The sequence below is a fragment of the Streptomyces sp. NPDC104096 genome (assembly GCF_055584385.1).
In genome coordinates, this window is sequence record NZ_JBVJMD010000003.1 from 283,251 (window position 1) to 340,921 (window position 57,671).

At 68.7% G+C, this 57,671-nt stretch carries 51 protein-coding genes, 1 tRNA gene and 3 pseudogenes (2 of these 55 cut by a window edge); 42 read left to right on the forward strand and 13 right to left on the reverse strand.

Annotated features, from left to right (window positions below; translation table 11 throughout):
* The 4 genes from ACZ60B_RS05745 to ACZ60B_RS05760 form a co-directional block, all read right to left on the reverse strand.
* On the reverse strand, positions 1-623 hold the beginning of the coding sequence (locus ACZ60B_RS05745; RefSeq protein ID WP_469384468.1) for an FtsW/RodA/SpoVE family cell cycle protein. 751 nt of this gene lie to the left of the window's left edge; the window shows 623 of its 1,374 coding nt (coding positions 1-623); the start codon lies at positions 621-623; its stop codon lies off the left edge, out of view.
* Between the two features lie 359 nt (positions 624-982).
* Complete coding sequence (locus ACZ60B_RS05750; protein WP_469384470.1) at positions 983-2,263, reverse strand: ATP-binding protein; 1,281 nt, start codon at positions 2,261-2,263, stop codon at positions 983-985.
* Entirely contained in the window at positions 2,260-3,066 is an 807-nt protein-coding gene (locus ACZ60B_RS05755) for a hypothetical protein (protein ID WP_469384472.1), read from the reverse strand. The genes ACZ60B_RS05750 and ACZ60B_RS05755 overlap by 4 nt, the downstream gene beginning before the upstream one ends.
* A 142-nt stretch (positions 3,067-3,208) precedes the next feature.
* The gene (locus ACZ60B_RS05760) at positions 3,209-3,715 is read right to left on the reverse strand and encodes a protein-tyrosine phosphatase family protein (RefSeq protein ID WP_450667974.1); all 507 of its coding nucleotides are present in this window, start codon (positions 3,713-3,715) and stop codon (positions 3,209-3,211) included.
* A gap of 98 nt (positions 3,716-3,813) precedes the next feature.
* Between ACZ60B_RS05760 and ACZ60B_RS05765 the strand changes: the two genes are divergently transcribed.
* Positions 3,814-4,617 (forward strand): NERD domain-containing protein, encoded by an 804-nt coding sequence (locus ACZ60B_RS05765; protein WP_469384474.1) that lies wholly within the window; start codon positions 3,814-3,816, stop codon positions 4,615-4,617.
* A 108-nt stretch (positions 4,618-4,725) separates the two neighbouring features.
* On the opposite strand, the pseudogene ligD reads toward ACZ60B_RS05765, so the two are convergent.
* From ligD to ACZ60B_RS05785, 4 genes and pseudogenes are all read right to left on the reverse strand, one after another.
* Positions 4,726-5,084: pseudogene (gene ligD, locus ACZ60B_RS05770) on the reverse strand (non-homologous end-joining DNA ligase LigD); the annotation flags it as partial.
* Positions 5,085-5,179: 95 nt separating this feature from the next.
* Positions 5,180-6,676: an acyltransferase family protein gene (locus ACZ60B_RS05775; protein ID WP_469384476.1), complete on the reverse strand. Its 1,497-nt coding sequence runs from the start codon at positions 6,674-6,676 to the stop codon at positions 5,180-5,182.
* Between the two features lie 169 nt (positions 6,677-6,845).
* Complete coding sequence (locus tag ACZ60B_RS05780) at positions 6,846-7,373, reverse strand: hypothetical protein (RefSeq protein WP_469384478.1); 528 nt, start codon at positions 7,371-7,373, stop codon at positions 6,846-6,848.
* A 402-nt stretch (positions 7,374-7,775) separates the two neighbouring features.
* Entirely contained in the window at positions 7,776-8,378 is a 603-nt protein-coding gene (locus ACZ60B_RS05785; protein WP_469384479.1) for a hypothetical protein, read from the reverse strand.
* Positions 8,379-8,661: 283 nt separating this feature from the next.
* Here ACZ60B_RS05785 and ACZ60B_RS05790 point away from each other — a divergent pair, with 283 nt between their 5' ends.
* Positions 8,662-9,765, forward strand: coding sequence for a zinc-dependent alcohol dehydrogenase family protein (locus ACZ60B_RS05790; RefSeq protein ID WP_469384481.1), 1,104 nt, complete (start codon positions 8,662-8,664; stop codon positions 9,763-9,765).
* A 78-nt stretch (positions 9,766-9,843) separates the two neighbouring features.
* On the opposite strand, the gene ACZ60B_RS05795 is transcribed toward ACZ60B_RS05790, so the two are convergent.
* Positions 9,844-10,287, reverse strand: a complete 444-nt coding sequence (locus ACZ60B_RS05795; RefSeq protein ID WP_469384483.1) for a peptidoglycan-binding domain-containing protein — start codon at positions 10,285-10,287, stop codon at positions 9,844-9,846.
* A gap of 262 nt (positions 10,288-10,549) precedes the next feature.
* On the opposite strand from ACZ60B_RS05795, the gene ACZ60B_RS05800 reads away from it, so the two are divergent.
* The 3 genes from ACZ60B_RS05800 (at position 10,550) to ACZ60B_RS05810 (ending at position 13,206) form a co-directional block, all read left to right on the forward strand.
* The gene (locus tag ACZ60B_RS05800; RefSeq protein ID WP_469384485.1) at positions 10,550-11,374 is read left to right on the forward strand and encodes a peptidoglycan-binding protein; all 825 of its coding nucleotides are present in this window, start codon (positions 10,550-10,552) and stop codon (positions 11,372-11,374) included.
* Positions 11,371-12,312 (forward strand): helix-turn-helix domain-containing protein, encoded by a 942-nt coding sequence (locus tag ACZ60B_RS05805; RefSeq protein WP_469384487.1) that lies wholly within the window; start codon positions 11,371-11,373, stop codon positions 12,310-12,312. The genes ACZ60B_RS05800 and ACZ60B_RS05805 overlap by 4 nt, the downstream gene beginning before the upstream one ends.
* 192 nt (positions 12,313-12,504) lie before the next feature.
* Positions 12,505-13,206 carry a type 1 glutamine amidotransferase domain-containing protein gene (locus ACZ60B_RS05810; RefSeq protein WP_469384489.1) on the forward strand — a complete coding sequence of 234 codons (702 nt, stop codon included), beginning with the start codon at positions 12,505-12,507 and terminating at the stop codon, positions 13,204-13,206.
* Between the two features lie 437 nt (positions 13,207-13,643).
* On the opposite strand, the gene ACZ60B_RS05815 is transcribed toward ACZ60B_RS05810, so the two are convergent.
* On the reverse strand, positions 13,644-14,582 hold the full coding sequence (locus ACZ60B_RS05815) for a DUF3800 domain-containing protein (protein WP_469384490.1): 939 nt from the start codon (positions 14,580-14,582) through the stop codon (positions 13,644-13,646).
* A 617-nt stretch (positions 14,583-15,199) separates the two neighbouring features.
* Between ACZ60B_RS05815 and ACZ60B_RS05820 the strand changes: the two genes are divergently transcribed.
* The 4 genes from ACZ60B_RS05820 (at position 15,200) to ACZ60B_RS05835 (ending at position 23,851) form a co-directional block, all read left to right on the forward strand.
* On the forward strand, positions 15,200-16,720 hold the full coding sequence (locus ACZ60B_RS05820) for a type I restriction-modification system subunit M (protein ID WP_469384492.1): 1,521 nt from the start codon (positions 15,200-15,202) through the stop codon (positions 16,718-16,720).
* Positions 16,717-17,943 carry a restriction endonuclease subunit S gene (locus ACZ60B_RS05825; RefSeq protein WP_469384494.1) on the forward strand — a complete coding sequence of 409 codons (1,227 nt, stop codon included), beginning with the start codon at positions 16,717-16,719 and terminating at the stop codon, positions 17,941-17,943. The genes ACZ60B_RS05820 and ACZ60B_RS05825 overlap by 4 nt, the downstream gene beginning before the upstream one ends.
* Positions 17,944-18,136: 193 nt before the next feature.
* Complete coding sequence (locus tag ACZ60B_RS05830; protein ID WP_469384496.1) at positions 18,137-21,715, forward strand: DEAD/DEAH box helicase family protein; 3,579 nt, start codon at positions 18,137-18,139, stop codon at positions 21,713-21,715.
* 729 nt (positions 21,716-22,444) lie between these two features.
* The gene (locus ACZ60B_RS05835; protein ID WP_469384498.1) at positions 22,445-23,851 is read left to right on the forward strand and encodes a hypothetical protein; all 1,407 of its coding nucleotides are present in this window, start codon (positions 22,445-22,447) and stop codon (positions 23,849-23,851) included.
* Positions 23,852-24,389: 538 nt separating this feature from the next.
* Here ACZ60B_RS05835 and ACZ60B_RS05840 read toward each other — a convergent pair.
* Positions 24,390-25,604, reverse strand: a complete 1,215-nt coding sequence (locus tag ACZ60B_RS05840; RefSeq protein WP_469384500.1) for a PIN domain-containing protein — start codon at positions 25,602-25,604, stop codon at positions 24,390-24,392.
* Between the two features lie 222 nt (positions 25,605-25,826).
* Positions 25,827-26,441 carry a hypothetical protein gene (locus ACZ60B_RS05845; RefSeq protein ID WP_469384502.1) on the reverse strand — a complete coding sequence of 205 codons (615 nt, stop codon included), beginning with the start codon at positions 26,439-26,441 and terminating at the stop codon, positions 25,827-25,829.
* A gap of 126 nt (positions 26,442-26,567) precedes the next feature.
* On the opposite strand from ACZ60B_RS05845, the pseudogene ACZ60B_RS05850 reads away from it, so the two are divergent.
* From ACZ60B_RS05850 to ACZ60B_RS05935, 18 genes and pseudogenes are all read left to right on the forward strand, one after another.
* A pseudogene (locus ACZ60B_RS05850) lies at positions 26,568-26,885 on the forward strand (IS481 family transposase); the annotation flags it as partial.
* Positions 26,886-27,843: 958 nt separating this feature from the next.
* Positions 27,844-28,557: pseudogene (locus ACZ60B_RS05855) on the forward strand (IS481 family transposase); the annotation flags it as partial.
* 148 nt (positions 28,558-28,705) lie between these two features.
* A complete protein-coding gene (locus tag ACZ60B_RS05860; protein WP_469384636.1) occupies positions 28,706-29,476 on the forward strand; it encodes a helix-turn-helix domain-containing protein in 771 nt (256 codons plus the stop codon).
* 92 nt (positions 29,477-29,568) lie between these two features.
* Positions 29,569-29,964 (forward strand): ATP-binding protein, encoded by a 396-nt coding sequence (locus ACZ60B_RS05865; protein WP_469384517.1) that lies wholly within the window; start codon positions 29,569-29,571, stop codon positions 29,962-29,964.
* A gap of 175 nt (positions 29,965-30,139) precedes the next feature.
* A complete protein-coding gene (locus ACZ60B_RS05870; RefSeq protein WP_469384543.1) occupies positions 30,140-30,991 on the forward strand; it encodes a sigma-70 family RNA polymerase sigma factor in 852 nt (283 codons plus the stop codon).
* Positions 30,988-31,809, forward strand: coding sequence for a protein phosphatase 2C domain-containing protein (locus ACZ60B_RS05875; protein WP_469384545.1), 822 nt, complete (start codon positions 30,988-30,990; stop codon positions 31,807-31,809). The genes ACZ60B_RS05870 and ACZ60B_RS05875 overlap by 4 nt, the downstream gene beginning before the upstream one ends.
* Before the next feature lie 81 nt (positions 31,810-31,890).
* Positions 31,891-32,364 (forward strand): hypothetical protein, encoded by a 474-nt coding sequence (locus tag ACZ60B_RS05880; protein WP_469384546.1) that lies wholly within the window; start codon positions 31,891-31,893, stop codon positions 32,362-32,364.
* Positions 32,365-32,543: 179 nt separating this feature from the next.
* On the forward strand, positions 32,544-32,888 hold the full coding sequence (locus ACZ60B_RS05885) for an SCO3933 family regulatory protein (RefSeq protein WP_392622526.1): 345 nt from the start codon (positions 32,544-32,546) through the stop codon (positions 32,886-32,888).
* A gap of 5 nt (positions 32,889-32,893) precedes the next feature.
* Positions 32,894-34,267, forward strand: coding sequence for an FtsK/SpoIIIE domain-containing protein (locus tag ACZ60B_RS05890; protein ID WP_469384549.1), 1,374 nt, complete (start codon positions 32,894-32,896; stop codon positions 34,265-34,267).
* Between the two features lie 85 nt (positions 34,268-34,352).
* The gene (locus ACZ60B_RS05895) at positions 34,353-35,057 is read left to right on the forward strand and encodes a DUF2637 domain-containing protein (protein ID WP_469384551.1); all 705 of its coding nucleotides are present in this window, start codon (positions 34,353-34,355) and stop codon (positions 35,055-35,057) included.
* A 25-nt stretch (positions 35,058-35,082) separates the two neighbouring features.
* Positions 35,083-35,262 carry a mobile element transfer protein gene (locus ACZ60B_RS05900; RefSeq protein ID WP_392622523.1) on the forward strand — a complete coding sequence of 60 codons (180 nt, stop codon included), beginning with the start codon at positions 35,083-35,085 and terminating at the stop codon, positions 35,260-35,262.
* Between the two features lie 13 nt (positions 35,263-35,275).
* Entirely contained in the window at positions 35,276-35,431 is a 156-nt protein-coding gene (locus ACZ60B_RS05905) for a hypothetical protein (RefSeq protein ID WP_392622522.1), read from the forward strand.
* Positions 35,432-35,458: 27 nt separating this feature from the next.
* Entirely contained in the window at positions 35,459-35,767 is a 309-nt protein-coding gene (locus tag ACZ60B_RS05910; protein ID WP_469384553.1) for a SpdD protein, read from the forward strand.
* 112 nt (positions 35,768-35,879) lie between these two features.
* Positions 35,880-37,223: a replication initiator gene (locus ACZ60B_RS05915; protein ID WP_469384554.1), complete on the forward strand. Its 1,344-nt coding sequence runs from the start codon at positions 35,880-35,882 to the stop codon at positions 37,221-37,223.
* 20 nt (positions 37,224-37,243) lie between these two features.
* Positions 37,244-37,414: a helix-turn-helix transcriptional regulator gene (locus tag ACZ60B_RS05920; RefSeq protein ID WP_355803087.1), complete on the forward strand. Its 171-nt coding sequence runs from the start codon at positions 37,244-37,246 to the stop codon at positions 37,412-37,414.
* A complete protein-coding gene (locus ACZ60B_RS05925) occupies positions 37,411-38,784 on the forward strand; it encodes a tyrosine-type recombinase/integrase (protein ID WP_469384556.1) in 1,374 nt (457 codons plus the stop codon). The genes ACZ60B_RS05920 and ACZ60B_RS05925 overlap by 4 nt, the downstream gene beginning before the upstream one ends.
* A 239-nt stretch (positions 38,785-39,023) precedes the next feature.
* Positions 39,024-39,641: a GIY-YIG nuclease family protein gene (locus tag ACZ60B_RS05930; RefSeq protein WP_469384558.1), complete on the forward strand. Its 618-nt coding sequence runs from the start codon at positions 39,024-39,026 to the stop codon at positions 39,639-39,641.
* 306 nt (positions 39,642-39,947) lie between these two features.
* Positions 39,948-40,331 (forward strand): DUF6083 domain-containing protein, encoded by a 384-nt coding sequence (locus ACZ60B_RS05935; protein ID WP_469384560.1) that lies wholly within the window; start codon positions 39,948-39,950, stop codon positions 40,329-40,331.
* A 175-nt stretch (positions 40,332-40,506) separates the two neighbouring features.
* Here the strand turns inward: ACZ60B_RS05935 and ACZ60B_RS05940 are convergent.
* A tRNA-Arg gene (locus tag ACZ60B_RS05940) sits at positions 40,507-40,578 on the reverse strand.
* Between the two features lie 130 nt (positions 40,579-40,708).
* Between ACZ60B_RS05940 and ACZ60B_RS05945 the strand changes: the two genes are divergently transcribed.
* The 15 genes from ACZ60B_RS05945 to ACZ60B_RS06015 all read left to right on the forward strand — a co-directional run.
* Positions 40,709-41,218, forward strand: coding sequence for a response regulator (locus ACZ60B_RS05945; RefSeq protein WP_469384638.1), 510 nt, complete (start codon positions 40,709-40,711; stop codon positions 41,216-41,218).
* Between the two features lie 202 nt (positions 41,219-41,420).
* A complete protein-coding gene (gene nrtL / locus ACZ60B_RS05950) occupies positions 41,421-42,419 on the forward strand; it encodes an ArgS-related anticodon-binding protein NrtL (protein ID WP_469384561.1) in 999 nt (332 codons plus the stop codon).
* A 53-nt stretch (positions 42,420-42,472) separates the two neighbouring features.
* Complete coding sequence (gene lysA, locus ACZ60B_RS05955) at positions 42,473-43,864, forward strand: diaminopimelate decarboxylase (protein WP_469384563.1); 1,392 nt, start codon at positions 42,473-42,475, stop codon at positions 43,862-43,864.
* A gap of 281 nt (positions 43,865-44,145) precedes the next feature.
* On the forward strand, positions 44,146-45,435 hold the full coding sequence (locus ACZ60B_RS05960; protein WP_469384639.1) for a homoserine dehydrogenase: 1,290 nt from the start codon (positions 44,146-44,148) through the stop codon (positions 45,433-45,435).
* Between the two features lie 6 nt (positions 45,436-45,441).
* Positions 45,442-46,500 (forward strand): threonine synthase, encoded by a 1,059-nt coding sequence (gene thrC, locus ACZ60B_RS05965; protein WP_469384565.1) that lies wholly within the window; start codon positions 45,442-45,444, stop codon positions 46,498-46,500.
* Between the two features lie 421 nt (positions 46,501-46,921).
* A complete protein-coding gene (gene thrB, locus ACZ60B_RS05970) occupies positions 46,922-47,839 on the forward strand; it encodes a homoserine kinase (RefSeq protein ID WP_469384567.1) in 918 nt (305 codons plus the stop codon).
* A 417-nt stretch (positions 47,840-48,256) separates the two neighbouring features.
* Positions 48,257-50,263 carry a transcription termination factor Rho gene (gene rho, locus ACZ60B_RS05975; protein ID WP_469384568.1) on the forward strand — a complete coding sequence of 669 codons (2,007 nt, stop codon included), beginning with the start codon at positions 48,257-48,259 and terminating at the stop codon, positions 50,261-50,263.
* A 583-nt stretch (positions 50,264-50,846) separates the two neighbouring features.
* The gene (locus tag ACZ60B_RS05980; protein ID WP_469384571.1) at positions 50,847-51,953 is read left to right on the forward strand and encodes an LCP family protein; all 1,107 of its coding nucleotides are present in this window, start codon (positions 50,847-50,849) and stop codon (positions 51,951-51,953) included.
* A gap of 148 nt (positions 51,954-52,101) precedes the next feature.
* A complete protein-coding gene (gene rpmE, locus ACZ60B_RS05985; RefSeq protein WP_003997877.1) occupies positions 52,102-52,326 on the forward strand; it encodes a 50S ribosomal protein L31 in 225 nt (74 codons plus the stop codon).
* A gap of 108 nt (positions 52,327-52,434) precedes the next feature.
* Positions 52,435-53,511: a peptide chain release factor 1 gene (prfA, locus tag ACZ60B_RS05990; RefSeq protein WP_469384573.1), complete on the forward strand. Its 1,077-nt coding sequence runs from the start codon at positions 52,435-52,437 to the stop codon at positions 53,509-53,511.
* Between the two features lie 48 nt (positions 53,512-53,559).
* Positions 53,560-54,405: a peptide chain release factor N(5)-glutamine methyltransferase gene (gene prmC / locus ACZ60B_RS05995; protein WP_469384575.1), complete on the forward strand. Its 846-nt coding sequence runs from the start codon at positions 53,560-53,562 to the stop codon at positions 54,403-54,405.
* 53 nt (positions 54,406-54,458) lie between these two features.
* Complete coding sequence (locus ACZ60B_RS06000) at positions 54,459-55,106, forward strand: L-threonylcarbamoyladenylate synthase (RefSeq protein WP_469384577.1); 648 nt, start codon at positions 54,459-54,461, stop codon at positions 55,104-55,106.
* Positions 55,107-55,158: 52 nt separating this feature from the next.
* Positions 55,159-55,809 (forward strand): arsenate reductase/protein-tyrosine-phosphatase family protein, encoded by a 651-nt coding sequence (locus ACZ60B_RS06005; protein ID WP_469384579.1) that lies wholly within the window; start codon positions 55,159-55,161, stop codon positions 55,807-55,809.
* Between the two features lie 84 nt (positions 55,810-55,893).
* Positions 55,894-57,132: a serine hydroxymethyltransferase gene (locus ACZ60B_RS06010; RefSeq protein WP_469384581.1), complete on the forward strand. Its 1,239-nt coding sequence runs from the start codon at positions 55,894-55,896 to the stop codon at positions 57,130-57,132.
* A gap of 129 nt (positions 57,133-57,261) precedes the next feature.
* Positions 57,262-57,671, forward strand: partial view of an MraY family glycosyltransferase gene (locus ACZ60B_RS06015; protein WP_469384582.1) — the start only. It continues 1,003 nt past the right edge of the window; the window shows 410 of its 1,413 coding nt (coding positions 1-410); the start codon lies at positions 57,262-57,264; the stop codon falls past the right edge of the window.

A 57,671-nucleotide genomic window follows, 5' to 3' on the forward strand; every position in this document is an offset into this window, starting at 1 on the left:
GTGCAGGCGAGGGCGCTGCGGTTGTCGGCCAGGTACGCGGCGAAGAACACCGCCAGCAGCACCTTCGCGAACTCGCTCGGCTGGATGGAGAATCCGGCGATCCGGATCCAGATGCGGGCGCCGTTGAGGGCCGGGAAGAAGATCGGGAGCGTGAGCAGGGCGAGAGCGGCGGCGACGCAGACGTAGGCGTACCGCTGGAGCACGCGGTGGTCGCGCAGCAGCAGGACGACCACGATGAACAGCGCCACACCGAGCGTCGACCACACCAGCTGGGTCGGCGCGGCCCGGTCGCCCGGGGTCTCCAGGTCGAGGCGGTAGATCAGCACCAGCCCGAGCCCGTTGAGCAGTACGCCGATGGGCAGCAGCAGGGGATCGGCGTACGGCGCCCGCAGCCGCACCGCCAGATGCGCCAGGAGGGCGAGCACGCCGAGTCCGGCGCCGTACCCCGCGGCCCCGGGCGGGACCGTGCCGTGCCGGGCCAGGCCGACGGCGCAGTAGCCGTACACGGACAGCAGCACGGCGACGACGATGAGGGTCAGCTCGATGCCGCGGCGCCGGCCGAGGCGCACCACGCGGGCGGTCTCCCGTGCGGGCGCGGCGGTCGCTGTTCCGGCTGGAGTCATGTCCGGAACATACCTAGATGCAGCGCGATTCATGGTTTGTCCGGAGTCGGCGCCGGTGCGATATGGACCCGATGTCGTCGATGCGGCGGGCCGGGCCCGTGGCCCGGGTGCCGACTGCGGGGGTCGTGGCGGGGCGGGCGAGGGCCAGGCGGGCGAGGGCGCGGCGCACGGACATCCGGGTACCTCCGTGAGGGGGCGGGGAAATGGCGCGGAAAGGGCGTGAAACGCGCTGCTCGCCACATTAGGAGCGGCGCGCCGTCGGCGCCCGTCACGAGGTGCCATCGGGGAGCGCGCGTGATCGCGGCCCGCTCGGAGCTCCGGACGGAAGCGGGCCAGGCGGCCGCTTCCGTCCGGAGCTCTCAGTCCTGGCCGGTGCCCTCCGGTGCCGGTGCCGGGGGAAGCGTCAGCCGGGCCAGCGCCCCGCCGTCCGGGGCGTTGGCGAACTCCAGCCGGGCACCCAGCACCTCGGACTGGCCCAACGCGATGGTCAGGCCGAGGCCGTGCCCCTTCGCCCCGCCCTCCGTGCGGAACCGCTGGGGCCCATGGGCCACGAGGTACTCCGGATAGCCGTCGCCGTGGTCCCGCACGGTGACGACCGGACCGTCCACGGTCAGCACCACCGGCGTCCGCCCGTGCCGGTGCCCGTTCGCCACGAGGTTGCCCAGCACCCGCTCCAGCCGCCGCCGGTCGGTCTCCACGCGCGCGTCCCGCACGACCCTGACCTCCGTGACCGTGCCGGAGCCGCGCACCACCCGCTCCGCCAGCGCGCCCAGGTCCTCGGTGTCCGCCTCCAGCCGCTCCCGCCCGGTGTCCAGCCGCGAGATCTCCAGCAGGTCCTCGGTGAGCGTGCGCAGCGCCGCCACCCGGTCGCGCACCAGCTCCGTCGGCCGTCCCGGAGGCAGCAGCTCGGCCGCCGCGTGCAGACCCGTCAGCGGGGTGCGCAGCTCGTGCGCCACGTCCGCGGTGAACCGCTGCTCGCTCAGCAGCTTGCTCTGCAACGACGACGCCATCGTGTCCAGCGCGACGGCGACCGCGGCCACCTCGTCCTGCGGCCGCGTCAGGTCCTTCACCCGGGGGTCGTCCACCCGCGCGTCCAGGTCGCCCGCGCTGATCCGGCGGGCCACCCGCGCCGTGGCGTGCAGCCGCCGCGCCACCCGCGTCACGGCGAACGCACCCACCAGCACCGTCGCCCCGATCGCCAGTCCCGACGACCACAGGATGGCCCCGTCCAGGCCCTCGATGGTCCGTGCCTGCTGGGCGTAGTCGACCTCGACGGCCAGCGCCCGGCCGCCGTCGGCGGGCCCCGCCGCCCACATCGAGGGACGGCCGTGGTGATCGGCGACCATCGTGCCGCGCTCCCCGTGCGCCGCCAGCGTCCGCAGCGGCGCGGGCAGCCCCTCGGGGTCGACGGCGGCGCCCGGCAGCAGCGAGTCCCCGGCCTCGTACGCCCGGGTCGCGTCCGTCAGCCGGGACAGCGCGAGCTCGCGGGCCTGGCCGACGGTCTGGTCGGTCACCTGGACGTGCACCAGGACGCCGAGCAGCGCGGCGAGCGCGCAGCACATCACGATGATGAACACCGCGGCCTTCACCGCCAGGGTCCCGGCCCACTGCGGAAGCCGCACCGAGCTCAGCACGCTCATGACGCGCTCGACGACACGGCGGCGGAGGGGGTGGCGGACGGCGACGTCGGCGAGGCGGCGGACGACGGCCGGGCGGACCGCGACGCTGCGGAGTGCCTGGGGGACGGCGACCTCCCACCGGTGCGGAGCATCTCGTCGTGCGTCAGCAGCATCGCCTTCTGCTGCGCGTCCCAGGTCCACTGGAGGCGGTACTCGTACCCCGCCACCTCCGACGGCGAACGGACGATCACGGACCGCCCGGCCAACTCGACCACGCTCAGGGCGTCCTCGTACGACATCACCTGCACCAGACGGTGCTTCTCGACGGTGTAGACGCGTACGGCGGTCAGCTCGCCGGGCAGCAGCCGGAAGCCCAGCGTCAGGTCGTCGTGACCGTCGCCGGTCAGGTCCCGGTAGTACGGCTGGAGCACCGGGCAGCCCCGCGGCTGCGCCCAGGTCCCGGTCTGCCTGCCCTCGACGCAGTCGGCCAGCGCGCTCGGCGTCCCGTGGTAGCGCGCCCCGGCGCCCGTGTAGTCGCCGGGGTCGGACGCGATCTCCGCCCGTGCGACCGCCACCGGATCCACCTTGCGGATGTCGTCGCCCGGCACGGCGACGCCCTTCACGGTCTTCGTCTCCGCCTCGTCGAAGTCGAAAGCGGGCGACGAGGCCGGCGGCAGATCCGGCCAGAGCCGGGCCGGACTGTTCGCGGTCGGCGTCGCCCCGGCAGCACGCAGCCCGCCGGCGTCGCCACAGGCCGTCGCGGTCGCCGACAGGACGGCGGCCAGGACGGCGAGGGCGGTACGGGTGGGTCGGCTGAGGCGCACGGCACTCCTGCGGCTGGTGACGACGAGGCCCCGTACACCTTATTCATATGAAAATTCATCTTGCGCGGCCGGTCGCCCGAGCGAGCCCGCGCTGCTCCGTCCCGCGCTGCTCCGCCGGCGCCGTGGTGCGTCCGCGAGGTGCTCACTCGGCGAGGTCCTCCAGCAGGCGGGCCGTCGGCAGCCCGGCCCGCAGGTACGCGACGAACAGTTCGTTGTGCAGCGCCCAGGGCGAGCGCCGGGAACGTATCAGCCGTATCGCCTCGTCGGCCGAGTGCCCCCGGCGCACCAGCGCGTGCGCCACGACGAGCCCCGAGCGGTTGTAGCCGTGATAGCAGCGGACGAGGACCCTGCGCCCCTCGTCCAGCGCCTCGCCCGCGGCCTGCGCCAGCCGCATCACGCCCGCGAGCTGCGTCCCGTCCAGGGGGCCGTCCGGGATCGGCCAGACATGGTGCTCGACCCCGGCGTCGGGACCGTGCCCCGGCAGCCGCAACAGCGTCTGCACGAGGTCGAACTCGTCCCGTACGACCGCGAGTTCCAGTTGCCCGGAACGGCTCCGGAACTCGTGCCCGCCCATCCACAGCCCGGGTACGATCTCGCTCCACGGGTTCTGCGGCGCGGGCACACCGGGTTGCTTGCCGCGAGTCCGCAACAGTGCCCTCCCGACCGCCAGGCCAACTCCGTCAAAGGTAGCCGGGTTCTTGCCCCTGGAGCACCCCGCCTGTTCCCATGGTCGAGGGGTGATGGTGCATGAGCGGACTGCGCGTCGTACCGACCTGGCGCCACGGCCGGGAACGGCTGTACGTCCGTCTCCCGGACGGCCGGAACATCGCCTGGTACGACCGCGGGGCGGCCCGGGTCAACCTGCTCAGCGAGGACCGCAGGGACGACGTGCTCCACGTCCTCGCGCCCTTCCTGACCGGGCCCGTCGCGGTGGGCCCGCCCCCGGTACCCACCCCCGCCGAGCTGGCCCGGCTCTCCCTGCCCCCGGACGACGACCTCGCCCCCAACCGCCCCGGCGAGGCCCTGCTGATCGCCCTCGACCGGAGCCCGGCCGCCTCCCACCGGCTGCGCCCGGACCCGCGCCGCCGCGAACTGGAGGCGGAACAGACGATCGGCGACATCCTGGACGACCTCGACGGCGCGGGCTGGCGCACCCTGCACTCCGTCCCGCTGCCCGGCGGCGACCGGGTCCACCACCTGACGATCGGCCCCGCGGGCCTGTTCGTCGTCCACGCGGTGCACGCCCGCAAGCAGCGGGTGCTCGTCGCCGACCCCATGGTCGCGCTGGGCCGGCGCGAGCCACGGCCCCTGCTGCGCCGCCTGCGCGCCGACGCCGACCGGGCGTCCTACGCGCTGACCGCCGAGGTCCACCCGGTACTGGCCCTGGTGGGCCCGGCCGGCCTGCGCTTCACCACCCCGCCCCGCGAGGTCCGGGTCCTGACGGACCCCGAGGTCGCGAACCTGGCCCGCCTGGGCGGGGTGCTGAAACCGGCGGACGTGGAGGCCCTGCACGCGATGGCACGGGACCGGCGCACATGGGCCCGGGTCTGAGGGGCCGGAGGTGCGGGCGGGGCGGGGTCGAAGGGGGCAGAGGCGGGGGCCGAAGGCCAGAGGCGGGGGCTGAAGGGGGGCAGAGGTGCGTGCGGGCGGGGCGGGCGGTCAGGGCAGCGGACCGGCCCGCCCCGCATCCGGCACGGGGCCGGCAGATCCCCGTGGTCCTGTACGCACGGCGCGATGTCCCACGCCCGGAACGTCAGCTGCGCCGGCGCCCCGCACCCCTCGACCGCGCCCCACGTCACGGGCGCCGGCGCCGGCGGCTCCGCCCGCGCCCGCAGTGTGCAAGGAGCCGCCGTGGTCTTCCGCGCCGCGTGCTGGCTCCGGTCGACGAACACCTTCCCGGGCCTCAGGCCCCGCGTCATCCGGTGCACGACCAGCCGCGGCATCGCCCGCTCCGCTTCGACGGCGAGTTCCTCGGCGTACTCCGACACCCGCCCGGACGACGCCCCGTCCCGCGCGGCCGCCGGGCTACCGCCTTGCGCGGACGTCGTGCCGCCGCCCTGAGTGGTAGCTGCTCCACCGTCCTGCGTGGTCGTTGCGCCGCCGTCCCGCGCGGTCAACCGGCCGGAGTCCGCCCCGCGTCAGGAGGCCCCGGCACGGCACCCCGCGGATCTGCCGCACCCGCCGCACCCCGGGCGCCCGCCGGTATCCCGCCGTCCCGCCCCCGTTCTTCTTCATGCTCCCGTTCCCGCTGCGGCTCCGTCCCGCCGGCCGCCGTCACCAGCCCCGCACCCGCCGCCAGTCCCAGCGCGGGCAGCACCGGGAACCGTCCGCCGTACGCGAAGCCATGCCCGGCGAAGTACCCCAGGGCGGCGACCGCGGCACCGAGGCCGGGCCACAGCAGCCAGGCCGCCCCACGCGAACCTCCGTCCGAGGCGCCGTCCGAAGCGGCGTCCGAGGCGGTGGCTCGGGCGCGGAGTGTCACCAGCCCCCGATCCAGTGGCCGCAACGCCCGCACCACCCCCACCAGCACCACCCCGAGCACCAGCAACCAGGGCACCCGCCACCCCCACCAGGCCACCGACCCGACCGTGGGCCGGGGCGCGATCCCGGTCAGATAGAAGGCCGCGGCGACGACCAGCACCGGCAGCATGTGCCAGAGATACAGCGTCATCCCGACGGCGCCCACGGGTCGCACCACCCGCCACACCCGCCCCCGCTCCAGCACCCGCCGTACCGAGGGCGCCGCGAGCAGGCACCACCCGACCTGGGCCACCGTCCAGGCGAGCATCGCGACCGACGGGGGATCGGTGTTGTTGGGCGTCTGCCCGGTCACCAGGATCAGGCTGACCGGGAACGGTCCGAACCGGACCAGCGCGACGAACGCCAGCGTGCCGCAGACAGCCATGACCGTCGGCACCCGCCGACCCCCGTTCGACAGCCCGCCCCGCACCGCGCCCGGTACCCCGCTCCGCCCTTCGTCCCGCCAGCAGAACCCCAGCTGATACGCCACACCCCACACCAGCAGATAGTCCAGCAGCCCGACCACCGGCACATGAAGCCCGACCGCCAGCACGTCGGTCACCACAGCCGTCGCCCCCAGGCCCACGGGCACGAGCGGCCCCCACCGCCGATGCGCCGCGTGCAGCGCCGGGGTGAGGGCACTGAGCAGCAGATACACCGGAAGGAACCAGAACTGCATGGCCATCGCCCACCCCACGAGCGCGAGCGTGCCCCGGTCCACCCCGACGGCCTCGCAGACACCCAGAGCGCACAACACCAGCGCGCTGTAGACGGCGGCCGGCAGCAACAGCCGCAACACCCGCTGCCGCACCCACCCCCCGACGGTCCCGCCCGCCGCCCGGGCACGCCCCCAGGAGCCGCTCGCCGCGTACCCACCGGCCAGGAAGAAGAGCGGCATGATCTGGAACACCAGGGTCAGCCACTGCGTCCAGGGGACGGTGGCCAGCAGCTCGGGCGCCCGGATCTCCCCGTCCGGCTCGCGGACGAGCGCGGTGATCAGCCAATGGCCGCCCACCACAAGGAGAATGGCCCACGCCCGCAGAAAGTCGACGTACCGATCCCTGCCGTCACTCAGCCGCGCGTCGCTCATGGACCGTCATGTTGCCCACCGGGGAAAGGGCTTACGGCGAGGAGCCCCGGTCGCAACCAATCCGTGGCCGTCACGACACCATCCACGGGCAGGCGGCAAGGCCGACCGCGGCCCGAACCGGGTCACGGTCGACGAGAACGGCACACGTCCCCCGACGTGTCCCTTTCGCCTAGTCGCAGAACTTGTCGGCAGCCAGTGCCGCTCCGTCCTTGAAGCCTTCCGCGTAGTTCGGGTTCACCGCGGTGAGGCTCTTCGTCATCGGCGCACCGCAGCTCTGCTTGATCGCGTTGAAGCCGTCGGTGAACCCCTGCTTGTACTGGGCCTTGGCGTCCTGCTGATCGTTCGGGACCTCGGGCGTGCGGCCGCAGTTCACCCTGCCGTCCATGTTGCCGACGGCCAGGTAGCGGCCGGCCCCGAGGTTGTTGACGGTGAAGGACCCGTTCGTGGTCTTCGCCGCACCACCGCCGCCGCCACCGAAGAACGACACCGTGTTGGACCTGAAACCGGAAGCGGAGAGGGTGAACTTCGGATGGTCCGGCTTCGAGTTGGCGGTGTCCTGCGTGAGGAGACACCTGGCCTTCGCCGGGGCACGGTCAGGTGCCTGCCCCGTCGCTCCGTGAGCGGTGACGGCAGGCCCGAGAGCCAGTGCCGACAGGACCATCGGGGCGAGCAGCGCGAGACGTCGGGTGCGGATCATCGTTCATTCCTCCCAGAACGGGAAGGGCACGCCGGATGCGACGGCGGCCCCGGCGACGAAGGCGACTACGTACGAACCGGAATTGGTACGGACCTGGATCCGTACGAACCGGGATGCGCGCGAGCACTCTGCCCAGGGCTCGGAGGCCACCGCATGCGTGCAGGGCACGTCGGCCACGCGGTCAGAGGTGAACCGGTGTGCTGTCCCTCTCCTCCATGCTCCGACGCCCAGTCGAACATGTCCACCGGAGTCGAACTCCGCACAGGTATCGGCACATGCGCGACGCGGGGCAGACCGAGTGCCCAACCGGCCTGCGCTGCAATGCGCTTGAGAAGGGCGAGGCTGGCCGCCCGATCCGCTTGGTGAGCGCGCGAGCACACCCGGCGACCACTCGCTCCCGCCTCAACCGGGCCCGCTGCCACCCGGAGGCCGACGGAGCAGGTGCAGACAGACGACCGAGGCGACGACGGTCCGCCGTTCCGGGACGTCCAGGCCGGGACCCGTTTCGACGACGTACTGCTGCAACCCGAACCATCGGTCGACGGTGCTCACGGTGACCCGGCCGAGCATCCCCGGCGTCGGGCCCTGATCCGGATCGGGGCCCGTCTCCGTCTCCGTGAGCTGCCATTCGAGGCCCAGGTTTCCCCGCCGGGTGAGGAAGAGCCTGCGCCCCTGCTCCGTACGAAGGCTCAACTGCCGGGTCCTGACGGGTCCGTGGGTATCGGCGGTCCCGACCTCCCGGCCCGCCGCGTCGGTGAAGTGGAACGATGCCGGCGCGAACTGCTCGAACGGCCCGAACCGCGTACGCCTCTCGATCCGGACGACGTGCTCACCGGAAACCTCCGTGAGGACGGAGAGCGTGTCGCCGATGTGCGTGACCAGGGCGAGCGGGACCCCCTCCAGGGAGGACACGGTCAGGTCGGGGCCCGAGTATCTGCGCCACCAGGAACGCTTCGGCTGCCCCACCACGACGGCTTCCAGCTCGAACAGACCGGCGTCCGTCATCGGTCCCCCTCCCCGCCACGGTCTCCCCACGACCGAGCACGTCCACTGTGGCCGAGAACCTGTGCGATTCCCATCCCCAGGACAGACGTGGACGCACGTGGGGCCGGTCGCCGGAGTCGGCCCGTCGGCGGAGCGGCTGGATAATGACGGAAAGGACGACGCCGAGGTTTCCGGGCAGCGGCGAAAAAGGGCTCAAGGGACTCGGCGCGGGGATCGTGCGCCGGGGATACGCCGCTCCGCTGCCCGGTCGGCGGACGCCGAGCGCGGCTGAAGGAGAGATCCCATGCCCATGCCACAGTCCATGAACGCGCTCGTGGCCGAGAAGGTCGGCGAACCGAGCGATGTCCTGCGCCTGGAATCCCGGCCCGTCCCCACCCCGGAAGCCGGCCAGGCCTTGATCCGGGTGAAGGCGACTCCGGTTCACGCCAGCGATCTGCACGTACTGCGCGGCCGCTACGGCTTCTCCCCGGACTTTCCCGCTGTCGGGGGTCACATGGAGTGCGTGGGCCATGTCGAGGCCCTCGGCCCGGACACCGAGGGGCTGAAGATCGGCGAGCGCGTGGTGCACGCCGCGATCCCGGCGGTACCCGGACCGCAGGCGGTCGGCACCTGGCAGGAATACGTTGTCGCGGACACGCGAAGGCTCCTGCCGGTGCCCGGCCGGCTGAGCGACTCCGACGCCTGCCAGCTCGCCGTCAACCCGTTGACCGCGCTGCTCCTGGTGGCCCGCGAACTCGACGCGCAGCCGGGGGAGTGGCTGCTGCAGACGGCCGCGGGCTCCACCGTCGGCCGGCTCGTCATCCAGCTGGCCAGGCATCTGGGCATCCCCACGATCAACGTGGTCCGGCGGCGCGACGCCGTCGAGGAGATCGAGGCGCTCGGCGGCGACGAGGTCGTCTGCACGGCGGACGAGGACCTGGTGCAGCGCGTCGCCGAGATCGCGGGAACCGCCGGCGTGCGCAAGGCCCTCGACTGCGTCGCGGGCGACGTGGGCGCCCAGGTGTCCCAGGCACTGGCCCCGGGCGGCGAGCTCGTGGTCTACGGCGCGCTCTCCACCCACCGGCAGACCGCCCCGGCGGCCCTGACGATCCCGCTGTCGGCCCGCTCGGTCATCTACGAGACCAAGACGATCCGCGGCTTCTGGCTGAACCGCTGGTTCGGCACCGCCTCACCCACGGACGCCCTGGACGCCCTGTCCGAGGTGCGCACCCTCGTCACCGACGGCGTACTGAGCATCCCCGAGGGCCGCCCGTTCCCCCTGGAACGCTTCACCGAAGCCATCGCCCTGGCCGAAACCCCGGCCCACGGCGCCAAGCCGCTCTTCGTCTTCGAGGAAGGCGCGCACGACGGCGACAGCCAGAACGAGGGATCCGGGGCGGATGCGTGAGGCGTTCGACGCACCGAGGCCCGCCCCCTCCGGCTTCAGGTTTCCGGGGAGGGCGGGCCGCGGTCATGGCGGGGTACGTCAGGCGGCGAACCGCTTGAAGGCCGCGCGGGTACCCTCCCCGGCAATGCCGTCGATCTTGCCGGTGTAGCCGTAGTCGTCCTTGAGGAGACGCTGGAGCGCCATGATCGTGTTGGGGCCGGGGTCGCCGTCGATCTCGCCGGTGTAGCCCCAGTACTTCTTGAGGCAGCGCTGGAACGCCTGCCAACTCGCGGTGCCCAGCTGCCCGTCGAGCTTGCCGGTGTAGCCCCAGTCGCCCGCCAGGAAGGTCTGGACGTTGATGGCCTCGGCCTTGGTCAGGCCGAAGTTCTCGGTCGACTGCGCGGAGGCGGGGGCGGCCACCACCGACTGGGCGGTCGGCGCCGACGCCGCGTAGCCGGTGCCCGCGGCCGCCAGGCTCCCGGCGGCGATGCCGGCGACGGCGGTGAGGCTGACGAAGGTCCTGACCAGGACGTGCGATCGCATGCGGTCCTCTTTCGAATCGTGAGTGAACACCTGGCCCGTCGGACGAGCAGGTGACGACTCGAGAGTGCGGGGCGCTCGGCGACCGCCGCCACCAACTCCGTCCATGTGGCTGCCACTTGGGACACCACACGCGCTGAACTGCACGAACACCGTCCCCGGGGACGGTCCGGCGGGACGGCTGTGACAGACGTCGTACCGCTCATGCAGAATGCGACGCAGTCGGGGGCTACTGACCATGGCCATGACCGCATCTGGGGGGAACATGCCGCGCCGCACAGCGCTGTCCGCCGAACCGAGCCCGCACGCGGAGCGGTTGGCGGAGCAGTTGCGCCGGTTGAAGGACCACGGCGAGCTGAGCATGCGGCAGTTGGCCACGCGGACGGGGTACAGCGAGAAGTCGTGGGAGCGGTACCTGGGCGGCAGGTCGCTGCCGCCCCGCGCGGCCGTGGAGGCACTGGCCCGGATCAGCGGCATCGACCCGGTCCGCCTGCTCGCGCTGCACGAAGTCGCCGCCGACACCTGGAACAACAGCCGTACGGCCAAGCCGTCCTCACCCACGCTTCTGCTCACGCCTTCCCCTTCGCCGGAGGAGCCGACGCGATCCGAGGTTCCGCCGATGTCGGACACCTCGACACCCGAAGACGCAACCGCGCCTTCCGTCAGCCGTTCGATGCGCATCGCGCTCGGAGCGGGAGCGGTCGCCCTGGTACTGGCCGTCTCCTCGACCGTCCTGCTGGCCCTGCGTCTCAACGCCGACGAAGGCGGCCCGACGGTGGCTTCCCCCGTCCCGGCCGCCGCCTCGGCACCCGCACCGGCTCCCGTGTACACGTGCAGGATCCAGCAGATCGACGGCCTCTGGTACGCGGGCATCAGCCGCACCCGGGACACCGAACTCTCCTACGGCAACGGCGGGCCCGAAGTGGCCGAGGCGCAGTGCCTCCTGCGCCGGGCGGGCATCTCGCCGGGAGGCATCGACGGGATGTTCGGTCCCCTGACGCAACGCGCGGTCAGGGCCATGCAGAAACGGTCCGGTCTGGTCGCGGACGGCATGATCGGACCGCTCACCTGGAAGGCCCTGCGAGGATGACGCGGCCGGCGCCGTCCCCCGGAGGCGAGCGGCTGGCCGCGGCACTGAGAGAGTCGAGGGAACGTACGGGCCTCAGCCTGGCGGCCCTCGCGACCAAGACCGCGTACAGCAAGTCGTCCTGGGAGCGCTATCTCAACGGCAGGACTCTGCCACCGCGCCCGGCGATACAGGAACTGTGCCGCCTCGCCGGGGAACCGGACGGGCGGTGCCTGGCGCTGTGGGAGATCGCGAAGTCGGAGAGCGGCGACCGACCGAAGGAACGGACGCAACCCCTGCTCACCTCCCAGCCCCGATCGCCGACGCCACCGACCAAGACCCCGGCTCCCGCTCCTGTCCTTACTCCCGCCCCTGCTCCTGCTCCTGCTTCTGCTTCTGCTTCTGCGCGGGAGCAGCTCGCGCCCGTCGGGCATCGAGGCGCGACGGCCGCGGCGATCCTCGCGTCGGTGTGCGCGCTGGTGTTCGGGGCCGTCACCCTGGCCCTGGTCCTCCTCCCTCACCAGCGGCACACCCCACGACCGAAGGCGGCCCCGTCCGCCACCGGCCCGCACTGCCGGGGGGCCGCCTGCGAAGGGCAGAACCCGCTGGACACGAGGTGCGCCGCCGTACCGGAGACTCTCGCCGAGCACGTGACCGACACCGGAGCCTCGATACAGCTGCGCCACAGCGCGGTGTGCGGCACGAGCTGGGCCCGTATGTGGGGCACGCGGATCGACGACCGGATCGAGGTCACGGCGGCCGGGGACGCCGGCCGTGCCCGCGCAGCCCGGGTCGAGAACCGCGTCGACGCGGACGGCTACGTCTACACCCCCATGACGGTGACCCACCCCGGCACCCTCGTCAGTGCCTGCTTCCTGCCCGCGGGAGGCGGCGGCCAGGAGTGCTTCGAGGCCCGGGTGGGCCAGGGCGCCCCAGGGGCCTTCGGCATGTCCGGGGCCTGACTTTGCTGTGCCACATCGATCGGTCTACGGTTGTTTTCGGGATCTCCCTGACGTCCACTCTCAGGCAATGAGCAGGCGGAGTTCAGCGAGCGACCTCGCTCTGACCGCGGAACGAAGATCAATGCCACGGCTTTTCTCATGTCAAGGCGTCGTTCGGTAGGTGAACACACGACTGGAGCGAGAGAAGAGATCATGACAGCGACGAAGAAGATTCTGGTCATCGTCACCAACATCGGCGAGTACGAAAAAGTCGGCATGCGTACGGGCCTGTGGCTCGGGGAGCTGACCCACTTCTGGGACGTGGCTGCCGAGGGTGGCTACACCATGGACATCGCCAGTCCTCAGGGCGGCAGGATCCCGCTGGATCCCGAGAGCCTTTCCCATGAGGTCCTGGCAGAACTCGGCACCGAGAAGCGTTACCGGGACCGAGCGTTCATGGATCTCCTGGAGGACACCCGGAAGATCTCCAACATCCATCTCGACGACTACGACGCGATCTACCTCACGGGTGGACACGGAGTGATGTTCGACTTTCCGCAGACCCCCGAGCTGGAAGAACTGATGGCACGGTTCTACGAATCGGGACGCGTCGTGTCCACGGTCTGCCACGGAGGGACCGGACTGCTCAACGTCATGCTGAGCAACGGCGATCCCCTCGTGAAGGGGAAGAGGGTCACGGGCTTCTCCTGGCCCGAAGAGGAACTGGCGAACCGAGCGGACGCCGTCCCCTACAACCTGCAGGAGCGGCTGAAGGAACTCGGGGCCGACTACAGCACCGCCGACGAGCCCTTCGAGTCGTACGTGGTCGAGGACGGACTGCTGATCACGGGCCAGAACCCCGGCAGCGCCAGGGGAGTCGCACAGGCGGTCCTGAAGCAACTGGCCACAGCCTGACCGCGCCACAAAAGCCCCTCGGGCAGAGGCCGGCCACAGGCGACCTCTCGCCAATGAGTGATCCCGCAGAACCGACCGTCCCTCCAAGCGAGGCGCTCAACCCGTAGACCCGCCCGAGGCCCTTCCCCTCCCCCTGTGCCGGCGCTGACCAGCACGAACGGCCCAAGACCCTGTCCGCGAACAACCCCAGAGCCCGCCCTGAGCCCACACTGCGCCGCGTTCCCCTGCACATACCCGAAGACCCCGACCTCAGCGTTTCCGCTGATGACGGGGTCTTCGGGCACTGTATGAAGGGTGCCCCCGGCAGGATTCGAACCTGCGCACACGGCTCCGGAGGGCGCTTGGGACCCAGGAAACGCAGCAGGTCACAGTCGCGTCAGCTGTAAATCGAGAGTACCGAGTCCACAGATAGTCCGCAGCATTCGGATGTCGGCCCGCTACGGGAGGAGGGGCAGACCCCTGTCCGGCTGGGTCTCGGTCCGCTCGGGGGCCGGAGCTCCCGGCTGTCCCGGGATCGCCGTAGTCGGCAGGGTGACCGCCTTCCCCGGTCCGAACATCAGACTGGACGACTGCTGAGTTCTTCGGTCCGACACGATGATCCCGCCGCGCCACTTTCCTGCGGCGTCCTGGTATCGGAACTGCAACTTCCTGAGCCGTGCGCCGAACTCCTCTCGGAGCGGCCCGTAGGCATCGTCGCAGTGCACGTTCCACCTCACGTCGTTGAGGTAGGCGTGACAGGCGATGGGAAACAGCAATGAGGAGACCAAGAGGTCCGCGAGCTGAAGAAGGGCATGAGTGTCGCTGTGTCCGAAAACTGGTGACTCGATGATCCCGCGCAGGCTGTCGCCGCCCGCGCGGTACTTACGCGTGGTGACACAATGCACATTAGGCGCGTTCTTCACCTTTGTGCGGCTGTCCAGAATCATCATGCCGCGTGAGTGCTCATGGGCCAGCTGAGCCTGGAAGGTCTCGTTCAGTGCGGCGACGGAGGCGGGGTAGACCCCGGACTCGTCGAACGCCAGCCCCTCCTCCTTGATCCATACGCGGGCAAGGACGCGGGTCTCGTGGGCCTCCAGTATGTCGAGCAGCGAAGCGGCCAATTCCATGGCGGCGCGCCGCCAGCTGTGGTTGCCGGCCCGGAGGTTCTTACGGACGTCCGCGCCCTTGATCTCGTGCTGGATCACTTCAGAAAGCTGTTCCGCGTTCCGTAACTGCGGCCGGTAGTGCTTCTTGATGTTGAGGAAGGCCCAGGTGAGGGGCCTGACCTGGGCTCGGGGCACCGTGAATCCACCAACGACGAGTACTGGAGGAGCGTCGGGTCTCGCAGGGTCGAGTGTCTGACCGTTGCCCGCCTCGTCGATATAGCACAGATGCACCGAACCTCCCAGAAACACGTCTGTGGCCGCCCCCGAAGGGACGGCCACAGGGTCTGCGCAGCCATATGCGCGGTGTTTTGATTGCTGAACCCGATCCTGCCAAGGCGGCTACGGACGGTCAAGCGTGACGTCACATACGGTTGACCGGCAAGACAGGGTTTCGGTCAGCCACGGAGGGCCGGGTCGAGGAAGCTGACCAGGCGGTTGGCGCGATAGCAGCTCCACTGCCTGGTGACCTTTGAGTCCCAGACGTGCATGACGGGGGAGGGGCTACCTCGACACAATCGCAGCACTCGCCGCCGCTGTAGTTGGCCTTGAACGATCGAAGCCGCGGGTCCTCGGGTTGCTTGACGTTCAAAGGTCTACTTACCGCAGCAGCTGTTCTCGGGGACGATCGCATGCCGCCGGAGTCGCGCTTGCTGCAGTCCGCGCCGAACGCAGCGTCGAGCCGTGGCTTGTACGCCTCGGCCGTGGCGAACCACTGGCCGGTGATCGGGTGTACGGGCGGTAGGCCGGGCATGGCGGTCTGTGCGGAGGCCGACGTCTGAGGGCCAGGTCGGGCTGCCTCGGACGCAAGCCGATGTGCCCTGGGGCTCGGGGGTCGTAGGATCCTTCGTGTGATTACGGGTGAACTGAAGAGCAAGGTGGGACGCGTCTGGGACGCGTTCTGGTCGGGTGGCATCTCCAATCCGCTGGAGGTGATGGAGCAGATCACGTACCTGCTCTTCATCAAGCGGCTGGACGAAATTCAAACCCGCAAGGACCGCAAGGCGGCCGCAACGGGCAAGCCCGACCCGGATTCCTTCTTCTCGGACGATCAGCAGGATCTGCGCTGGCAGAACTTCAAGGTCAAGGACGCGGAGATCATGTACGGGCTTGTCGCCGATGGCGTCTTCCCGTACCTGCGCCGCATGGGCGGGGACGAATCGACGTACTCCCACCACATGAAGGACGCCCGGTTCACGATTCCGGGGCCCAACCTTCTGGTGAAGGTCGTCGACCTGCTCGACGACATCTCCATGGACAGCAGTGACACCAAGGGCGACATCTACGAGTACCTGCTTGCGAAGATCGCCACGGCCGGCCAGAACGGCCAGTTCCGCACACCGCGCCATATCATCGACCTGATGGTCGAGATGACTCAGCCAGGGCCGCGCGACGAAATCTGCGACCCGGCGTGCGGCACGGCTGGCTTCCTGGTGCAAGCGGCATCGTACGTGCAGCGGGTGCACCGCGACGCGCTGCTCGGGGTGGAGCAGCGCAAGCACTTCAATAAGTCGATGTTCCACGGCTTCGACTTTGACTCCACGATGCTCCGTATCGGCTCGATGAACATGCTGCTGCACGGCATCGAGAACCCGGACATCCGCTACCGCGACTCGCTTGCGGAGAACGCAGCCGATGAGGCCGAGCGCTACTCCCTGATTCTTGCGAACCCGCCCTTCGCAGGGAGCCTGGACTACGAGTCCACGGCGGTAGATCTTCAGCGCATCGTCAAGACAAAGAAGACGGAACTGCTGTTCCTGGCCTTGTTTTTGAGGCTGCTTAAGCCTGGCGGGCGGGCCGCCGTTGTTGTGCCGGACGGAGTTCTCTCCAATTCATCGAATGCACACAGAGAGCTGCGTCGGATGTTGGTAGAAGACCAGCAGCTCCAGGCGGTGGTCAAGCTTCCGAGTGGAGTCTTCAAGCCGTACGCCGTTGTTTCAACGGCAATCCTGTTCTTCACGAAGACAGAGTCAGGCGGCACGGACCACGTCTGGTTCTACGACTTGCAGGCGGACGGTCTTAGCTTGGACGACAAGCGTAGCCCGCTGCTTCCCGAGGAGCGTCTGGGAGTCCGCCCACAGGGCGGTTCTCTGACGTCGGACGAGTCCTCGAAGAACAATCTTCCGGATGTCCTGGCTCGCTGGCAGGAACGCGACGGCGCGGAGAGGGGCAGGGCACGGACTGAGCAGAGCTTCTGCGTACCCAGAGCGGACATCGCAGCCCAGGACTATGACCTGTCTATGAACAGCTACAGGGAGACTGTTCATAAAGAGATCGAGACGCGTTCTCCGGCTGAGATTCTGACGGATCTAGAGCAGTTGAATGATGAGATCGCTAAGGGTACGGAGGAGCTGAAAGGGATGCTGACGTGACGGTTTCGCGGGCGCTTCTAGGAGACGTTGCGGATTTCTATGCCGGGGCTTCTTTGAAGGCAGGTGAGGTTTGGGCGAATCAGGAGGGCGGTTATCTGCTGACGCGAGTGTCAGATATGAATCGCGCTGGAAACGAGAGGTATATTCTATCTGCTCAGCATTGGAGTGCCGATCCTGGTCAGAAGTCGGCAACTTGTCCTGGTGGCGCAGTCGTCTTCCCTAAGCGAGGTGGTGCCATCGGAACTAATAAAAAGCGCATACTGAGGCGTGCGGCTGTCCTGGATCCCAACCTTATGGCAGTTAAACCTCGAGAAGATGTTTTGGATCTCGACTACTTGCATCAGTGGTTTCATACAATCGACCTGCGGAGACTCGCAAACGGTAGCTCCATTCCGCAGCTGAATAAGAAGGATCTCGCGCCGCTTCTCATTCCGCTTCCGCAGCTTGCGGAGCAGAGGCGCATCGCCGCTGTCCTCGATCAGGTGGACATCCTTCGGGCCAAGCGCCGCGAGGCTATCTCCCTATTCGATGATCTCGCTCAGTCCATCTTCCTTGACATGTTCGGCGATCCAATCGTCAACAGTCGTAACTGGGACCGAGTGAAGATGAGTGATTTCCTTCTGGGCATCGAGGGTGGGAAGAGCCCACAGTGCCTGGATCGGCGGGCGGAGGGCGATGAATGGGGAGTGCTGAAACTTGGAGCCGTTACGCGGTGTGTATATCTGCAAGATGAAAATAAGGCCCTGCCTTCCGAGGCTATTCCAGATACCCGGAAAGAGATTCAGGCGGGAGATCTGCTCTTCACGCGGAAGAACACTCCTGACCTTGTGGCGGCTTCTGCTTACGTACGCTCTACGCGCTCAAGATTGCTGATGCCGGACCTAGTATTTCGGCTCGTCATGGCTGATGACGAATCGATCGACAAGGTGTATTTGCATGCACTGCTTACTCATCCGGGAAAGCGTCGAAAGCTTCAAAAGCTGGCATCCGGAAGCGCTGCCTCTATGGTGAATATTTCAAAATCTAAACTTATGGATTTTGTGTGCGAGGTGCCTCCGCTGGCGTTGCAGCGGAAATTCGCGCAGCGCATCGAGGGCGTCGAAGCGGAAAGGGATACCCATCGCGCCCATCTTGCTACCCTCGACGAGCTCTTCACTTCCCTGCAACGCCGTGCCTTTTCCGGCACTCTCTGGGATCATGAGGCCACCGGCGACGAGGTGTAAGCCACTCCCGCCGTACCCGGTGCGCAGCACCGACCGCACCACTCGCCGCCCGTGCGGCCGGGCAGGGGAGCTCGGTCCCTGGGTGGTGTTGCCGTAGGAGACGGACAGGAATGTCGGCCTCGTCGGACCCGGGGCCCCAAGCCTTGGGCTCGTACGACAGTGTCGCCACAGGGGAGAGGGACACCGCACCGCCATGGGCAGGGACCAGAACAGCGACGACCAGGGCCAGAGCAGCCTCGACAACCACGCCCGCGACCGCGCTGCAGCCGGCAACGTGGGCCATACCGCGAACGGCAACTTCGCCTTCTTGCACGCAGAGTGGCCCGCACTCTACGACGAGGCGATCCGCGCCGAGCGGCTGATCCACCACGACCCCCGTGCCGCCTGTTTCTACGCCCGCCGTGCCATCGAGATCACAGCGCGCTGGATGTACGACAAGGACAGCAGCCTCAACGAGCCCTACAAGAAGGACCTCGCGGCGATGCTCCACGAGCCGAGCTTCCGGCATCTCGTCGGGCCGACAGTCAACGCCAAGATGGACCTCATCCGCCGACACGGTAATAACGCCGTGCACAAGGCCGCCCCAGTCCCGAAGACCGTCGCCGAGGCCAGCGTCAAGGAGCTGTTCCACTCCCTCTATTGGTTCGCCCGCACCTACACCCGCCAGGCTTCGGCTCTGCCGCCCGCCGGGTTGGAGTTCGACACCAGTGCCGTACCGCGCCCTCTTTCCCCTCAGGCCCGCGCGCTGAAGCAGGCCGAGCTCAAGGCCAAGGAGGCGGAGGACGAGGCACGCTTCAAAGAGCAGGCCGAGCAGCTCGCGGCCGAGCGGGCCCAGAACGCGGACCTCGCCCGGCAGCTCGAAGAGCTTAAGACGCAGATCGCCGCCGCCAAGGCCGCCAACCAGGCCGTGCGGGACACCCATGACTACGACGAGAAGGCGACCCGGGACGCCTTCATCGACCTGCTCCTCAAAGAGGCGGGCTGGGACCTCCTTGTCCGGGGCAAGGACACTGAGTACCCGATAGCGACCGGGATGCCCACCAAGACGGGTAAGGGATTTGTCGACTACGTACTCTGGGGCGACGACGGCAAGCCCCTGGCCGTCGTCGAGGCCAAACGGACCCAGCGGGACGCCCGGGATGGACAGCAGCAGGCGAAGCTGTACGCCGACGTGCTCCAGGCACAGTTCAACCGCCGCCCGGTGATCTTCTACACCAACGGATACGAGACCTACCTTTGGGACGATGGTCTCGGCTACCCGCCCCGGCAGGTGCAGGGCTTCTTTACCAAGGACGAGCTGCACTGGCACATCCGCCAGCGCGCCGGACGCCTCTCCCTCACGGCCACGCCGGTGAACGAGAAGATCGCCGGGCGCCCCTACCAGCTCCGCGCGATCAAGCGGGTGGGTGAAACCTTCGAGCGGGATCGGGGACGTCAGGCGCTGCTAGTCATGGCGACCGGCACCGGCAAGACCCGTACCACCGTGGCCCTCGTGGACCAGCTGACGAAGGCGGGCTGGGCGCAGCGGGTGCTGTTCCTCGCCGACCGGCAGGCGCTGGTCACCCAGGCGATGAAGGCATTCAAGGAGAACCTGCCGAACACCCCCGCGGCCAGCCTCCTCGACGACAAGGCCGCCTCGGCCCGCGTCTACCTCTCCACCTATCAGACGATGATGAAGCAGATCGACGTTACCGATGGCGCAGGCCACCGCCGCTTCGGACCCGGCTACTTCGACCTGATCGTCATCGACGAGGCCCACCGCTCCGTGTACGCGAAGTACGGCGAACTGTTTCGCTACTTCGACTCGCTGCTGCTCGGTCTGACCGCCACGCCTAAGGACGAGATCGACCACAACACGTACAAGCTGTTCGCCATGGAGGACGGGGTGCCGACCGACTCCTACGACCTCCAGGAAGCCGCCGCCGAAGGCTACCTCGTCCTCCCGAAGGCGGTAAAGGTACCGCTGAAGTTCATGGAGCAGGGGATTCGGTACGACGATCTCTCTGAGGAAGAGAAGGCCGAGTGGGACGCCAAGGAGTGGACCGAGGACGGTGACATCCCGGACGCGGTGGGTCGCCACGACATGAACAAGTTCCTCTTCAACGAGGACACCGTGGACAAGATGCTGGAGACGCTGATGACGCGCGGCCACCGCGTCGAGGGCGGCGACCGGCTCGGCAAGACGATTATCTTTGCGAAGAACAACGACCACGCCCGGTACATCGAGAAGCGCTACAACGCGAACTACCCGCGGGGCGCCGGCCACACGGCGCGCGTGATCACGTACAAGGAAACGTACGCCCAGTCCCTCATCGACGACTTCTCCAACCCGAAGAACCCGCCGAACGCCCCCGACATCGCCATCTCCGTCGACATGCTCGACACTGGCATCGATGTGCCCGAGGTGGTGAATCTGGTCTTCGCCAAGCCCGTCTTCTCCAAGACCAAGTTCTGGCAGATGATCGGCCGCGGCACCCGCCTGCGTCCCGGCCTCTACGGCCCCGACCCCGACAACCTTGAGCACAGCAAGCAGAACTTCTACGTCTTCGACTTCTGCGGCAACATCGACTTCTTCAACAGCCAGCTCGATCGGTCGGAGGGGCGCAGTGCTGTCACCCTCACTGAAAAGCTCCTCCAGCGCCAGCTCGACCTCGTGCGGGTACTGGACAAGCGGCAACAGCCTGATCCGGCACGGGACGCTGGCCTCGACGCGATCGGCACCGAGGCGGAGATCCGCTGGTCGCTGGCCCACCGGCTGCACTACACCGTCATCGGCATGAACCTGGACAACTTCCTCGTCCGCCCGCACCGCCGCGAGATCGAGGTCTTCAGTGACTTCGGCAGCTGGCACCGGGTGGACGACGACGCGGACACCGCGATCCGTGACCACCTGCTCGGACTGCCCAGCGAGTTCCGCCCGGACGATGAGGAGACGGGCGAGGAGGCCAAGCGGTTCGACTTGATGGCGTACGGTCTCCAGCTCGCCGCGCTGGAAGGCGGCAAGGAGTTCGCCAAGCTGCGCGCAAAGATCCAGGACATCGCCTCCAACCTGCTCACAAAGATCAACATCCCGGCGGTCGGCGAACAGGCCGAGTTGTTGGAAGCGGTGGCGGGCGACGAATGGTGGGACGGGGTTACGCTCCCGCTGCTGGAGGACATGCGGCGCCGTATGCGCCGACTGGCACGTCTCACCGACCCCAAGGTCAAGCGGAACGTCGTCTACACCGACTTTGCTGACACACTCGGCGACATCACCGAGGCCGAGATCCAGGGGATGCCCCAGGGCACGGACGAGCAGCGCTTCAAACAGAAGGCCCGGGCCTACCTCCTACGTCATGAGGACCAGCCGGTGGTGCGCAAACTGCGTCTCAACGAGCAGATCACCGAGCTCGATCTTTCGGACCTGGAGGAGATCTTCCTCACAGAAGCCATCGCCTCTCCGGAGGACCTCAACGAGGTGCGGTCCTCCGGCGGCCTCGGCCTGTTTGTCCGCGGGTTGTGCGGGCTGGACCGGCAGGCGGTGCAGAAGGCGTTCGAGGCCTTCTGCACCGGCAAGCAGCTCAGCTCCCGCCAGCTCGACTTCCTAACGCTGATCATCGACACGGTCGTCAGGCGCGGAATTCTGAGCCTGGGGGACCTTTACGACGATTCGTTCGCCGACCTCGCTCCCGGCGGTCCGGATGACCTGTTCACAGGTGACGAACTTGCACACCTCACGGTTATCTTCAACGAACTGGAGCGGACAGCCAGGCCCACCACCTTGGCGGCCTAAACCCGGAGCTGCGACGACCAAGTGTTCGGTGTAACAACTAGGGGCTAGAGCTGCTTTGGGGCAAGTGATCGTGGCCCCAAAGCAGCCAGCGGGTCGGACAGACAGTTGATTTGCCTGTTGGAGCACGATGTCGGGTCGTGACCCACGAGGCTCGCCCTAAGTGGCTGTCTAACCGGCCGCTCTCTGTCCGTTCACCTGGGCGGTTGGATTCAAAAAGCCAGCCTGGCTCACGTGAGTTGAACGCTGCGCTGGCACGGAAGACGGGCCTCTGGCCAGCTCTCGGTTGTCCAGTTCAGCCACAACTGATCACGGGCGGCTGTGACCTGCGGCCGCCGATTCGATCAACGTCCTGACCTGCTGCTGAGCTGTCGGTAGCTGTCGACGTTGGTCACTATCAAGCGCCCTTCCACGGTCCCAGGACGGCCCGGGAAGGGCGCTCATGCGTTGGGGGGACGCCCGCCTTATAAGTTCGATCACCCTGCGGTGCAGTCTGTCCAAGCTGGGCCAGGACGTTGCCCCTTGATCCGGCTAGGGCCGTCTTGGTGCACCGCCGTACGGGGGCGTTGGTGTCAGTCGGTGATGTCAACGCCGGCATTAGACCTGCCAAGGATGACCCCGTACAACGAGTTCAGAGCATCCCTCTCGAAAAGTCCAAGTGATCAATGCGTGCCGTAGGGCAAGATGCGTATGTCTTGCTTGATGACATGGGTGCGAAGGAAGAACACTTTCGTGAACTGGGAAGAATCTCGTAGAGCGCTACTTGAGGCGCGGGATAGAGTGAGTGGTCCCCAGGATTATGTCTCCTTTCAGCGGGCGCTCGCTGAAGGGATCAAGAAGCATGAAAGCGATAAGAGTGAGGATGCTAAACGACATAGGCATTTGCTTAGACTTCTAGGGGACTCTCTCGTATGGAAATTCCTCGATCCGCACGTCATAAGGGAGTTGAATCGGGGGCATCTTCGACCGCCGAGCTTGACCGGGCAAGGGGAGGACTTTGATTTCGTCCTTGATGTCGCAGAAGATATGGCGCGCGGAGGTAGTTTTCCAATCGTGGCCGACCTCACTCACCTGATCGGGGTGGGTGACATAATTTCCGTGGGAAGGGATGGATTACATATTGCGGAATGCAAGAACCGCACCATTCCGGCGAGGCCACCTGCGGGGAGAATCGCGAGGCAGCATGAGCGCGGCGTCAGGGCTGCAACCTATCTATCTACTGGGCATGCTAAAAAGTCCGACGATGAAATTATGCTGTCCATCGATGCAAACGGGTCGATGCCTGCGTTTAAAGCGTTGCGTAAATGTGTAGCGCGAGCCACTGCGGACGGGGCGGCGCTTATCAGGCTGGGGAGAAGGGATCTCCTCCTGGCTGTCCGGAAAACGGGCCAGGAGCCGGAAGAACTGTTCGGGCGTTTCAAGCGAAGGTTGAATCCGCGCGGATGGGGTGCGCTGCATATCGAGGGGTTTGCTGCGGCGGTAGAGAATCCATCTCCTTTCAAGTCCAACCCTTACAACCTCCCCTTGTCCATTGATGAGCGAATGGCGCTCGTTGAGGGTGATCTAATCCTCTTGCGATTCGTGGACGCCGGACTGCTGGGTTCTACTCCTTCGCGTTTAAGGAAGAGGGATTTCGGCATCTCCGTGCGGGAGGTGAAGAAGGTTACGCAGCTTTTTTACATGGCGAAAGGTCAAGAGTACAGGATATCGCCACGATTCCTTGAAGAGGTATTGTTCGGGTTTCGAACCCTATCGGGAACGCGAAATACTCTCGTTGAGCTCTGGGTGAAGCATGGCCCTGCTATCGAGGCTGGTCAGGATGAGCTTGTCAAGGTCGCGAGTTCATCACAGTCAACACAGGCAGGGTTTATCTATCGGGGTTCCGAAAAAGGTGAGAAAGATGCTCGCCCTATGGCCTACCATCCATTGAGGGATCTCGCCGACCGGCTAGGTGCGGAAATTCCATACGAGGTGCTGGAAGCTGCGGCGGCAGGCGACGAGGATATGGAGATCCCCGTTATAATTCGCCGTTTGGATGGCAAGATAGTTATGGAATTGGTGGATGGGTGGCAGGATAAAGGCGAGGTTGCTGCCGAAGAGGGTAGCTCCTCAAGTCGAACGGCAGACGGCTCAGCCTAGGTCGGTGGATTCTCAATGACTGAGCCAAGCCGTCGACCGACTGCGGTGCCCCTCGATGCGACCTGTGGGCACGCTGGTCGCTGAGGTCTGCTGGGCTGGTTGCGCACCTGTCCAGGGACGAAGACGGTTGGTGTCGGCCGGCGGAGTTGCTGTGCTTCGCTGCTGTATTGCGACGGTCCAGGGGTGCTGGCCGAGCAGTCCACGGGCGGACCTCCGGTCCAACTTACTCAGTAGCCGAAGAAATGACAGGCCGGGTTCGCGACCTGCGGTCCCGCCATCGATCAGCGCTGTGACCTGCTGCTGAGCTGTCGGTAGTTGTCAGCGTTGGTCATCGTTGAGCGCCCTTCCACGGCCCCGAGGCGGCCGCGGGAGGGCGCTCCGTGGTGCGATGACATCCGCTTTAGGAGTTCGTGCAACCACTGTTGCACCCAAGCTTCACGCTTCCTGTACCGGCGAGGGGTGGCAGGACCATCTACGATCCGCGGTTATGCGGTGACGTTGCCGTCTGTCGCTGCCGTCACAGGCGCGGCAGGAGGGACTAGTCCTCGTCGAGCGAGTAGGGGAGCGCGGCGGCCTGGTCCCGGAGATCGAGGATGTACGTTGTCTCGTCATCGTCGCCATTGCCTCGGATGGGCCGATAGATCTGTTGCTCATACCTGCGTCCGAGGTCATCAGTCATCGATCTCACCTCCATCACCCAGTGATGGAGCTTTTGGAGCTGCTCGGTCGTGGCTGGCTGCGGGGGATCGGAGCGCAACAGGGACGGTTCTCTGTCCCCCTGCGTCGTGCTGATGAGGATGCGGGTCTGCCAGTCGCAGGCAACCATCCGTGGAGCATTCGCGCGGAACTCGGCGGGGCCCATGAGTGTCCAGCCCGCTGCCACTGAACACCACACGTGGTCCCCGATGCTGTGAGCCTTCACCTCTCCGATGCTGTTAAGCGTGGCCGATGGTCTCTCGATCCATCCTCGAACCGGAAGTGGATCGCTCATGTAGAAGACCGTGGCTTCGAATCGTCCCGAGGTGAGTGACTGGCGGAAGCGGCTGGACCTCCAGCGGCGGTATGCCTCGTGGCTGATGAGGCGAGCTGTGGATGGAGACTCAAGGACGGCTCGGACCGCATTGTCGTCCGGAGTCGTCTTCTTTGCGAAGATTTCGACCAGCTCATTCACGTTGGTGAGGTGAACAAATCGTCCTTCATCGACGCCTTCAAGGTCGGTACTCATCGGGTGCGGGTAGGGGGCTCCGCTACCGAAGTCGCGAGTGTTGGCGCTGACGAAGTAGACCGTCTCATCGGGGTGAGCCGCGGCGTAGCGGGTTGCGGTCAGCCATATCGCCGCGTCGCGTGCTCCGACCTTGTGGCCCTTGTTGTCTCCGTCTGCGCCGATCAGTTTGCAGGGCGGCAGGAGGTTCATCTCCCGGGTCAAAGCGTCTTCAAGGATGCCGTGGTCAGACGGCAGCGTCTCGCCGACCTGCCTATACCGCATGCGCCAGTGTTGCGCGTACCTACTGACGTTCACCTTCGGGAGCGTCTGCGGCAGGCTCCATGGGGTGTCCTGGGCGATCTTCTCCCAAGCCTCCACGGCGCCCTCGTAGCGGGCCCGGTAAGGGTTCACGCGCTGGGCAACGAGCTCCTCCAGAGCGACCGACGGGATGCCCACCCGCTCCACGCCGGCGGTCTGGATCGTCTTAAGGAGGTCCGTCGTGACGGTGTCCGGCCCTTTGTGCAGGATGTTCGTGTCCAGGATGATCAAGGCGGGTGGTTCCCTCTCCCTCGGATCCGAGCCGTATGACGCTCAGCCTTCCAGGAACTGATCACCGTGCCCACTGAAATGGTGCATCTCGCAACAGTGAAGGAGGTGCAGGCGACGAGGCTCACTGGTCTGTGAGGATGGTCATCCAGGAGCGTCACTGTCTGCCCCGTCCGCCGACGTTGATGTCAGCGACGGATGTCGGCTCCAGCGCAGAGCGTGAGGCTAATTTCCGGGGTCCGGCGGTTCCGGCACCGGACGGGGTAGAGGATCGTCCCCATCCACCCACATGCGCGTGCATGATGGCATCCCAGCCAGGGCTCCAACGGTCGCCCCGAACTTGCGGCCATCCTCATGACGGAACTCAAACTCGTAGCGCTGAGCCTCTAGGTCAACGCTTGAGTGCACGACGGTCAGCCGGTCAACGCCGACGTCATAGTGCTCATGCAGGCGTGATCGAGCGATCTGGGCGGCTTGCTCTTGCGACGGCATGGTGCGCCACACGTCGCCGTAGGCTCGGCTCCTCAACTTCTCGTAGGCAGCCTTGATCGCGGCGGTTACGGCTACCGCCCCGACGCCCCCTGCCGCGTTCCATGAGACCTGCATGACGATCTCGGAGAATGACCCTTCGGCGCCCCAGTTGTGCTTGCCGGTTCGGGCCACCACCGTGCTGTGCCGGGGGTACTCCTCCCCCTCCGGCCACCGGATCGCGTCAAGCTCGTCAAGAACCTCTTCGGTGAACATGTCAAGTTGATCGAGTCCCAGGTCCCAGACCTCGTGCGGGTAGTGGAACATGTCGTCTACCAGCGCAACAGAGATGCGCGATTCCTGGGCTCTCATGCTTCCTCCGTGCGTTGCATGAAGCTGATCGTGGCAGGCATCCCCGAGGTGTCGCAGGCGAAACGAGACACTGCTGACGAGCAGGGACTTTGCCGCACTTCAGTCGCGCCTCACCCTCAGCCCACCACCCTGCCCAGCCCGCTGCCGCCCTCGGCCTGCGGGCGTCTGCAAGGTGCTCGTCCGGCCGGGCCGTCACCGCTGCTGCCTCCGCCCGCGGAGCAGATCGCCGAGCGGACGGTCAGCAGTGTCGGTGGCTTCATGGTGGCCGGACAGCGCATCCAGCTCGGCCGCGGCTATGCCCACCAGGTCGTCACCGCCCACCTGGACGAGAAAACGATCAGGGTCTTCCACGGCCAGGAGCTGATCACCACCGTCCCGCGTGTCACCAGGAAGGAGGTGGTGGTCCGCAAGTCCGGCGAACACAACCGCCGGAAGATTGTCTAGGGAAGACGTCAAGCATCACCCGACGCCAACCTGTCAATCATCAGCTGAGACTCGACACGGGCTTGTGGGTGTTACACCGTCTCCCGCTGAGTTCCTGCCAGCCATAGAGATCTGGAACTCATCTGCGCAAACTGCCACCGCATGGTTCACCGCCTCGCCTCCTGGCTTACGCCGAGGGAACTGCGGAGTCTCATCGAGGGCCGCCGAAACGCCGGGGCATGCATCCCCGCCCAGCAGACCGCGGAAGCCGTCGAGCCCTCTGCCGACCTGCCGTAGCCCTCCCAGAGCCCTCAGCCGTCACAAAGCAGTGCCGCAACCGGAGCGCTCCCTTCTCCCGGGTCGAGGCGGGGGTCGTTCGCGTGTCCGTCTTGAGAACGGGATCGCGAGGTGGCCACGCGCAGCACCGCCCCCAGGGCCTGTCTGACGGGTCGCGTCATCGACCCCGCGCCCGACAGCTATGTCACCCGAATGGCGCAACGTGACGTGCCACCCACATGGGTGAACATCAAGCTGATTAGTGTTCCAACCGAGGCAATCCGTGAAAGGGGAACCAAATGCGCAGTCGACGAATCCTCGCCGCCGTCATCGCCACGGCAGCCCTCGCCGGACTCGGTCTCACAGGCGCCGCCACCGCCACCGCACAGGATGGTAGGAACTTCACCACCGCTGCTAAGTGCAGGGAGGGCGGCGGAGAGCCCTATCTGCACAACACCGTCAAATGCTGGGGCGGTACGTACGACGGGTACATCATCGACTAAACCCCACAAGGCGCCCCGCAGCCACGCGCCGCGGGGCGCTCCCGCGCGAGCGTAGCCGGGAGAGTCGCAGGGACCGTGTCATCCGTGATCGTCTCAAGGCGGCTCCGACTCGTCCGGCCAGGTCGCCGACGTGGTGCCGTCCTGCTCGTCGACGAGGGTCGCGCGAGTGTCCGGCAGGGCGCCGCCTTCCACCGCGCCAGGCCCTGTCCGGCACCACGGTGACCTTGCGGATCGACGTGAATCGGCTGCACGTCCTCATCGCAGGCGCACGGCACAGGACACTGCCCTCGAAGCTGTCCGGCCGGGACCTCAAAACCCTGCCGGCGGGCGGAGGCGCCCGTCCCGCCGGGCCATGGGCAGACAGCCCCGGCCCAGCCGAGGACACGAAGGGGGTGGTGGAGGTGGACCGCACCGTGAAGGCGGTCGGCTACGTCGGCCCGGGCGGCGACGAGGTCCTGATCGGCCGGCCGTTCGCCGGACAGCGGGTCACCTTGCGGCTGGATGGCAAAGTCCTTCAGGTTCTGGACGAGCAGCGTGTTCTGCAAGCCACCCTGCCCAGCCCCCTGCCGCCCTCGGCCTGCGGGCGCCTGCAAGGGGGCCGTCCGGCCGGCCCGCCTCCCCGGCCGCCACCGCCCGGCGAGCAGATCGCCGAGCGGACGGTCAGCAGCGTCGGCGGCTTCATGGTCGCCGGACAGCGCGTCCGATTCGGCTGCGGCTATGCCCACCAGGTCGTCACCGCCCACCTGGACGAGGAAGCGATCAGGGTCTTCCACGGTCAAGAGCTGATCGCCACCGTCCCGCGTGTCACCAGGAAGGAGGTGGTCGTCCGCAAGTCCGGTGAACACAACCGCCGGAAGATCGTCCAGGGCAGACGTCAGGCATCCCCCCATGCCAACCCGTCAACCATCAACTGAGACTCGACACGGGCTCATGGGTGTTCGGTGATTGCTGAGCTGAGTGGTGACGGGGCCTTGGTGTAGAACGCTTCGTATGGGGAGTGAGCGGCAGGATCGGATGCGGGCGCTGGGGTTGCGACTTCGGGCTCTGCGGGTGGATGTCGGAATGACGGGGGCTCAGCTCGCGGTTCGCGCTGGAGTTGGTCAGCCGACGGTGTCCAAGGTGGAGAACGGCCGGATGGTGCCGAGCCGTGATGTCCTCGATCGCCTGTCGCTTGCCCTCGACCTGGACTCCGCGGCTGTTGCGGAGCTCCGGGAGGCTCTGGCAGAGGTGGAGTTGGCGCCCGCGGCCGAGGAAGCTTCCTCTTCTGGGGGTGGCGTGGTGGACCAGGCGGTCCGCGGCGCCCGGCTCGTGCGGTCGTTTCAGTGTGTGGTCCTGCCGGCCATGCTTCAGACCGCTGAGTACGCCCGTCATGTGTTCGCCAGTGCACCCCGCGCTGAGGTGGCCGAGGTGGGCCGGGCTGTCGCTGCTCGGGTGGAGCGGCAGGGTGTTGTCTATGAGCCCGGCCGCGAGTCGGTGTTCGTCGTGACTGAGGGTGCGTTGCGGACGTGGCCGGGCACTCCTGCGCTGATGCTGGCCCAGCTTGACCGACTCCTGGCGGTCGAGAGCCTGATGACAGTGCGACTCGGTGTGGTCCCGTGGGACAGACCGGTGCCGGTGATGCCGCGGCACGGGTTCACCCTGTGCGACCGGGGTGCGGTGGTCGTGGAGACCTTCCGGGATGAGCGGGCCGAGAGCGATCCGGCCGTCGTCGCTGAGTACGAGGAGACCTTCGCGCGGTTCGAGGGGGCGGCCATCTTCGGTGCTGGGGCGCGAGAGCTGGTGTTGCGGGTGATGGGGGAGTTGCGTGCCGTGGCCGGGGACATCACTCCCTAGAGGAATAATTCCTCTGAATGCCTAGAGACTTGAGTGTCCAAGGAATACTCTGCCTGCGTGCTGTCTAGCCCTCTAGACGAGGAGTCGGTTCCTTGCTCACGAAGTGGTTGCGTCTGTTCCCTGGCCTGCCGCAACAGGTCGCCGAAGCCCGCTACTTCGTCGCCGCCCTGATGGAGGCCGAAGGCCCCCGTGCTGTGGACGACGCTGTCCTGATCACCAGCGAACTCGCGTCCAACGCCGTTCGCCACTCCCGGAGTGGTCGGCAGGGCGGCTGGTTCGGGGTGAGCGTCAGGTTCGAGGACGATCTGATCCGGATCGAGGTGATCGACGAGGGTGGCGACAGCGAACCTCAACTCCTCGATGCAACCGAGCAGCAAGAAGGCGGGCGGGGTCTGCTGATGATGGCGGCCCTGGCGAAGGACTGGGGTGTGAAGGAGCGCCTTTACGGACGGTCTGTCTGGGCTGATCTCGCGCGAGCGGGCGCATGACTTTCGGCGGCTCGGTCGGCGGTGCCGCCTTCGCTGCTGGTGGTGAGGTGTGAGCCCTCGTGGCGTACCCCGCTATCGCGCACGCTTCTACGTAGTCGGTGTTCGCTCTGGACGGCACCTCCCGCCCGAACCGTCTAGGGCCCTAGACTCCTGGAAGTATCCGGGAGGTGTAGGCATGTCTGACGAGTTGCAGCGGATCACGGCAATCGGTGATCCGTACCTGCTCCTGCGTGAGGTCACGACGCGGTTGGCCGAAGCGCAGCAGGAGGTGACGGAACTCGCCCGGCTGCGCCGCCGGGTGGTGCAGGACCTGCACGCGCAAGGGCTGTCGTATGCGCAGATCGCGACAAAGGCAGGCTTGAGCCGCGGGCGGATTCATCAGATCCGGCACACTGGCCCGGCGCCCGAGGGTGCCTTCCTCGGCCGTGGCGCCGTCACCGTGGTGACTCCGCTGCGCTGGGACGGTGACAAGAAGCGTCCGGTCGTCGCCATGGACGACTTGAACTCCGGCAAGCGGCTCGAAGATCTGGCCAAGTCGTACGGGCTCGACATCGCCACCGGAAACGTGCTGGTGAGCGGTGAAGTGGACCTCAACCGTGACGGCCTCGTCGTCGTCTGCGGGCCTGGAATGTCCCAGCCCATGCGCGACCTGTACGACCAGGACCCGATCCTCGGCTGGCAGCACCCCGAGGGCGAGCCTTGGTCGCTGCTCGACCGGCGAACGGGCACCGTCTACATGTCGGGGCAGGACACCGAACCCGCGCGCCCGTATGACGTCGGTTATCTCGGCCGACTTCGCCGGCCGGACGGTGCCGGGACGGTGATCGCCATTGCCGGTATCCACCCGCAAGGCTCCCTCGGCGTCGTCCAGCTGCTCACCTCCGACCTGAACTCCCTATGGGGGCAGGTGGGCGAACACCGCTTCTCCACCCTCGTGGGCGTCGAGTACGACCCGGAGACCAGCGAGCCGCGCAGTGTCGAACTGCTCTGCCCGCTCTATCTGCACGAGGAGGAGTCGACGGCGTGACGATTGCCCTCGCCTCGGTTCCGGCCGCACCGGATGCGCAGAACGAGGACTTCGCCGCTGTTTCCTCCGGGGCCGCGGTCCTCCTCGACGGCGCCGGCGTGGCCGGTGCGGACACCGGCTGCAAGCACGGAGTCGCCTGGTTCTCCTCGACGCTGGGCGGCCTTCTGCTCGCCGCCATCGTCACGCACCCGGCCCTGCCTCTGGCCGAGTGCCTTGGACATGCGATCAGTGCTGTGCGGGACCTGCATGACGAGGGCTGCGACCTGGAACACCGGGCAAGCCCGACGAGTACGGTCGTGGCCGCGCGGGTTCGTGCGGGCCTGCTGGAATACCTCGTCCTGGGGGACTCGTCGCTTCTCCTCGCCGGTCGGGACGGCACGGTCAGCGTCGTCACTGACCGTCGGCTGGACATCGTGGGCAAGCAACTCCGCGGTTCGGTCGACGCGTTGCCCACCGGCTCGCCCGAGCACGGTGCCGCGCTCGCGGCATTCCGGGACGCCTTGACCGGGCTGCGCAACCGCTCTGAGGGCTTCTGGATCGCGGGGCCCGATCCGCGGGCGGCCCAACACGCCTTCACGGGGTCCGTGCCGCTGGATTCCCTGGCCGCTGTCGCGCTGATGACCGACGGGGCGACGCGTTTGGTCGACAAGTTTGAACTCGCCACCTGGGATGAGCTGTTCGCCGTCCTCGCGGCCTCGGGTCCATCCGAGGTGATCCGCCAGGTGCGGGAAGCGGAAGCCGATGACCCCCAGGGCCAGCGGTGGCCACGCGGCAAGGCGCGTGACGACGCGACCGTTCTGCACTGGCTGTTGGGGTAGGTCGAAGGTCATCGGAGAGTCAGCCTTGCGGCTGCGGTAATGCGGTCGCTGATCGTCTGAAGCGTACGTACATTCACTCCGGTGACTTACGACATCTCGTTCGTACGGGTGCGGCCGGGCCTGACGCTTCAGGAGACACTCGACCTCCTCAACGCCGACTTCGACTACGGCGCCGAGCTGCCCGTGTACCGGCCCTCCGCCGAGGAGCGGGCCGAGTGGAACCGCATCCTCGAACGGGTCTCGCGGGACATCGGATCGGTCGAGTCCGCGGAGTACCTGTACAGCCTGACCCTTGAGACGGTCGGCCCGCCCGGGCGGGTACAGCTCGACTACTGCGGAGACACGGCCAACATCGAGGTTGCGTACGGCCGCTCGGGTCCGGAAGCGCTGGCACTCATGGAACAGGCCTACCGTGTCGCCCGCATCGTCGAGGAGGAGAGCGGCCTGACCGGCCACGACTTCGAAGTGGATCAACCCACCCGAATGGGCGATCCCGCCAAGGCTGCCGGCCGACTGAGCGGCGTTTCCGACTGGATACAGAGCCGGTTCGGCTAGCTCCCAAGGTTCCTGCAGAGACTTGCTGTTTACCCCCCTAGACAGTTGACGGGTCGTCGGTTTACCTTTGGTGTCGACCCCCCTAGACAGTTGGGGTGGGTCACTCCCCTTGCTGTCTAGGGGGGTATCCAGACCGGACGGCGCCGGGAACGGCGCCACAGACCTGTGAGGTTCGAAGAATGCGTGTCATCCCCGTGGACACCTCGGCCGCGACGCTGCTCGTCACCAAGCTGCCCGAGGTGAAGGTGAAGGACCGGCAGACCGGTGAGATCGCCGTGGACCCGGTGTCCGGCGACCGGCTGATGGTGCTGGAGCTGGTGTTCATCGCCCAGGGCGGTTCGGACATGGTCAAGGTGACCGTGCCCGAGAAGGGCATCGGCGAGGGCCTGGTGATGGGCGTCCCGGTGATCCTTTCCGGGCTGGTCGCACGGCCGTGGGAGAGCGAGTTCGGCGGGCGGGTCCGCCACGGGATCGCCTACCGTGCCGACGCCGTCATGGCCAACGTCCCCGCGGTGCAGGGCTGAGCGACATGACCGACTCCGTGTGGACTCTGCTCCTGGTGCTCGTCACGGCCGGGGCCCTGCTGGTGCTGCGGCGCCGGTTACCGGTCGTCTTCTGGTGGCTTGTCGGCTATCCGTTCGTCGCGCTGCGGGTGCTCGCCACCTACCGCGCCACTATGGACGCCTGCGGTCTGACAGTGCCGGCCTCGGCCGTACGGCGGGCCACGGCCCGGATGATGGGCCGGGAGGCCGCTCCCGTTCCGCCGCGCCGGTCGTTTCCGCGGCCGACGGGTGCCGGGCTGGTGATGCGGCTACGGATGGCGACCGGGCAGGCGCCGGAAGACTTCATGGCCTCCGCCGACCGGTTGCGACACGCTTGGGCTGCTCACGCTGTCCACGTCCGCACCACCAAGCCCGGTCGTCTTGAGCTGCGGCTCATCGGCTGGGACGTCCTGGCCGACGTACGCCCGGCCCGGCGTCAGCACCTCGGCAGTCCGCTCACGCTGCCGCTGGCCCTGCGCGATGACGGGAGCTGGCACGTTCGGGACTTCCGCACCGTGCCGCACGAACTGATCCTCGGCGCCACCCAGTCCGGCAAGTCCGTCTACCTGCGCAACCTCCTGTGCGGCCTCGCCCGGCAACGAGTCGTCCTCGTCGGCATCGACTGCAAGTGGGGCGTCGAACTGGCGCCGTTCGCAGCCCGGTTGTCCGCCCTCGCGGACACCCCGGACGCGGCGAACGAACTCCTTGACGTCCTCCTTGAGGAGATGGAGGAACGGTTCCGGCTGATCGGCGTCACCTCCGGCGCGGACCCCGACGCCGTCCTCACCTCGGACGTGTGGGGCCTGCCCGACAAGGTGCGCCCGGTGCCGGTCGTGGTGGTCGTGGACGAGGTGGCGGAACTCTTCCTCGCCGCGAGCCGCGACGACGAGAAGCGGCGGGACGCCATGGTCACCAAGCTGATCCGGATCGCCCAGCTCGGCCGCGCGGCCGGCATCTACCTGGAGGTCTGCGGGCAGCGCTTCGGCTCCGAACTCGGCAAGGGCGCCACCATGCTCCGCGCTCAGCTCACCGGCCGGGTCTGCCACCGCGTCAACGACGAGTCCTCCGCCAACATGGCCCTCGCCGACATCTCGCCCGAAGCCGCGCTCGCCGCGACCGGCATCCCCGCCGACCGGCCCGGCATCGCCATCGTCGGCGACTCCTCCGGGGGCTGGTCCCGTGCCCGCTCCCCACACCTCACGCTCGACGACGCTGCGGCCGTCTGCCGCGCCACCGTCGACCTGGTCCCCGCCCTGCCCCGGCTCGCCGCGTTCCGACCGGCCGTCGCCCTAGCGGCCGCCAACGGCAAGCCGTCGCCCTCGACCGCTGCTGCGCCCGCCGCGCGCCCCGTGACCGAGTAGCGCCCTTTCCTCATCCGGTCGGCGTGACCGCCTCGCGCCACGTCCCTACCCCTCCCATGCCTCGAACCGGAAGGAACCCGTGCCGATGCGAGCCTTCCCGGCCCGTGTGGATGCCGTGATCGTCCAAGCCGTCATCGCGGGCGCCCTGTCCTTCTCCCACCTGCACGACCTGGCCGAAGCGGCCGGACAGGGCGGCTGGAAAGCCTGGGCCTACCCGATCTCGGTTGACCTGCTCCTGGTCGCTGCCTGGCGCCGGATGCGCGAGCAGCAGCGCGCCGGCCTCCCGGCCGCCGGATCGCGGCTGTGGTTCCTCGTCGCGCTCGCAGCGTCCCTCGGAGCGAACGTCGCCACCGCCGGACTTCTCGACCTGGACGACGTTCCCGCGCTGCTCCGCGTGGTTGTCGCGGGCTGGCCGGCCGTCGCGTTCTTCGGGGGCACCCTGCTCGCCCACACCCCCCGAAATCCGGAACCCCCAGCCCGTCCGGCACCGGTGCACGACGACTCAGACGCCCCGGCGTCCCCTGCCCCGAACTCGGCACCTCAGCAGTCCGAGACACCCGTGCTCACTCCTGCCGAGGCTGCCCCGGAGTTGGAGCCTGCGGCCGAACCTGCCCCGGTGGCCTCGCTGGCGGGCCCCGTCGTCCACCTTCCGCCCGCCTTGGTCGACCGCGCCCACAGCCTTGCCCGCGAGCACCACGCCGCCACCGGTGAGGCCGTCGACCCCGACATCATCCGTGCCCGGCTCGGCCTGCCCCCGTCCATGACCCCCGTCGTCGCCGCGCACCTCTGACCGACGACCAGAGAGGAGACCCGCCATGAACCCGCGCTTCATCAACGTCCGCCGTATCGGCCCCGTGCAGGTGGCCTCGTACCTCTCCCGTGGCCGCAACCGGCACGTCGCCGCCTGCACCGCCCCGCACTGCGACTTCTCCGCCGAGTACGACAGCCGTGCCGCCGCCGAACTCGCCGCCCGTACCCATCGCTGCTCGGCCTGACAGGAGACACCCCGTGCACGTCCCGCTCTGGCTCGCCCTCCTCGCCGTCGGAGTCCTCGGCGTCAAGCTTGCCCGCCCGCCGTGGTGGCTCGTCGTCGTGCTCCTCCTCGGCGGCTACCTCGCAGCTTCCAGCTTCCTCGCCCCCGCCGTCGGCCTCGTCCTCAAGTAGCCGGCAACCCACAGAAGGGAAACGCCCGTGTTCACGCCCAAGTACCCGCCTCAGGACACCGCCCCGGCTCCCAGCGCCTTGCCGCAGACCGTCTACACCCCCGTTTCTCTCCACCATGCTGCGGTGCCGGTCCCCACCTCGGCCCCGGCCGCGAACCGCCCCACCGTGCAGTTCACCCCCGGCAGCACGCTGACCCTCGTCGCGGGAGGTACCGCCGCCGTCCTGGTCGTCGGGACCGTCCTGGTCTCGATGCTCCTCGCCGTAGCGATCACGGCTGCGTCCGTCGCCGTCTGCGCCGTCGTCGTCCGCTCGATCCTCAAGAGCGACACCCGCTGATTCCTGCTCGTGGCACGCACCTCGTCATACCCACGCCGTCTAGCCCCCTGGACAGGTTGGGTGCGTGCCACCACCGGATCCACCCAACCACCCCACTCGGAGGACACCGCACATGCACCCCGAGGCTCCCGACGCCGGAGCCATCCGCCGACTCGCCGCTCTCGCACAGCAAAGCGACCTCGGCACCTACGCACGGCAGATCCAGCGTCTCGGCGGTTGCGAGAACCCCGTACGCATGGAGGGCCACCGGATCGACGTGCACGCGACGACCGGCGAGATCGTCCGCGAGATCACAGACCACAACCTGCCCGCCGGACAGCTCCTGATCCGCTGCAACAACCGCCGGGCCACCCGCTGTGCCACCTGCGCCGAGACCTACCGCAAAGACACCTTTCACCTCGTCACCGCCGGACTCAGCGGAGGCAAGGGCATCGGCCCGGCCGTCGCCGGCCACCCCCGCGTCTTCGCGACCTTCACCGCTCCGTCCTTCGGCCCCGTCCACAACCGCCCCACCGCCGGCCGCTGCCGCTGCGGACGGACCCACTCGGACGACGACTCCGCCCTCGGCACGCCCCTCGACCCGGACCGGTACGACTACGACTCCGCCGTGCTCTGGAACGCCCACGCGGGCGCCCTCTGGGCCCGGTTCGCCACCTACCTCCGTCAGCAACTCGCGGTCCGTGCGGGCCTCACCCGTACCGCCCTGCGCGACTGCCTCAAGGTCTCCTACGCCAAGGTGGCCGAGTACCAGCGGCGCGGCGCCGTCCACTTTCACGCGGTCATCCGCCTCGACGGCCCCGACGGTCCAGAAGACGCCCCACCCGCCTGGGCGACAGCCGAACTCCTCTCCGATTCCATCCGTGCCGCAACGCGCCTCACCGAGACGCCGGGACCGCTCCTGGACGGCCGAGCCCACGTCTTCCGCTTCGGCACCCAGCTCGACATTCGCCCGATCCGCTCCGCCGACTTCACCGGCACCGCCGACCTGACGAGCCGGGCCGTCGCCGCGTACATCGCCAAGTACGCCACCAAGGGCGCCGAAACCGCGGGCACCCTCGACCGCCCCGTTCGCAACCCCGTCACCGACCTCATCGGCGCAGACGTCACCGACCACGCCCGGCGCCTGATCCTCACCTGCTGGCGCCTCGGCGCCCTCCCGGAGCTGGACGATCTCCGCCTGCGCAAGTGGGCCCACATGCTCGGCTTCCGCGGCCACTTCTCCACCAAGTCCCGCGCCTACTCCGTCACCCTCGGCGCCCTCCGCCAGGAGCGCGCCGACCACAACGAAGCCGAAACCCGCGAGCGCGCAGCAGCAGCCGGCCACCCGCTGCCCGACCCGGACACCGTTCTCGTCCTCTCCCACTGGCGCTTCGCCGGCACCGGTTTGACCGAAGCCGAGTCCTGGCTTGCCACTGCACGACGCCCTGCCCCCGATACGGAAGGAGAACCGAAGTGAATCCGCATCGCGACGAGCTGATGACCGTTCCCCAGATCTTGGACGAGCTGGGTGGGGTCTCTCGCCGGACGTTTTATCGCTGGCGCGAGTTGGGCTACGGGCCGGCTGCGTTCAAGCTGCCCAACGGGGAGCTCCGGGTGTGGCGGAGCGACTTCACCACGTGGCTGCGGCAGTTGGAGGCAGCGGCGTGAAGTCTCTCGACGTGAAGGTGTGGAGCGTTCGGAAGCGGAACACGAAGAAGTCGTCCTACGACGTCCGGTGGATCGTCGCCGGCAATGTGTTCTCCGAGCAGTTCCGGACCAAGGGGCTGGCGGACCACTACCGATCCAAACTGCTGCAGGCCACTCACGGTGGCGAAGGATTCGACACGGTCACTGGCCTGCCTGACTCAATGGTCGAAAAGGCGGCCTCAATGAGCTGGTACGCCTTCGCTCTGCGGTACCTCGCCATGAAATGGCCCCACGCGGCACCCAACACGCGCAGCGGGATCAACGAGTCGCTGACGGCGGTGACCATGGCTCTTCTGGACGACCGGCCGGGGCAGCCGCCGGAAGAGCTGATCAGGAAGACGCTCCGCAACTGGGCATTCGTCCTGCCCGGACCTGATGAGCGCGAGTTGCCCGACGACGTTGCGAACACACTGGGCTGGGTGTCGAAAGCCTCGCGGCCTTTGGCCGATCTCGGTGATGCCGCCCTTGCAAGGGGGGTCCTGGACTCTCTGAGGCTGAAGCTCGACGGGACCGCTGCAGCCGCGGAGACAGTCCGTCGTAAGCGTCGCACGCTGGTCAATGCCCTGCACTACGCGGTAGACCTCGGGGAGTTCAAAGAGAACCCGTTGACCTCGATCCGCTGGAAGAAGCCGAAAGTCGCCGGTGAGGTCGACCCGCGCGTGGTCGCCAACCCCGAGCAGGCACGTGCTCTGCTGACGGCCGTGTCGTACATCGGCGGGTACGGCCGGGCCCGCGGTCGTCGGCTCGTCGGCCTGTTCGCCTGCATGTACTACGGGGCCCTCCGACCGGCCGAGGCCGTAGCGCTCACTGAGACGGATCTGAAGCTGCCCGAACGCGGCTGGGGTACGGCGCTGCTGAACCGGACCCGGCCCAGTGCCGGAAAGCAGTGGACGGACTCAGGCGAGACCCATGACGACCGGGGCCTGAAGAACCGTCCTGCGGAGGAGGTCCGACTCGTTCCGATTCCGCCTCAGCTCGTCGTCATTCTCAAGCAGCATCTCGCCACCTTCGGCGTTGCCGAGGACGGGCGGCTGTTCACGAACGAGCGCGGGGGAGTGGTCGGCTCGTCGACGTACTACCGCGTGTGGCAGGAGGCTCGGGCGCTGGCCCTTCCGCCAGCCGCGGTCGCCTCGCCGCTCGCTGCGCGGCCGTACGACCTCCGGCACTCGGCCCTGTCGACCTGGCTCAACTCTGGGGTGGACCCGACTGAGGTGGCCGAGCGGGCAGGAAACAGCGTTGAGGTCCTGCTCGGCCGCTATGCCAAGTGCATCGACGGACGCCAAGAGATCGCCAACCGGAAGATTGAAGTCCTCTTGAGTGAATATGAGTGAGTTGGGTTGGCTGTGACGTCGTCAACCGGCCCCAGCGCGACGGCCCGAAATAGCCTCGCTTTCTGATGACCCTCGACGGTACGAAGCGGTCCACTGTGGGGGCATGAACGAGTCCGGTGGGGCCGGTCGAAGCCGCTCCTCCACAGGTGGCTCTCCAAGCGTCACGACCACCAATGTCAGTGGCATAGGCGACGATGGCCCGACCCGGCATCACCCCCCTCAGTCTGAGAGGACTCCTCGTGGCCCAATCCTTCACGGTGCAGCTGGCCTTCGGCAGTCACCGCATCGAGAACGTCGCCTTGCAATGGGGGGTTGGGATGGGCGGTGACACGCGAAGGGATGCTCCCGGCTGGGGCACTGACATCGAAGTTCCGGCCGTGCTTGAGCTTCTCGATCTGATTGCAGACGGGGAGATCACTGCCGAGCAGGTCCGAGACACGCTGGACCGTCTGACCGCCGCAATTAAGGAGCGGATGAATCATGAGTATGAGGAGATGGTCGAACTGATGGAGCAGCCCACGCCTCGTGCCGTGCGCGAGAGGATTCGCTTCGATAACCGGTGGGTGTATGCCATATCAACCGACGGCACCCCTGACTCATTCAAGATCGGCGTCACGAAGGACATACCCCTGCGGATCAAGTCGTTGCAGTCAGGATCCGCGGCCACGCTGGAACTTCGCTGGAGCGCTCGGGGTGGGTTCCCTCTTGAGCGCTACCTGCATGAGCAATTCGACGCCAGGCGCACCCACGGGGAGTGGTTCGACTTCGACGGCTGCCCCGACCCCGTCAAAGAGATCAACGAGACCGCTCATGTCTTCCTCCAGCAATATATCGAGGAAGGTTCCACAAACTCTTGAGCCCATGGGGCTCGTGAATGCCGGTGCGGTGGACTGCTTCGTGCCCTCGGTGGCCTTTATGAAGTGGGATCTTTCGGACCATTAGGATTCGGCCGGTTGGCGACGTCGACGTGGTAGCCATAGTTGGATCAGCCCCCAGCCTTTATGGGTTGGGGGCTTGGTCGTGTACTGGCCGCTCTTTCCAGGTCGCTGGTTGCTAGATGCACCTGCCGCGTCGATTTCCCTTTCGCCGGTCTACGGGCGCCCCAGAAGTCCCGTCCGATTCGCCCTCTACGCACGGACGGGCAGAGTGCTGACCCTCGCTGTATGGGGGCTTTCGAGAAGTCGACGCGCCGGTTGGGCGGGGCACGACTGCTGTGCCCGTACTGCGGTCTGCCTCAGGAGCGGGTGGCGACGATCGAACACGACTGGGTGCTGTTGGAGCCGGACATGACCCCGCTCGCCCACGTGGTGCCGGCGGAGTACCGGTGGATCGAGACGTCCGACGGGCGGGTGGCGGTGTACGGCGTCTGTCCGCCCGACCCGTTCCAGCGGTGCCGCATTGAGCATCGCTTGGCCTGCCCAGGGCAACGCCTGCCGGACCTGTGGCCGTGGTTGACGAGTCTGCGTGGGGAGAACGCGCGGCAGGCCGAGCGGCTGAGCGAGCCCGAGCCGCCCAGTCCTCCTGAGGAGTGGCCGGACGCTGGATGACGGGCATCGGCGGAATTGCTGGGCTGACCTGGGACGACGCTCCAAGATCCTGTCCACAAATAGTCCACAGACCTCGTCATAGAGCCGCTTCGGGCCGCACACGCCTGCACATACACGAAGACCCCGACCTCAGCGTTTCCGCTGGTGACGGGGTCTTTGGGCACTTCATGCGAAGTGCCCCCGGCAGGATTCGAACCTGCGCACACGGCTCCGGAGGCCGTTGCTCTATCCCCTGAGCTACGGGGGCGTGTTCGTCGTGAGGTGTTGCTCGCGGCGACGGGTAGAACACTACCAGCTCGGCCTGGGTGGTCAGGAACGGGTTTTGTCGGGGGGTGTCGGGGCCGGTCCGGCGGGGTGGTGACCCGGGCGGGGTGGAAGTGGGGAAAAGCCGGACGCGGTGGCCGGTCCGGACCTACTCTCGAGTTGTGCCAGGCGCTTCGGGACGGGTGCTTGTTGTGGACGACAACAAGGTCATCCGGCAGCTGATCAGGGTCAATCTCGAGCTGGAGGGTCTCGAGGTCGTGACCGCGGCCGATGGTGCCGAGTGTCTGGAAGTCGTTCATCAGGTGCGGCCCGACGTGGTCACCCTCGATGTGGTCATGCCCCGGCTGGACGGTCTCAGGACCGCCGCCCGGTTGCGGGCCGATCCCCGGACGCGTGGTCTTCCTGTTGCCATCGTCAGCGCCTGTACGCAGTTCGAGGTCGAGGCCGGGCTCGATGTCGGCGTGGACGCCTTCCTCGCCAAGCCCTTCGAGCCCGCCGAACTGGTTCGGCTCGTGCGGGAGCTGATCGAGGGAGGGGCCAGCAACGTCGTCGAGGGCGAGGATCATGGCGCTCTTCGAGGTGTTCTCAGCCTTGGTGAGACGGCCGAGCGGGCCGGCGGCTGATCGGTCGCCTCGCCGAGACTGATCGGCGGGCTGATCGGCCTCCTCGCCGAGACTGATCGGCGACTGATCGGTGGAGGGCTGACCAGCATTCCCCTTCCCGTCCTGCCCCGCCCCTTTCCGTTTTCGGCTCGGCCGTCCACATCTCGGACGGTCGCCCTAATCGGCTCGCATTTCCACCCCCCTCCTCCCCTAGGCTTGTCCCGTGACCCCCGTCGAGCTCTCCCGTACCGTGCTGCGCGCGGTGTGCAGCGCTGTCGACGACGGTCGGCTGAGCGTGGCCGTGCCCGAGAAGGCCCTGGTGACCGTGCCCGGTCCCGGCGGCTGCGGTGACTACGCCACCAACATCGCCCTCCAGCTGGCCCGCCCGGCGGGGTGCCCGCCCCGGCGGGTCGCCGAGGTGCTCCAGCCCTACCTCGCCCGTTCGGCCGGTGTCACCGGCGTCGACATCACCGGGCCCGGGTTCCTCAACATCAGTCTCGACCGGGACACGGCCTCCGTCGCGCTCGTACGGCGGATCCTGCGGGAAGGGCCGCGGTACGGGCACTCCGACGTCCTCGTCGGCCGGGTCGTCCGCCTTCGTGTCCCGTACGACGTCCGTGCCGAGACCGTCGCCGACGCGCTCGTACGGATCGTCGGCTCCCAGGGGGGCCGGGTCGAGGTCGAGCACGGCGAGCCCGCCGATCTGCGGCCCGTGCCCGCCCCGGAGGACCCCGCCCCGCTCGGCAGCGACGCCGCCCGCTGGGCCCTGCTGCACCCCGCGCCGCACGATCGGCCCCGGATCTCCGCGGACCATCTGGTCCAGCGCGAGAGCAACCCGCTCTTCCGCATCCGCTACGCCCACGCCCGCAGCCGGGCCCTGGTGCGCAACGCCGCCGATCTGGGCTTCGGCCCCGAGCCCGGGCCGGTCGGCGACACCGAGGCCTGCGTCGTGGTCCTCGCCGTGCTGGCCGACCATCCCCGTGTCCTCGCGGCAGCGGCAGCGGGGGCAGCGGCGGAGCGAGGCGGTGGTCCCTCACGACTCGCCCGTCATCTCCTCGGCCTCGCCGACGCCACGCTGCCCTTCCTGCCCGCCGTCCTGCCCGTCGGCGACGAGAAACCCTCGGCCGCCCACCGCGCCCGGCTCGCTCTCGCCGAAGCCGCCGGGACGGTGCTGGCCGGTGGCCTGTCCCTGCTCGGCATCGACGCACCCGACCACCTCTGAGGGCGCCCGAGGGCGCCCCGGAGAGCCAGAGAGACAGAGAGAGTCCTCCAGCCATGAGCCGTTCCGCACACCCCGCCGGGCCCCGTCACGCCGACGTCCTCACCGAGGGGCACTACTCCGCCCCGCCCGCCGACCTCAACGTCCTCGACCCCAAGGTGTGGGCGCAGACCGTCACCCGTGACGAGCACGGCGTCGCGACCGTCGGCGGCGTCGACGTCAAGCGGCTCGCCGAGGAGTTCGGCACCCCGGCCTACGTCATGGACGAGGCCGACTTCCGCGCCCGTGCCCGCGCCTGGCGGACCGCGTTCGGCCCGGACGCCGACGTCTTCTACGCCGGCAAGGCCTTCCTGTCCCGTGCAGTCGTGTGCTGGCTGCACGAGGAGGGGCTCAACCTCGACGTGTGCTCCGGCGGCGAGCTCACGACCGCGCTGTCCGCGGGCATGCCCGCCGAGCGGATCGCCTTCCACGGGAACAACAAGTCGGCCGAGGAGATCGAGCGGGCCGTGACCGCCGGGGTCGGACGGATCGTGCTCGACTCCTTCCAGGAGATCGTCCGGGTCGCCCACATCGCCCAGTCGCTGGGGAAGCGGCAGCGGGTGCAGATCCGTATCACCGTCGGCGTGGAGGCGCACACCCACGAGTTCATCGCCACCGCGCACGAGGACCAGAAGTTCGGCATCCCGCTGGCCGGCGGGCAGGCCGCGGAGGCCGTGCGGCGGGCCCTCCAGCTCGACGGGCTGGAGCTCATCGGCATCCACAGCCACATCGGCTCCCAGATCTTCGACATGTCCGGGTTCGAGGTCGCCGCCCACCGGGTCGTGTCGCTGCTGCGCAGCGTGCGTGACGAGCACGGGGTCGAACTGCCGGAGATCGACCTCGGCGGAGGTCTCGGCATCGCCTACACCAGTGACGACGATCCGCGCGAGCCGCACGAGATCGCCAAGGCGCTGACGGAGATCGTCACCCGTGAGTGCGAGGCCGCGAAGCTGCGCACCCCGCGCATCTCGGTCGAGCCCGGCCGCGCCGTCGTCGGCCCGACCGCCTTCACGCTGTACGAGGTCGGCACCATCAAGCCGCTGGACGGGCTGCGCACGTATGTCTCGGTCGACGGAGGCATGTCCGACAACATCCGCACCGCGTTGTACGACGCCGAGTACAGCGTCGCCCTGGTCTCCCGGACCAGCGACGCCGAGCCGATGCTCGCCCGGGTCGTCGGCAAGCACTGCGAGAGCGGGGACATCGTGGTCAAGGACGCGTTCCTGCCCGCCGACCTGGCGCCGGGCGACCTCATCGCCGTGCCCGCCACCGGCGCGTACTGCCGGTCCATGGCCAGCAACTACAACCACGTGACCCGCCCGCCGGTCGTCGCCGTGCGCGACGGCGAGGCCCGGCTCATCCTGCGCCGCGAGACGGAGGAGGACCTGCTGCGGCTCGACGTCGGCTGAGTCGGCCGAGTGCCCGGACGGCTCGGACGCCCGGCCCCCGGGGCTCCCGCACGCGCCGGGACACGGGGATCCGGGAAACCGTAAACCGGAAGCCGGTCGGGCCCGCCTCCGGAAGAATTCGGGTGGGCCCGCTCCCGGAGAGCGGGACGGCGGAAGATCTCCGGTCTTCCGCCCCCACAGAAATGAAATAGATGTCTCACGATCCGGACCGGAGGCAGAAAGTCCCGTTCGGTGAGTGAGACTGGTCGGACCGCAGAGGTAAGAGGAAACGAGGTCGGATGATGCGTACGCGTCCGCTGAAGGTGGCGCTGCTGGGCTGTGGAGTGGTCGGCTCAGAGGTGGCGCGCATCATGACGACGCACGCCGACGACCTCGCCGCACGCATCGGTGCGCCCGTGGAACTCGCCGGTGTGGCCGTGCGTCGGCCGTCCAAGGTCCGGGAGGGGATCGACCCCGCCCTGGTCACCACCGACGCCACCGCCCTCGTCAAACGCGGCGACATCGACGTGGTGGTCGAGGTCATCGGGGGCATCGAGCCCGCCCGGGGCCTCATCGTGACGGCTTTCGAGCACGGCGTGTCCGTGGTCTCCGCCAACAAGGCCCTGCTCGCCCAGGACGGGGCCGCGCTGCACGCGGCCGCGGAGGCCAACGGCGCGGACCTCTACTACGAGGCGGCCGTCGCCGGCGCCATCCCGCTGATCCGGCCGCTGCGCGAGTCCCTCGCCGGCGACAAGGTCAACCGCGTGCTCGGCATCGTCAACGGCACCACCAACTTCATCCTCGACAAGATGGACTCCACGGGGGCGGGCTACCAGGAGGCCCTCGACGAGGCCACCGCACTCGGATACGCCGAGGCCGACCCGACCGCCGACGTCGAGGGCTTCGACGCCGCCGCCAAGGCCGCCATCCTCGCCGGGATCGCCTTCCACACGCGCGTGCGCCTCGACGACGTCTACCGCGAGGGCATGACCGAGGTCACCGCCGCCGACTTCGCCGCCGCCAAGCGCATCGGCTGCACCATCAAACTGCTCGCCATCTGCGAGCGCGCGGCCGACGGCGGGTCCGTCACCGCGCGCGTGCATCCGGCGATGATTCCGCTGAGCCACCCGCTGGCCTCCGTGCGCGGCGCCTACAACGCCGTGTTCGTCGAGTCCGACGCCGCGGGGCAGCTCATGTTCTACGGCCCCGGCGCCGGCGGTTCGCCCACCGCCTCCGCGGTGCTCGGCGACCTCGTCGCCGTCTGCCGCAACCGGCTCAACGGCGCCACCGGTCCCGGCGAGTCGGCGTACGCCGCGCTGCCCGTGTCGCCCATGGGCGATGTCGTCACGCGCTACCACATCAGCCTCGATGTGGCCGACAAGCCGGGTGTTCTCGCCCAGGTGGCGACCGTGTTCGCCGAGCACGGGGTGTCGATCGACACCGTCCGGCAGCAGGGAAAGGACGGCGAGGCCTCCCTCGTCGTCGTCACCCACCGCGCGTCCGACGCGTCCCTGAGCGGGACCGTCGAGGCGCTGCGCAAGCTCGACACCGTGCGGGGTGTCGCCAGCATCATGCGGGTTGAAGGAGAGTAACGAGCAATGACCCACCAGTGGCGCGGAATCATCGAGGAGTACCGGGACCGGCTGCCGGTTTCCGACACCACGCCGGTCGTGACGCTCCGCGAGGGCGGCACGCCGCTCGTGCCGGCGCAGGTGCTCTCCGAGCGCACGGGCTGCGAGGTCCACCTCAAGGTGGAGGGCGCGAACCCCACCGGGTCCTTCAAGGACCGCGGTATGACCATGGCCATCAGCAAGGCCAAGGAGGAGGGCGCGAAGGCCGTCATCTGCGCCTCCACCGGCAACACGTCCGCGTCGGCGGCCGCGTACGCCGTGCGGGCCGGGATGGTGTCGGCCGTCCTCGTCCCGCAGGGAAAGATCGCGCTCGGCAAGATGGGCCAGGCCCTCGTGCACGGCGCGAAGATCCTCCAGGTCGACGGCAACTTCGACGACTGCCTCACCCTGGCCCGGTCGCTGAGCGACAACTACCCGGTGGCGCTGGTCAATTCGGTCAACCCGGTGCGCATCGAGGGCCAGAAGACCGCCGCCTTCGAGATCGTGGACATGCTGGGCGAGGCCCCCGACATCCACGTCCTGCCGGTGGGCAACGCGGGCAACATCACCGCGTACTGGAAGGGGTACACCGAGTACGCGGCCGACGGGATCGCCGGGCGGACTCCGCGGATGTGGGGGTTCCAGGCCTCCGGCTCCGCTCCGATCGTGCGCGGCGAGGTCGTCAAGGACCCGTCGACCATCGCGACCGCGATCCGCATCGGCAACCCCGCGTCCTGGCAGTTCGCGCTGGCCGCGCGGGACGAGTCCGGCGGCGTCATCGACGAGGTGACGGACCGTGAGATCCTGCGCGCCTACCGGCTGTTGGCCGCGCAGGAGGGTGTCTTCGTGGAGCCCGCGTCCGCCGCGTCGGTGGCCGGTCTGCTGAAGGCCGCCGAGCAGGGCAAGGTCGACCCGGGGCAGACCATCGTGTGCACGGTCACCGGCAACGGCCTCAAGGACCCGGACTGGGCCGTCGCGGGTGCCCCGCAGCCGGTCACCGTCCCGGTCGACGCGGCGACGGCGGCCGAGCGCCTCGGACTGGCCTGACCGGCCTGGCCCGGCGGTCGCCTCGGGCCGGGCCCGGCGGAGTCGGGGGCGGCCGGTGGCCGGATCCGGTCGGTCCGACCGTCTCGGGGGCGGCCGGTCAGGCATCGGCCGGCCCCGGCGCAACCGGGGCGCCCGATGACGGGATCACGCCGCTTCGGCCGCCTCGGAGGCGGTCGGTGAGGGGCAACCCCATCGGGGGTGCACGGGGGGCTTGCGACACGCATCGTGCGCCTCCTGTGCGCCCTATGTCGCGGCAGAACCTTCCTTCGATAGGCTTGTAGTGAACCCGCCCGCCGCATATGCCTCCGCATTCGGCACGGTGTCGCGCCGCCCACGCGGCCCGAGGGTCCTCACGTACGTATCGCATTGTTCGCATCGAATGTCATTCGACAGTCCCGCAGCTCAAGGAGTTCATCGAGCGATGGCCGGTCCAGCGTTCCGCGCCGCCGCCGTCCGGGTGCGCGTCCCCGCCACCAGCGCCAATCTCGGGCCGGGCTTCGACGCCCTCGGCCTCGCGCTGGGGCTCTACGACGACGTCGTCGTCCGGGTGGCCGACTCCGGGCTGCACATCGACATCGCGGGTGAGGGCAGCGAGACCCTCCCGCGCGACGAGAGCCACCTCCTCGTACGGTCCCTGCGCACGGCGTTCGACCTGTTGGGCGGGCAGCCGCGCGGTCTGGAGATCGTGTGCGCCAACCGCATCCCGCACGGCCGCGGCCTGGGCTCCTCCTCGGCCGCCATCTGCGCCGGCATCGTCGCCGCGCGGGCCGTGACCATAGGCGGCGAGGCGAAGTTGGACGACGCCGCGCTGCTCGAACTCGCCACCGAGATCGAGGGGCACCCCGACAACGTCGCGGCCTGTCTGCTGGGCGGGTTCACGCTTTCCTGGATGGAGTCGGGATCCGCGCGGGCGATCCGCATGAAGCCCGCCGAGTCAGTCGTTCCGGTGGTTTTCGTCCCCGGAAAGCCGGTCCTGACGGCCACCGCGCGCGGTCTGCTCCCGCGCACCGTCCCGCACGTCGACGCCGCCACCAACGCGGGCCGTGCGGCCCTGCTCGTCGAGGCCCTCACCCGGCGCCCCGAGCTGCTGCTGCCCGCCACCGAGGACCGCCTCCACCAGGAGTACCGCGCACCCGCCATGCCGGAGAGCGCCGCACTGGTGGAACGACTGCGTGCGGACGGCATTCCGGCCGTCATCTCCGGCGCGGGACCCACCGTCATGGCACTGGCCGACGCGGGGACCGCCGACAAGGTCGAGCAGCTGGCCGGTACCGGCTGGGCCGCGAACCGGCTGAGCCTTGATCTCCAGGGAGCGAGCGTGCTGCCGCTTGCGCCCTGAGACACGGTTGCCGGATTTCGAGAGGGGGAATGTTTGTTGGATCCGGTAGTGTTAACCTCAAGTCTGCACCCGACCCCACCATGGCGAGGTGCTTCGTGTCCCCGTCCGGGACCAACATTCTTCCGGGAGCTCCCCAAGCCGCACTGCGTTCCGTACGTCGTATCTGGGCAGTACGCCGTACACGGGTGCTGAGCGGATCACAGGGCACGCTCCGGAATCGGCGCGACCACGCCGCGTGACACAGACACAGACAGTCCGTGCCACGGCTTCATGGAAGCGCCATCACCAGAAATTCCTCTTCCGCCGCTTTGGCGGACCACCGCCCCGGCACGGTCCACACAGACGGGACCACTGCCGGACAGCACAACCGGTCGCCGAGCCAGACAGGCCGACGTCCGCTCCAGGGAAGGACCCTTCGTGAGCGACACCACCGATCTGATGGGCGCACGTGTCGAGGAGACCGCTGCCGCGCCCGCCACGGACGCCTCCGCGCCTGCCAGCGGTGCCGGCTCCCGGCGGCGCCGCGGTACCGGCCTCGAGGGCATGGTGCTGGCAGAGCTGCAGCAGGTCGCATCCGGCCTCGGCATCAGGGGCACCGCGCGCATGCGCAAGAGCCAGCTGATCGAGGTCATCAAGGAGGCGCAGGCAGGGGGTACCTCTCAGGCCGCTCCGGCGAAGTCCGCCGAGTCCGCCGTCGAGACCAAGCCGAAGCGCCGGGCCACCTCGAAGGCGCGTACGGGCGACGCCCCCGCCGAGAAGCAGGCCGAGGCGCCCGCCGACCAGGCCGAGAAGGCCGTGGCCCAGCAGCAGATCGAGATCCCCGGCCAGCCCGCGGCCGACGACACCGCCGCGGAGCGCCGCCGTCGGCGTGCCACCGCCGACGCGGGCAGCCCCGCGACGGGCGGCACCGAGACGATCGCCGCCGAGGCCAAGACCGAGACCTCCGCGCAGCCGCAGGGCGACGCCGGTGACGGCGCCGAGGGCCGCCGCCGCGACCGCCGTGAGCGCGGCCGCGACCGCGACCGCCGGGGCAAGGACGACCAGCAGGGCGGCCAGCCGCAGCGTCAGCAGGGCCAGCAGCAGGGCGGCGGTCGTCAGGACCGCCAGGAGCGCCAGGAGCGCCAGGACCGCCAGCGTGACAACGGCCCGCAGCGCGACAACGGCCCCCAGGACGACGACGACTTCGACGGCGGACGCCGTGGCCGTCGGGGCCGTTACCGCGACCGCCGTGGCCGTCGCGGCCGCGACGAGATCGGCACCGCGGAGCCGCAACTCGCCGACGACGACGTCCTGATCCCGGTCGCCGGCATCCTGGACATCCTCGACAACTACGCCTTCATCCGTACGTCGGGCTACCTGCCGGGTCCCAACGACGTGTACGTCTCCCTCGCCCAGGTCCGCAAGAACGGCCTGCGCAAGGGCGACCACGTCACCGGTGCGGTCCGTCAGCCCAAGGACGGCGAGCGCCGCGAGAAGTTCAACGCGCTGGTGCGTCTGGACTCCACCAACGGCATGGCCCCCGACTCCGGGCGCGGGCGACCGGAGTTCAACAAGCTGACGCCGCTGTACCCGCAGGACCGGCTCCGTCTGGAGACCGACCCGGGCGTGCTGACGACTCGTATCATCGACCTCGTCGCGCCGATCGGTAAGGGTCAGCGCGGTCTGATCGTGGCCCCGCCGAAGACCGGCAAGACCATGATCATGCAGGCGATCGCCAACGCGATCACGCACAACAACCCCGAGTGCCACCTGATGGTCGTCCTGGTCGACGAGCGTCCGGAAGAAGTCACCGACATGCAGCGGTCGGTCAAGGGCGAGGTCATCTCCTCGACCTTCGACCGTCCGGCCGAGGACCACACCACGGTCGCCGAGCTCGCCATCGAGCGCGCCAAGCGTCTGGTGGAGCTGGGCCACGACGTCGTCGTCCTGCTCGACTCGATCACGCGTCTGGGCCGTGCGTACAACCTCGCCGCCCCGGCCTCCGGCCGCATCCTGTCCGGTGGTGTCGACTCGACCGCGCTCTACCCGCCGAAGCGCTTCTTCGGCGCCGCGCGCAACATCGAGGACGGCGGCTCGCTGACCATCCTGGCCACCGCGCTGGTCGACACCGGCTCGCGCATGGACGAGGTCATCTTCGAGGAGTTCAAGGGCACCGGCAACGCCGAGCTCAAGCTCGACCGCAAGCTCGCCGACAAGCGCATCTTCCCCGCGGTGGACGTCGACGCGTCCGGTACCCGTAAGGAAGAGATCCTGCTCGGCAGCGACGAGCTGGCCATCGTCTGGAAGCTGCGCCGGGTGCTGCACGCGCTCGACCAGCAGCAGGCGATCGAACTGCTCCTGGACAAGATGCGGCAGACGAAGTCGAACGCCGAGTTCCTGCTCCAGATCCAGAAGACGACCCCGATGCCCGGCAACAACGACTGAGGTCGTAGCGACAGGCAGTGACACGCGAAGGGCCGCTCCCCGACCGGGGAGCGGCCCTTCGGGCTGCCCGGGGCCCTGCGGCGTCGCGCCGCCGTGCGGGACGGGTCCGACGGCCTCGTCGGCCCTTCCTTCCTGCGGGCGGGTCCCGTCGGGCTCGTACGGGCCCTTCCTGCGGGCCGGTCCTGTCGCGTCCGTCCGGCGGCCCTTCCTGCGGGCCGGTCCTGTCGCGTCCGTCCGGCGGCCCCTCCTGCGGAGCGGTCCCGTCGCGCTCGTACGGCCCCTCCTGCGGCCCCTCCGTGCCTCGCCCCGCCGTGTTGCCGTGGGCGTCGGGTCGTGCGGCGAGAGCTTCGCCACGGGGGGCGCCCGCGGGGCAGTGCAGGCGCCGGGACGGCCCGGTGGCGGAAGTCGCAGGTGAGCGCCGTACGGCCCGGCCCGACGGCCGCGCGCGGTGTACGTGCGGGCGTCGGGGGAACACGGTGCGTCATGCAACCTCCCGCTCGAGTTCACCCGTCTGAGCGGATGGAGTGACGATTAGGCGACAGGGGTTTCCCCCGGTCGAGCGACGCGGAGAGTCGAGGAGCACATGTCTGCCGACAAGACGCCGGAGTCCGCGATACCCGGCGAGCCCGGTACCAGCGGCCCCCGCCGGAGCCGTCGCAGGAGTCTGCTGATCACGGCCTGGACGGCGGCCGGCATCGTCGCGCTCGGCGGCGCGGGCGGCGGCTATCTGTTCCTCAGGCTCAACGACAACCTCAAGTCGATCGACATCAACCAGCTGCTGGGCACCGACCGGCCCGCCAAGGCCGACAACGGCTCCGAGAACATCCTGGTCCTGGGCTCGGACTCGCGTTCCGGTGCCAACAAGAGGCTCGGCGGCGGCACCGACGACGGCAGCGCCCGCTCCGACACGGCGATGGTCGTGCACGTCTACAAGGGCCACAAGAAGGCCAGCGTGGTCTCCATCCCGCGCGACACCCTCGTCGACCGCCCCGCGTGCACGGACGCCCACGGCACCACGCACCGGGCCGTGACCGGGGTGATGTTCAACTCCGCGTACACCACCGGCGGCGCCGTCTGCGCGGTGAAGACGGTCGAGGCCCTCAGCGGGATGCGCATGGACCACTACCTGGAGGTCGACTTCAGCGGCTTCCAGCAGCTCGTCGACGAACTCGGCGGCGTCGAGGTCACCACCACCCGGAACATCACCGACCACCAGAGCCACCTGGACCTGGAGGCCGGCACCCACCGGCTCAGCGGCAAGCAGGCGCTCGCCCTGGTCCGCACCCGGCACGGCGTCGGCGACGGCTCCGACCTCGGCCGGATCCAGCTCCAGCAGGCGTTCATCAAGGCCCTGGTCACCCAGGTCAAGAACGTCGGCCTCTTCACCAGCCCCACCCGGCTGGTCGACCTCGCCGACACCGCCACCAAGGCCGTCACCACCGACTCCGAGCTGGGCTCGGTGAACTCCCTGCTCGACTTCACGAACGGGCTGAAGCGGATCAGTCCGTCCCATATGACCATGGTCACCCTGCCGGTGCGGTACGACCCCGCGAACCCCAACCGCGTCGTCGTCGCCGACGCGAAGGCGAAACTGGTCTGGGACGCCCTGAAGGCCGACCGGGCCGTGCCGAAGGCCGCCACCGACGGCACCGCGAGCGGTGGCGCCAAGGGTGTCGTGACCTCGTCCTGAGCCGCGCGCGGGGGTGCGGGGAATACCCGCGCCCACCTCTCGGTTTTGGGGGATGCGGCCAGTGCTGGCAGACTGGTACGTCGGCTCCGGTTCACGCTCCCGCATCCCGCGGCGGCGACCCGGCGCCCTCCCGAAACTAGGAGACACCTTGAAGCGCGACATCCACCCCGAGTACGTCGAGACGCAGGTCAGCTGCACCTGTGGCGCGTCGTTCACCACCCGTAGCACCATCACGTCCGGAGCCATCCGGGCCGAGGTCTGCTCCGAGTGCCACCCGTTCTACACGGGCAAGCAGAAGATCCTCGACACCGGTGGCCGTGTGGCCCGCTTCGAGGCCCGCTTCGGCAAGGCTGCTGCCGGCTCCAAGAAGTAGCGAGCCCCATTTCGCCGGTCCACGGTCGCACCCTTCACCGGGGTGCGCCCGGGACCGGCGTTTTTGGTCGCCCGTCTTCCCCTTCGCAACGCAGTACAGGAGCCCAAGATGTTCGAGGCCGTCGAGGAACTCGTCGGTGAGCACGCCGACCTGGAGACGAAGCTCGCCGACCCGTCGGTCCACGCCGACCAGGCGAACGCGCGCAAGCTGAACAAGCGCTACGCCGAGCTCACCCCGATCGTCGGCACCTTCCGCTCCTGGAAGCAGACCGGCGAAGACATCGAGACCGCGCGCGAACTGTCCGCCGACGACCCGGAGTTCGCCGCCGAGGTCAAGGAGCTGGAGAAGCAGCGCGAGGAGCTGACGGAGAAGCTGAGGCTGCTCCTCGTCCCGCGCGACCCCAGCGACGACAAGGACGTCATCCTGGAGATCAAGGCGGGCGCGGGCGGCGACGAGTCCGCGCTGTTCGCGGGCGACCTGCTGCGCATGTACCTGCGCTACGCCGAGCGCATCGGCTGGAAGACCGAGATCATCGACGCCACCGAGTCCGAGCTGGGCGGCTACAAGGACGTCCAGGTCGCGGTGAAGACCAAGGGCGGTCAGGGCGCCACCGAGCCCGGCCAGGGCGTCTGGGCCCGGCTGAAGTACGAGGGCGGCGTGCACCGCGTGCAGCGGGTGCCGGCCACCGAGTCCGCGGGCCGCATCCACACCTCGGCGGCGGGCGTGCTGGTCACCCCGGAGGCCGAGGAGGTCGACGTGGAGATCAACCCGAACGATCTGCGCATCGACGTCTACCGCTCGTCCGGCCCCGGCGGCCAGTCCGTCAACACCACCGACTCCGCGGTGCGCATCACGCACCTGCCCACCGGAGTCGTCGCCTCCTGCCAGAACGAGAAGAGCCAGTTGCAGAACAAGGAGCAGGCGATGCGTATCCTGCGCTCCAGGCTGCTCGCGGCGGCTCAGGAGGAGGCGGAGCGGGAGGCCGCCGACGCCCGCCGCAGCCAGGTCCGCACGGTCGACCGCTCCGAGAAGATCCGTACGTACAACTTCCCGGAGAACCGGCTCTCGGACCACCGCGTCGGATTCAAGGCGTACAACCTGGACCAGGTCCTGGACGGCGAACTGGACGCGGTGATCCAGGCCTGCGTCGACGCGGACTCGGCCGCCAAGCTCGCGGCCGCGTAAGGGCGGACTTACCCACGTACGAGGACGAGTACGACACGGAGGACTTGCGTGAACCTGCTGCTCGCAGAGGTGGCCCAGGCCACCCAGCGGCTGGCCGACGCCGGCGTGCCCTCGCCGCGCAACGACGCGGAGGAGCTCGCCGCGTTCGTGCACGGCGTGAAGCGGGGCGCGCTGCACTCCGTGAAGGACGCGGACTTCGACGCCCGCTACTGGGAGGTCATCGCGCGCCGTGAGCAGCGCGAGCCGCTCCAGCACATCACCGGCCGCGCCTTCTTCCGCTACCTGGAGCTCCAGGTCGGCCCCGGGGTCTTCGTGCCGCGCCCGGAGACGGAGTCCGTGGTCGGCTGGGCCATAGACGCCGTACGCGCCATGGACGTGGTCGAGCCGCTGATCGTCGACCTGTGCACCGGTTCGGGCGCCATCGCGCTCGCGCTCGCCCAGGAGGTGCCGCGCTCGCGTGTGCACGCCGTGGAGCTGTCCGAGGACGCCCTGCGGTGGACCCGCAAGAACATGGAGGGGTCCAGGGTCGACCTGCGCCAGGGAGACGCCCTGGACGCCTTCCACGACCTCGAGGGCCAGGTCGACCTGGTCATCTCCAACCCGCCGTACATCCCGCTGACCGAATGGGAGTACGTCGCTCCCGAGGCGCGGGACTACGATCCCGAGCTCGCCCTGTTCTCGGGCGAGGACGGCCTCGAACTCATCCGCGGTCTCGAGCGCACCGCGCACCGGCTGCTGCGCCCCGGCGGTGTCGTCGTCGTCGAGCACGCCGACACCCAGGGCGGCCAGGTGCCGTGGATCTTCACCGAGGAGAAGGGCTGGGCCGACGCGGCCGACCACCCCGACCTCAACAAACGCCCCCGGTTCGCGACCGCCCGCAAGGCGATGCCGTGACCGGCGCGTCCCAGACTTCAGTCCAGCCGTACGTGTACGAGGAGGCCCGCTAGATGGCACGGCGATACGACACCAACGACGCGACCGACCGAGTGACCGGTCTGCGCGAGGCCGCGTCCGCCGTCCGCCGGGGCGAACTCGTGGTGCTGCCGACGGACACGGTGTACGGCATCGGCGCCGACGCGTTCTCCTCCGCGGCCGTCGCCGACCTCCTCGACGCCAAGGGCCGGGGCCGCTCCATGCCCACGCCCGTCCTCATCGGCTCCCCGAACACCCTGCACGGCCTCGTCACGGACTTCTCCGAGCTGGCCTGGGAGCTGGTCGACGCCTTCTGGCCGGGCGCGCTCACGCTGGTCGCCAAGCACCAGCCGTCGCTCCAGTGGGACCTCGGGGACACCCGTGGCACCGTCGCGGTGCGGATGCCGCTGCACCCGGTCGCGATCGAACTGCTGACCGAGGTGGGCCCGATGGCGGTCTCCTCCGCGAACCTGACCGGTCACCCGTCCCCCGAGACCTGCGACGCCGCGCAGGAGATGCTGGGCGACTCCGTCTCCGTCTACCTGGACGGCGGCCCGACCCCCGGCAACGTGCCGTCCTCGATCGTCGACGTCACCCGTGAGGTGCCGCTGCTGCTGCGGGCCGGCGCGATCTCCGCGGAGGAGCTGCGCAAGGTCGTACCCGACCTCGAGGTGGCGAATTGACGGCCCCCCTCGGCCCCGAGCTCCCGGCCGCCCGCGCGCAGGGGGCACCCCCATGCGTGGCATAGGTGGTGGGGAGATGACGGGCACCTTCGGGTTCCCGCGTGACACCTTCCGCATCCTCCACGTCAGCACCGGAAACGTGTGCCGTTCGCCGATCACCGAGCGACTGACCCGCCACTTCGTGACGGACCGGCTCGGCGGTCTGCTGAGCGGCGGGCTGATCGTGGAGAGCGCGGGCACGTGGGGACACGAGGGCGCGCCCATGGAGGCCAACGCGGAGACCGTGCTGGCCGACTTCGGCGCGGACGCCTCCGGCTTCGTCGGCCGGGAGCTCCTCGACGAGCACGTCATCATGGCCGACCTGGTCCTGACGGCGACCCGCGACCACCGGGCGCAGGTCATCTCGATGGGGCACTCGGCGGGACTGCGCACCTTCACGCTGAAGGAGTTCACCCGGCTGGTCCGCGCGATCGACCCGGCGACCCTGCCGCCCCTGGAGGACGGCGTGGTCATGCGGGCCCGCGCGCTGGTGCGGGCGGCCGCGGCGCTGCGCGGCTGGCTGCTGGCCCCGACCGCCGAGGCGGACGAGGTCTACGACCCGTACGGGGCGCCGCTGCCGTTCTTCCGGTCCATCGGGGACGAGATACACGAGGCGCTGGATCCGGTGGTGACGGCGCTCACCGGAGTACCGGCGCGGATGTAGGACCCGCCCGGGCGGTGCCGGGCGCGCCGGGTGCCCCCGGCCTACATTGGACGTACGTCACCGTCGACGCGTCCGGAGTCCATCATGGCCGTCACCCATGCCCTCGAGGTCGATGTCCTGCGCCGGCAGGACCCCGAACTGGCCGACGTCCTGCTCGGTGAGCGGGACCGGCAGTCGACGTCGTTGCAGCTGATCGCCGCCGAGAACTTCACCTCGCCGGCCGTGCTGGCCGCGCTCGGCTCCCCGCTGGCGAACAAGTACGCCGAGGGGTATCCGGGGGCCCGTCACCACGGCGGGTGCGAGATCGTGGACGTCGCCGAGCGGATCGCGGCGGACCGGGCGAAGGCGCTGTTCGGCGCCGAGCACGCCAATGTGCAGCCGCACTCCGGCTCGTCCGCCGTCCTCGCCGCGTACGCCGCGCTGCTGCGGCCCGGTGACACGGTCCTCGCCCTCGGGCTGTCGTACGGAGGCCATCTCACGCACGGCTCGCCGGCCAATTTCTCCGGACGCTGGTTCGACTTCGTGGGGTACGGCGTCGACGCCGAGAGCGGGCTGATCGACTACGACCAGGTGCGCGCCCTGGCCCGTACGCACCGGCCCAAGGCGATCGTGTGCGGCTCCATCGCCTACCCCCGGCACCTCGACTACGCCCTGTTCCGCGAGGTGGCCGACGAGGTGGGCGCCGCTCTCGTGGCGGACGCGGCCCATCCCATCGGGCTGGTCGCCGGGGGAGCGGCGCCCAGCCCGGTGCCGTACGCCGACATCGTCTGCGCCACCACGCACAAGGTGCTGCGCGGGCCGCGCGGCGGCATGATCCTGTGCGGCCGGGAGCTCGCCGAGCGGGTGGACCGGGCCGTCTTCCCGTTCACGCAGGGCGGCGCCCAGATGCACACCATCGCCGCGAAGGCGGTGGCGTTCGGCGAGGCGGCGACGCCCGCCTTCACCCGCTACGCCCATCAGGTCGTCGCCAACGCGAGGGTCCTGGCGTCCGGGCTGGCGGCGGAGGGTCTCGTCGTCACCACCGGCGGGACCGACACCCACCTGATCACCGCCGACCCGGGGCCGCTCGGTGTCGACGGGCGGGCGGCGCGGGGGCGGCTCGCGGCGGCCGGGATGGTCCTGGACTGCTGTGCGCTGCCGCACGGCGACGCCCGCGGCCTGCGGCTGGGCACCGCGGCGGTGACCACGCAGGGCATGGGGGAGGCCGAGATGACGCGGATCGCCGTGCTGCTCGCGAGCGTGCTGCGGGGCGACGTCGGGACCGTCCCGGCCCGGGAGGAGGCGCGGCAACTGGCGTCGGAATTTCCGCCGTATTCCGGCTGAACGGGGGTAGGCGCACACGGGTGCACAGGCTCACGTGCAACCATCGTCGCTACCCGGAAGTCCCCAACCATATGCGTCCCTCGCTAGGGTGTGGGGCTGAGATGGCCTGCGAGACCTGTGGGGAAGCCCGTGCGTGAATACCTGCTGACGCTCTGCGTCACGGCCGCGGTGACGTATCTGCTGACAGGGCCGGTACGCAAGTTCGCGATCGTGGCGGGAGCGATGCCGGAGATCCGGGCACGTGACGTGCACCGGGAGCCCACTCCGCGGCTCGGCGGGATCGCGATGTTCTTCGGCCTGTGCGCCGGACTGCTGGTCGCGGACCATCTCACCAACCTCAACGAGGTCTTCGAGAAGTCGAACGAGCCGCGGGCGCTGCTCTCCGGAGCGGCGCTGATCTGGCTGATCGGCGTCCTGGACGACAAGTTCGAGATCGACGCCCTGATCAAGCTGGGCGGTCAGATGATCGCCGCCGGTGTGATGGTGATGCAGGGTCTGACGATCCTGTGGCTGCCGGTGCCGGGCGTCGGCACCGTCGC

Coding starts and splice junctions, on each gene's coding strand:
- thrC (WP_469384565.1), top strand. CDS start 45,442: ATGACCCACCAGTGGCGCGGAATCATCGAGGAGTACCGGGACCGGCTG.
- ACZ60B_RS05960 (WP_469384639.1), top strand. CDS start 44,146: ATGCGTACGCGTCCGCTGAAGGTGGCGCTGCTGGGCTGTGGAGTGGTC.
- ACZ60B_RS05845 (WP_469384502.1), bottom strand. CDS start 26,441: ATGAGAGCCCAGGAATCGCGCATCTCTGTTGCGCTGGTAGACGACATG.
- ACZ60B_RS05980 (WP_469384571.1), top strand. CDS start 50,847: ATGTCTGCCGACAAGACGCCGGAGTCCGCGATACCCGGCGAGCCCGGT.
- prfA (WP_469384573.1), top strand. CDS start 52,435: ATGTTCGAGGCCGTCGAGGAACTCGTCGGTGAGCACGCCGACCTGGAG.
- ACZ60B_RS05805 (WP_469384487.1), top strand. CDS start 11,371: ATGACGCGGCCGGCGCCGTCCCCCGGAGGCGAGCGGCTGGCCGCGGCA.
- ACZ60B_RS05900 (WP_392622523.1), top strand. CDS start 35,083: ATGAACCCGCGCTTCATCAACGTCCGCCGTATCGGCCCCGTGCAGGTG.
- ACZ60B_RS06010 (WP_469384581.1), top strand. CDS start 55,894: ATGGCCGTCACCCATGCCCTCGAGGTCGATGTCCTGCGCCGGCAGGAC.
- ACZ60B_RS05885 (WP_392622526.1), top strand. CDS start 32,544: ATGCGTGTCATCCCCGTGGACACCTCGGCCGCGACGCTGCTCGTCACC.
- ACZ60B_RS05775 (WP_469384476.1), bottom strand. CDS start 6,676: ATGAGCGACGCGCGGCTGAGTGACGGCAGGGATCGGTACGTCGACTTT.
- ACZ60B_RS05795 (WP_469384483.1), bottom strand. CDS start 10,287: ATGCGATCGCACGTCCTGGTCAGGACCTTCGTCAGCCTCACCGCCGTC.
- lysA (WP_469384563.1), top strand. CDS start 42,473: ATGAGCCGTTCCGCACACCCCGCCGGGCCCCGTCACGCCGACGTCCTC.
- ACZ60B_RS05750 (WP_469384470.1), bottom strand. CDS start 2,263: ATGAGCGTGCTGAGCTCGGTGCGGCTTCCGCAGTGGGCCGGGACCCTG.
- ACZ60B_RS05870 (WP_469384543.1), top strand. CDS start 30,140: ATGTCTGACGAGTTGCAGCGGATCACGGCAATCGGTGATCCGTACCTG.
- ACZ60B_RS05780 (WP_469384478.1), bottom strand. CDS start 7,373: ATGATCCGCACCCGACGTCTCGCGCTGCTCGCCCCGATGGTCCTGTCG.
- ACZ60B_RS06000 (WP_469384577.1), top strand. CDS start 54,459: ATGGCACGGCGATACGACACCAACGACGCGACCGACCGAGTGACCGGT.
- thrB (WP_469384567.1), top strand. CDS start 46,922: ATGGCCGGTCCAGCGTTCCGCGCCGCCGCCGTCCGGGTGCGCGTCCCC.
- ACZ60B_RS05785 (WP_469384479.1), bottom strand. CDS start 8,378: ATGACGGACGCCGGTCTGTTCGAGCTGGAAGCCGTCGTGGTGGGGCAG.
- ACZ60B_RS05895 (WP_469384551.1), top strand. CDS start 34,353: ATGCGAGCCTTCCCGGCCCGTGTGGATGCCGTGATCGTCCAAGCCGTC.
- ACZ60B_RS05765 (WP_469384474.1), top strand. CDS start 3,814: ATGAGCGGACTGCGCGTCGTACCGACCTGGCGCCACGGCCGGGAACGG.
- ACZ60B_RS05860 (WP_469384636.1), top strand. CDS start 28,706: ATGACGGGGGCTCAGCTCGCGGTTCGCGCTGGAGTTGGTCAGCCGACG.
- ACZ60B_RS05810 (WP_469384489.1), top strand. CDS start 12,505: ATGACAGCGACGAAGAAGATTCTGGTCATCGTCACCAACATCGGCGAG.
- ACZ60B_RS05790 (WP_469384481.1), top strand. CDS start 8,662: ATGCCCATGCCACAGTCCATGAACGCGCTCGTGGCCGAGAAGGTCGGC.
- ACZ60B_RS05890 (WP_469384549.1), top strand. CDS start 32,894: ATGACCGACTCCGTGTGGACTCTGCTCCTGGTGCTCGTCACGGCCGGG.
- ACZ60B_RS05935 (WP_469384560.1), top strand. CDS start 39,948: ATGGGGGCTTTCGAGAAGTCGACGCGCCGGTTGGGCGGGGCACGACTG.
- ACZ60B_RS05920 (WP_355803087.1), top strand. CDS start 37,244: ATGACCGTTCCCCAGATCTTGGACGAGCTGGGTGGGGTCTCTCGCCGG.
- ACZ60B_RS05800 (WP_469384485.1), top strand. CDS start 10,550: ATGCCGCGCCGCACAGCGCTGTCCGCCGAACCGAGCCCGCACGCGGAG.
- ACZ60B_RS05915 (WP_469384554.1), top strand. CDS start 35,880: ATGCACCCCGAGGCTCCCGACGCCGGAGCCATCCGCCGACTCGCCGCT.
- ACZ60B_RS05830 (WP_469384496.1), top strand. CDS start 18,137: ATGGGCAGGGACCAGAACAGCGACGACCAGGGCCAGAGCAGCCTCGAC.
- ACZ60B_RS06005 (WP_469384579.1), top strand. CDS start 55,159: ATGCGTGGCATAGGTGGTGGGGAGATGACGGGCACCTTCGGGTTCCCG.